The organism is Photorhabdus sp. HUG-39 (assembly GCF_963878365.1).
Lineage (GTDB): Bacteria > Pseudomonadota > Gammaproteobacteria > Enterobacterales > Enterobacteriaceae > Photorhabdus > Photorhabdus kayaii.
Genome location: NZ_CAWNWY010000014.1, coordinates 1 through 57,671 on the forward strand (window position 1 = coordinate 1; position 57,671 = coordinate 57,671).

Genomic DNA, 57,671 nt, shown 5'->3' on the forward strand with positions numbered 1-57,671 from the left:
TACCCAACGACTTCTATGACTACTTTCCTTTAGAGTATCAACTGGCGCAACGTTACCCTTCCCTGCAAGTGAACTCCGCAGTGCACACAGCTAAATTACAGTATGAACATTCCATCCGTGGCATTAACTGGATCACCCTGCTGTCCAAACGATTTGTAAACCGATTGGGTGGGGAATTCTGGATACGTCCTGTGCTGCGTCCCTACCGGGATGTGGAGATTACCCCTTATTCCAATGGCCTGATGATCCGGGCCGGTCAATACCCGGACTTAACACCACTGCCGGGCAGTGTCCCGGAGAGTTATTTTGCCATTAACCAACTGATACGTCCGATACGAGTCATTCCCCGTGAAGGCCATTCATTGCATTTCTATGGTGCCGGTCATTTTGATGATATTTCCACACTGGCCTGGTATGCCCGTTATGATCGTGGACCGCTGCAAGTGACCCCTTTGAGAGGCAACCACCCTGCACTGGTCAGCGGGATCTGGCGAACCGATAGCCTGCCTGACAAACAGTACTTCTTTGCTCAGGGGGCGATGTCTTTTGATGTTCCAGGTACAAAACCGGGCACAACCCTCTGGCATCTGGTACGGGAAGCGGCAAGTATGTGGGAATAACAGATTATCCACCGACTCATAACTTACGGAGAAAATGATGGAAACTGTAGATTACTTTGCCCAACTGAGATCGCAACTGACCTCTTTTCTTTTTCTCAATGGCGATGGGCTGACCGTTTCTCGTCTTGGGATTTCTATCACCTTGTTTTTTAAACAAGGCTATACCCCGGAGAAAAAACAGCGCATTCTGGCCTGCTACCGGCGCTTTCGCGAAGAGTTTAATACGAGAAACGGAAAATATAGCGGAGTAAATAATGCGCAGTGTAGTGGAAAGTAAAAAAATTATCCTTAAAGGTGATACCACAACAACCGGAGGCGAGGTTTTAAAGGGTTCCGATTTGGTAAACCAACAACTATCGGTTGCCTGTCAAGGTGATCCGGTGTTTTGTCCCGCCTGTAAACAAACCGGCGCGATTGCGGAAGGTTCTAACTTGTTTAATATACAAGGAATACCTGTCGCGCTGGAGGGACACCTTGTTAATTGTGGTTGCCCGCCCGGCGCTTGTCGATTAAAGGTACGGTCATAAATATCAAATTCTAAAACTCTTAATTAAAATATCTATAAAACCAGAGCAGGTTTTAAACCGGGATTAAAAGTTATTTTTTTAACGTATGATTTTAATCGGTATCTGGTTTTAACCGTTTTTTATCTTTTGGCTATATGCTTTTTGCGAAATTTAAACATTATAATATATCGTGGTTTTACGTTTAAACGAACGTTAATCATATCCGATTTATTTTGACTGACATTGTTTTATAGATATTGTTTTGTCAATACTGTTTTACCAACATTGCTTTACTGGAAATTCTGCGAGTTTTTATAAATCAATCACCTTTTATCTTTCCTTTATAAATCACTAATCAATAGCTTGATAGTATAAAAACACCGTTAATGTTTTTTAGGATAACGCCTTTTTTAGCATTTAAATCCTGCTAAATTAATCGTTTTATCTCTTCTTTATCGCATTTTTTATTGATTTTTTCGTAAAACGATGGTGAAAAAATACTTTAATGTCAATCTATTCTATCAATGTTATTTTACGTGATTATGTCTTTTCAACTCTCGGTTGATGGTTAGTGAATTTCGACTAAATGTCATTAATCATGCTCCTGAAAACTTTAATTTTCTTGATGAAATCAGTCTGTTGAATGAAGTATTTAACCTCTCCCTGTTTGTCTTTTTAAATAGTCATAGCTGGTTAGGCAAATGTAAAATAAGTGGAGTGTAGTATTACCGATTTACCGATAAGTGGATTAAACATAGCAGGGAATAGGTTGTTTTTAGTCACTCTATACCTTTTAAAAAGCTGACATTAATAGGCTACCTATTTTTTAATCCTTAGTTGATTAATAACCGGTAAAATGGAAATATACCCGTCATCTTTCAAGCTGCCTCTTTGTTGGCTGCACTCACTCACCCCGGTCACATAGTTATCTATGCTCCCGGGGATTCGTTCCCTTGCCGTCGCGATGCAACTTGAAATCCATAGGGTATATAAGTAAAAAATAATATTAAAAATATGATAAACTTGAGCTGTGGTTTTCACTCTTAGAGGCTGTTTTTTAATTGGAAATCTGCTTGATAAGTGATTTTTATTGATTAATTTTAGTAGGTTTAATGGTTTAATGGTTTAATGGTTTAATGGTTTAATGGTTTAATGGTTTAATGGTTTAATGGTTTAATGGTTTAATGGTTTAATGGTTTAATGGTTTAATGGTTTAATGGTTTAATGGTTTAATGGTTTTTACATTTACTGAACCGTATTTAACGTTCTTATTTTCATTAAACTGATATTTAGGCTTTCTGTTTTCTGTTTTCTGTTTTCTGTTTTCTGTTTTCTGTTTTCTCCTTTTTCTGTATTTTATCTTTTAGGTTTAAAACCAATGAGGGTGGCAGAACTGCTAACGGTATTAAGATTAACGCCCATCTCTTTAATCATTTTTAATGTTGCTAAACATTCTTGCTTTTCTGGGGTTAATCTAAAAGCCGCTCGGTTTTCTACAATTATAGTCTCTGATTTTTCGTAAACTTGTTGCAGTCAGGCAAAATCTTTTATTTAAGAAGATTGGTTTAATGCGGTTAATACTGTTAAATGTTTTGATAAGATATATTCTTGTTATTGGGTTAACACTATCATTTTTTCCACCTTGTTTAATCAATTTAAAACCTGTTTTTTCTGATGTTTTCTCTTCCAATGTCAGCATGACATCGGACTTTTTACCCGCTTTTAAAAATCCTTAATCAATTCTTTTTACTTTTGATGATTAAAGTTTTTACCTGTTTTTTCGTGGTTAGCTTGGTCTCTTTTCCCACTTTTAAAACCACTACATTCTCCGCATGATAAATAAACCGCAATTTTGGGTAGATTTTTCTGACACCCGGTGTGAATGGAAGGCATCAGTTGTCGTAGAAATGTCGTCATGAAGGAACCGCGTTTGGAATGGGAACCTCAATCTTAGCTGATAAAGGAGAGCTTTTGCGGTACCTTCTTTACGGAGGGAACGTCACCCAAGGTTTTGCAGGGTATTCTCTAACGCCTGATGCAGTAATTCACGGTCGTGGCGATAGGGAACATCCTGTGCTTCGAGTATGTGCTGAGTAATAATCCGGTCGTTAAGCTCGCTGATATTTGTGCACGGGCCAACGATTACCGCATCAATTATCCGGCTGCCAATTTTGTTTTCCATTATTTCCAGCTTATCTTTCAGTGTCAGTTCGGCGGCCGCGGCACTGAGTTCTTTGCCAAGGTTACCGATATAAATCATATTGGCGTTGCTACGACGCAGGGCTTGGGTTAAATCTTCAAGCAGAAGCAATGGCATCAGACTGGTGAAGAAGCTGCCAGGGCCGATAATAATCAGATCTGCTTGAGTGATAGCATCCAATGCCTCTTTTGTTGCGGTCGCAGGCGGATAAAGCATCAACTCCTGAGGAATACAATTCAATTGATCAACATTAACTTCGCCATAAATGGTGTTGCCTTGATCATCTATCGCCATCAGGTCAACGGGCTGCTCAGACATTGGAATAAGATGAGCATTAACTTTCAACAAACTGCGGATTAAATTAATTGCCTCAAGGGGTCTGACACTTAAATGATCTAACGCCTTAAGCATCAGATTCCCCAAGTTATGCCCCGCCAGTTCGCCATTGCCACTGAAACGGTATTCGAACATTGCTGACGCGACGCTGGGTTCGGTAATAAGCTGATTTAAACAATTGCGGGTATCACCCCAGGCAATACCGCCTTCTGAACGCCGGATCCTGCCGGTTGAGCCGCCATTATCTGTCGTGGTGACAATGCCTGTTAGGCGAGAGCCTAGTGATGAAAGAGAGGACATAACGCGGCCAAGGCCATGACCTCCGCCTAAGGCAACTACCCGATCTAAATCGGCTAATGTGCGGTTTCGCATAGAATTCCTATTACTGACTGAGCATATATTCGCTGAATAATTTTAGCGTAATTTATTATAAAACACGATTAACTGAACAAACGTTATGATTGGGTGCAATGTCTTAACTGATCACAAATAGAAATTGTCTGTTATTTATTCTGAACAATGTGGTAATTCATTGTATATTCAATTATATAACGAAAGTGGGGATTCGCATTTTTCTTTGTTAAGCGCTAAAATCTATATCAATCAGAGAAGGTCGTTTTACATTAAATCATATACCCTATGGAATTAACCCCTAGCCTCTGTATCTAAGTCCCTTTTTACACAGCGATATGATGCTTTGGCCGTGACCACTGAGTCACCAGGATGTGAGGCAGAAATGCCCGCATCTCCCATGTTTGGAAAGGTGTTATAGTGGAACAACTCATAGATGCTTTTGCCCGCAAATTTTACTATTTGCGGCTATCAATCACCGATGTATGTAATTTTCGGTGCACTTATTGTTTGCCGGATGGTTATAAACCCCGTGGACATCACTCCTTTTTGACATTATCCGAAATTCGTCTTGTTGGCCGGGCGTTTGCCGATCTGGGTACAGAGAAAATCCGTTTGACGGGGGGCGAACCGACCATGCGCCGCGATTTCACCGATATTATTTCCGTCATACGTGAAAATAAGTTGATTAAAACCCTCGCAGTAACCACTAACGGTTATCGAATGGAACGAGATATTGCTAAGTGGAAAGAGGCGGGTTTAACCGCAGTGAATGTCAGTATGGATTCGCTTGATCCCCGCCAATTTCATGCGATTACCGGGCAGGACAAATTTTTTCAGGTGATGCGTGGTATTGATGCAGCATTCGCGGCGGGTTTTAGTAAAGTGAAAGTCAACGTGGTGCTGATGAAAAATGTTAACGATATCAGCCTGTCTGCTTTCCTGTACTGGATAAAAGATCGTCCGATTCAATTAAGATTCATCGAGTTGATGGAAACCGGTGACGGTGGTGACATGTTTCGTCAATACCATATTTCGGGGGAAATTATCCGGGAACGCCTGTTGCTCGATGGCTGGCATTTGCTTCAACGTTCACGCAGTGATGGCCCTGCACAGGTTTTTAACCATCCTGATTATCAGGGAGAAATTGGCCTAATTATGCCTTATGAGAAAGATTTTTGTCGGAGTTGTAATCGGTTACGTGTTTCTTCAATCGGTCATCTTCATTTATGCCTGTTTGGTGAACAAGGGATACCTTTGCGTGACTTATTGGCGAGTGAAAAACAACTCGATGATCTGAAATTGCGTATTCAGGATGGATTGCGGCATAAACGGGAAACCCATTTTCTTCATCAAGGTGACAGTGGTATCACCCCAAATCTTTCCGTTATCGGCGGTTAATTTACCGTCTGGATCTTGTTGTTTTTTCAGGAGCTGAGAATGTCTCAATTAACTCACATCAATTCTATCGGTGAAGCGCATATGGTTGATGTTTCTGCTAAAGCTGACACATCACGCGAGGCAAGGGCAGAAGCGTTTGTTGGAATGAGGCCGGAAACACTGGCAATGATTATTGAAGGTCGCCATCACAAAGGTGATGTATTTGCCACCGCGAGGATTGCGGGTATCCAAGCAGCCAAGCGCACATGGGAATTAATTCCGCTGTGTCATCCATTACTGCTAACTAAAGTAGAAGTCCAGTTGGAAGCTCAGACAAAATATAACCGGGTCAGAATTGAATCCTGTTGTCGTCTGACTGGGAAAACCGGTGTTGAAATGGAGGCCCTGACAGCGGCATCAGTTGCGGCTTTGACAATTTACGATATGTGTAAAGCGGTACAGAAAGATATGGTCATTGGGCCAGTTCGTTTACTGGAGAAGATAGGTGGTAAATTAGGTCATTTTAAGGTGGAGCAATGATTAAAGTACTGTTTTTTGCTCAGGTACGTGAGCTGGTAGGTACTGATTCACTGGATCTCGATAATCGTTACACAACCGTTGACGGTTTGAGGACGGCGCTAATATCAAAGGGAGAACGTTGGGCCTTGGCGTTGGAAGATGGAAAATTGTTGTCAGCGGTAAACCAATCTCTTGTTCATGGCGGGCACCGATTACAGGATGGCGATGAAGTGGCCTTTTTCCCGCCGGTGACTGGGGGATAATAAATGGAAAACACCCGCATTTTCGTTGGGCCGGAGAATTTCAAGGTAGGAGATGAATATCAATGGCTTGCTCAATGTGAGGAAGATGGTGCTATCGTCACTTTCACTGGCAAAGTCCGCAATCATAATTTGGGAGATAATGTTGGCGCGCTGAGATTGGAACATTATCCGGGAATGACGGAAAAAACGTTACAGCGTATTGTCACTGAAGCACGCAGTCGCTGGCCGTTGCAGCGAATCAGTGTTGTCCATCGGGTTGGTACACTGTATCCGGGTGATGAGATTGTGTTTGTGGGTGTGACCGGTGCTCATCGTCATATGGTTTTTGAAGCGGCTGAATTTATTATGGATTATTTGAAAACTCAAGCGCCTTTCTGGAAAAAAGAGTTTTTGCCTGATGGTGAACGTTGGGTTGAATCCCGTGAGAGCGATCAGGAAGCCGCGAAACGTTGGTGATGAAAATATTGGCTAAATTCTGTGAAACGCTTCGAAAAAGGATTGAATAAAAAGATTGCTATATGAGTAATTATTGAATAGTTAATTGTTTTGTTTATATTCTATGATAATGTATAAAACTTGAGTGGGTTGTTGGTACTGAACAACCTAGGTCTTTAATATCGTTATAAAAGGTAAGCTTCATGGATCGATATCCTCGCTCTAATGGCTCGATAATCCAGCAAGCTGGAACCGGCCTACAAACTTATATGGCCCAGGTTTATGGTTGGATGACTTGTGGTCTGTTATTAACTGCATTTGTGGCTTGGTATGTGTCACAAAATCAGGATCTTGTTGTATATATTTTCTCAAATTCAATACTATTCTATGGGTTGATTATTGCTCAGTTTGGGTTGGTTTTCGTCCTCTCTGGCATGATTAACCGCATAGGAGCTTCGTTAGCCACAGGGTTGTTTATGCTCTATTCAGCGCTGACTGGCTTAACGCTTTCCAGTATTTTTGTTGTATATACTACCGGCTCCATTGCTAGCACTTTTGTCGTGACGGCGGGGATGTTTGGTGCGTTGAGTTTTTACGGCTATACCACCAAACGTAGCCTGAGTGGCCTTGGTAGCTTCTTGTTTATGGGGTTGATCGGCATCATTTTGGCTTCTCTGATTAACCTCTGGTTAAAGAGTGAAGCGTTGATGTGGGCGGTAACCTACATTGGTGTCGTTATCTTTGCGGGCTTAACCGCTTACGACACTCAGAAGCTGAAAGAGATGGGTGCAGATCTGGATGTGAATGACAAAGAGAATTTGCGTAAATTCTCGATTGTCGGCGCACTGACGCTGTATCTAGACTTTATCAACATGTTCTTGATGTTATTGCGTATTTTTGGCGATCGTCGCTAAATTTACTGATTGGCTTCTGAGAAAAGCCCTGCATCGTTAAGCATAGCTAAAATGCAGGGTCATTCTTGTTAAGCAATTTTCCGTCGAAATAACCAATAGGCAAGATTACCGGTTGTGGCAGTAATGACCAAAAGAGGCCACAAACTTCTCCAGATAACCGTGAAATCGGCATCTTTGAGATAAATTTGCTTAGTGATGTCGTTAAAGTGCCAGATAGGATTAATCCAGGTGATGTCTTGTAACCATCCGAACATATTTTCAACCGGAGAAATATAACCGGAGATTAAGATAGCGGGCATGATAAAGACAAATACGCCAATAAACGCCTGTTGCTGAGTGTAGCAAAGGGCAGAGATTAACAGGCCAAATCCCACCAGCGATAAACTGTAGATCAGCATAGCGCAGTAAAACAGCGCTAGTGAACCAGAAAAGGGAATTTGATAGCAGAATATGCCAATGGCAAGCACTAAAGTGGCCTGAAAGGTAGCGACAATCACCGCCGGAACGGCTTTGCCAATGAAAATCTGCCAGGTGGTCATGGGTGAAACGAGTAATTGATCCAGTGTTCCTTGTTCCCTTTCGCGCGCAATTGACAGTGCCGTGACCGTCAATATTCCAACCGTAGTAATCAGTGCCACTAAAGAGGGCACGACAAACCATTTATAATCCAAGTTAGGGTTATACCAGTTGCGGATCACCAACTCGCTATTATTGGCTTTCGGCAGATTACCCATCAGTTCCTGTTGATAGTTAAGGACAATTTCTTGGATATAGCCCGCTGCAATTTGAGCGCTGTTAGAATTGCGTCCATCCAGTAATACTTGGAGGGAAACCGGTTCATGACTGGCAATTTTAGCACTGAAATCTTGTGGGAAACGTACCAGTAATAGGGCCTTTTGGTGATCGATTACCGGTTGTATTTCTTGTGAATGATTCAGCAATAGCACATCAGGAAATGCTTTTGATTTTGCCAGCCGTTGGGTGAGCTCAATAGAGGCTTTGCCTTTGTCTTCATCAAAAATAGCAATAGTTGCATTAGTCACATCAAGGGTTGCTGATAAAGGAAATAAGATCATCTGGAAGATAACCGGCATAACTAAGATAGCCCGTGTTTGCGGATCTCTGAGTAGAGATTGCAATTCTTTAATAATCAGGGTGTAAAGACGATAAAACATGCTAATTCCTTCTTAATCCAGACGCCGCTGGGTTTTCCATGCTGTCAGGCCAATAAACACAATAGCGGAGGCGATCAGTAATAATAGATTTATCACCAGTACCGTACTGATATTTCCAGCCAGAAAGAGAGTATGCAAACTACTGACAAAATAACGAGCCGGGATGAAATAGGTCACTACCTGAATAAAGGCAGGCATGCTATTTATTTCAAAGATGAAGCCGGAAAGCATAATCGCAGGCAGAAAAGCGACATTCAGCGCTATCATTGCGGCATTAAATTGGTTGCGTGTCACCGTAGAGATCAAAAGCCCGATACCAAGGGTCGTAGCCAGGTAGAGGCTAGTGATTACAGACAATATCCATAACGAGCCTCTGTAGGGGACATCCAGCACAAATACTGCCACCAGCATACAGAGCATCATAGAGAATGATCCAAGCACTTGATAAGGCAAGAGTTTAGAAAGCAGTAATTCGGTGCGGGTAATTTGAGTAGAAAGCAGAGCTTCCATCGTACCGCGTTCCCATTCACGGGCAACCACCAATGATGTCAGAATGGCGCCAACCACGGTGATGATAATGGTTATTGCGCCGGGAATGATGAAATGCTGGCTAATTGTTGCCGGATTGAACCAATAACGAACCTGAATATCAATTAACGGATTGACAGCGTTCCCCTGATCTTGTCCTCTTTGTTGTAGCCAAATCTGCCACACTCCTTTAGCATAACTTTGTACAAAACTTGCTGTATTGGGTTCACTGCCGTCAGTAATGACTTGAATTTGTGCTTTACCATCAGGACGGGCAAGTTGCGCATCGAAATTAACAGGAATGACAATCAGTCCACGTATTTCTCCTGATTGCATCATATTAATTAATTGCTGACGATTATCGCTGATTTTGGGTTCAATATAGGGAGAACCGGCAAAAGCCTGTATTAATTCACGAGCATCTTCACTTTGTTGTTCTACCAGAATACCAACACGGACTGTACTGGCGTCGAGATTAATACCGTAACCAAAGATAAACAGCAGAATCAATGGAATGGCAATAGAAATTAATCCGCTGGTGGGATCACGTAAGATCTGTTTTGTCTCTTTTACACAAAGTGCTTTCAATCGCCACCAAGAGAAGCGGACAGCTTGCTGTGGAGCATGTTGCTTTGGGCTACTCATTATTGTAGCTCCTCATCATAATTAACGACCAGATCAATAAATGCCTGTTCCATTGATGGGTCAGGGTTTTCATCAGTAGCAACCCATTGTTTCAAGTCATCAGGCGTTCCGGCGGCAATCAATTTACCTCGGAATACCAACCCTATTCGGTCACAATATTCTGCTTCATCCATAAAGTGGGTGGTCACCATAACGGTAACGCCTTTATCTACCATGCCGTTGATATGTAGCCAGAATTCCCGTCGTATCTGTGGATCAACCCCCGAAGTTGGCTCGTCCAGGAACAAAATATCTGGCTCATGCATCAGTGCGCAGGAAAGGGCAAGACGCTGCTTATATCCCAGAGGCAATTGGTCGGTGGTTTGATGTAAAACAGATTTGAGATTGAAAGCGTCGATCATGCCATCAATTTTTTCTTTTTGCTTGCGCCCTTGCAGGCCGTAAATGCCGGAAAAGAATTTCAGGTTCTGTTCAACTGTCAGGTTGCCATACAGAGAAAATTTCTGCGCCATATAACCTAAATGTTGGCGGGCTTTCCCGGAGCTGGTTTTCAGATCCATTCCCAATACCAGCGCCTTACCGCCAGTCGGCACCGTGAGCCCGCACATCATTTTAAACGTGGTGGATTTACCGGCACCGTTCGGGCCAAGCAGACCAAAGATTTCTCCACGTTTCACCTGAAAATCAACATGGTCAGTGGCAGCAAAATCGCCAAATTTTTTGGTTAAATCCTGCGCTTCAATGACTGTTTCTGTCGGGTTAGCAGCAATCCGTGGCATGATCTTTGCTAGTTCAGAATGGCGGGTGGAACCGCCACCGAGTAAATCGATAAAAGCATCTTCAAAGCGGGGAGCGGCTTTAACGATTTCAGCATCAGGTTGTTTAAGCTGGCTAAGTAATTCTTGCGGTGAGGCATCAGGTTTGAGAATAAGACGAACAGATTTCCCCTGAATCACACCATCTGTGACTTGTGGCAAGGTAAGAGCATGTTGCAACATTTTTCTACGGGAATCTTGTTTGGCACCAAGCAGAAAAGAACGCCCGGACATCTTTTGGGTCAGTTTTTGTGGTTGTCCACTGTAGAGCAGTTTTCCTTGATTAAGTAGCAGGACATCACGACACCGCTCAGCTTCATCCAGATAAGAAGTACTCCAGAGGATTAACATCCCATCATCTGCCAGTTCGTGAACCATCCGCCAGAGTTCGCGGCGGGCTATCGGGTCAACTCCAACGCCGGGTTCGTCCAGCAGCAGAACTTTGGGTTTGCCAAGCAGAGTACAGGCAAGCCCCAGCTTTTGCTTCATGCCGCCTGAAAGTTTGCCCGCCAGTCGCCCGGTAAAACGGGTCAGATCAGTAAACGTAAGTAGTTGTTCATAGATTTTTTTACGCTCGTCACCCAGCAAGCCACGCAGATCTGCATACAGATTCAGGTTTTCTAATACGGTTAAATCTTCATACAGGCCAAATTTCTGTGGCATATAGCCCAGTTCAAAGCGCACTTGTACGCCATCTTTTATCGGATCAAGCCCCATTATTTCAATAGAACCGCTATCGGGTTTCAGTAAACCCGCTAGCATGCGTATCAGTGTCGTTTTTCCTGCTCCATCCGGGCCTACAAGCCCAGTAATGGAGCCACCGTAGATCTCTGCGGTCAGGCTGGATACCGCAGGATTATTCAGGCCGGGAAAAGTTTTTTCGACTTTTTCTAACCTTATCGTATATGCGGAGTTGCTCATGACAGCCCCTTATTTATCTGAATCGGAAAAATGCAGAGTAACTGGCATACCTTGGCGCAGGGCATCATCCGGGTCGGTGACAATAATGCGCAATCGATAGACTAGAGTAGTACGTAGATCGGGGGTCTCTACATTCTTTGGTGTAAATTCGGCGGTGGGTGAAACAAAGCCAATTTTGCCGTGATAAGGTTTATCTTTACGGCTGTCGGTATAGAGTAAAATTTCACGTCCGGGCGTTGCCTGTCCGAGATGGCTTTCACCGATATAGGCTCTTACCCAAACCGGGTCAGTCAGAGAAAGTGTAAACACCGTATTGCCGGCTGACAACATAGTGCCTGGTTCAATGGCGCGGGTCAGAATAGTACCGGATGAGGGGGAAGTCAGTTGAGTATCTTGTAAGTCCAATTCAGCCTGAGCAACAGCTGCTTCGGCTTGAGCAAGCTGGCCTTTAGCTTCTGCAATTTCTTCTTTACGATAACCGGTTTCGAACTGGTTCAGCTTATCTTTAGCTGCTTGTAAAGCTGCTAATGCTTGATTGTGATTCGTTTTAGCATCATCTAATTCGTTGGCCGAAATAACTTTACTTTGCCACAAACCTTGTTGGCGTTTGAAGAAACTATTAGCGAAGTGCCAGGCAGCCTCGCGTTGTGCAACTTCCGAACGGACTTGGGCAATTTCTTCTGTGCGATAACCCTCTTCCATCATGGCTAAACGTGCTTTAGTGCTATCACGAGTGGCTTTCGCTTTATTAAGGGCGTTAATAAATGGCCCATTATCCAGTTGGCCGATGACTTGATTGGCTGCAATGGTATCGCCTTCATCAACTTGTAGACTAGCGAGTTTACCACCAACCCGGAAACTAAGATTAACAGTACGTATATCTACATTGCCATAGAGGGTCAGAGTTTTATCACTTTTACCTTGATAATAGTAACTTCCTAAAATAGCACTAAGAATAATCGCGGTCACTAATATTGCCAGAGTGAGTTTTTTGTTGTACATGATATTCCCTGTTATTTTATTTATTCGGATTATGTTTTTTCAGTCCATTCAGTAATAAATCGATATGCTGGATAAGGATCTGATCAATCAATTTATATTCTTCTGGCCCGATATTATTCCAGCCTGTCTGACGTAATAAAGTTTCCCTCGCCATGCGGAAAGTGAGAACTTCTCCCATTAAAGCATGAGTGTGTAGCATGGTAGAGAGCTGATGTTCATCGGCGCCGATATAGCAGGCAATCAGTTTATTTAATCTGTTGTGAAGGGGGACGAGTGCTTGCTCATGGATTAGGGTATAAGCATCTGTTGGTGCAAGTTGTTCTCTGGCCATTATCCGGCTGATATTAATACTCTCTTTTTCAATCATCAGGCGGTTAATTCCAAGGAATCCTTCATGAATCATCCTCAATATATTTTCTGGTGAGTACGGCGCTGATGATGAAAAAAAATCATCAATTTTTTTAAAAAGATGAGTGAACTCAGTCTTAATTGTGTCAGTAATATGCAGGGCAACTGCCTGATAAAGCCCCTCTTTAGAGCCAAAATAATAAGCTATGGCGGCAATGTTTTGTTGAGCATGTAATGCAATTTCCCTCGTCGTTGCACCGGTCAGTCCTGATTTACCGAAAATTTCAAGGGCTGCTTCGAGTAGCTGTTGTTTGGCTTGTTCGCCTCTGGTGGTTTGGCTGTTGTTGACTGACATGGACATGAATCCTGTTGCAAATAATCAAAAGACTTAAACAAAATATCAATCACTAGTTAACTCTATACTTATAGTAAATCAATGTAAATTGCATAAAAATGTTATGGATCATGAAAATTACCGGGTAAATAGCTGTCGTTTTAGTTGCATCATCAGAAAGTATATCTGGTATAATAGTTAAAACATGGAGCATTGCAGTTTGTGTTTTTTTCTTTGTGGTATTTACCACGTCTGATTTTCTTCCCATAAAACTGCCCCTGAATAGCGTTCAGGAATGGTGAAGTTTGGAGCATTTCTTATTTATGAATTTTAAATCACTTGGCTTAAGTGCTGATATTTTGCGTGCCGTTGAAGAACAAGGTTATTCAGCGCCGACGCCAATCCAACAACAGGCAATTCCTGTTGTATTAGCAGGTAAAGATTTATTAGCGAGTGCTCAAACAGGCACGGGTAAAACTGCCGGTTTTACCTTACCCATGCTGCAACGGTTAAATGATTCCCCTATTCAGATGAAAGGGCGCCGGCCAATCAGAGCATTAATCCTGACTCCAACTCGTGAATTGGCTGCTCAAGTGGGTGAAAATGTACGCGACTACAGCAAATACCTCAGACTGCGCTCTCTGGTTGTTTTTGGCGGTGTCAGTATTAACCCTCAGATGATGAAATTGCGGGGTGGTGTGGATATTTTAGTCGCAACGCCAGGGCGGTTACTGGATCTTGAACATCAAAATGCGGTTGATTTATCACGGGTAGAAATTCTGGTATTGGATGAAGCTGACCGCATGCTGGATATGGGGTTTATTCATGATATTCGCCGGGTGCTGAATAAATTACCACCGAAACGGCAAAATTTACTGTTTTCTGCGACTTTCTCTGACGATATCAAAAACTTAGCCAATAAGTTATTGCGTGATCCTGTTAGTGTTGAAGTTGCACGTCGTAACTCTGCTTCTGAACAGATTGAACAGTTTGTTCACTTTGTCGATAAAAAGCGTAAAGGTGAGCTGCTCTCTTTCTTGATCGGTAGCCGTAACTGGCAGCAAGTGCTGGTATTTACCCGAACCAAACATGGTGCAAACCGTTTGGCGGAACAGTTAAATAAAGATGGTGTAACGGCTTCCGCTATTCATGGTAACAAAAGTCAGGGGGCGAGAACCCGTGCATTGGCTGATTTTAAAGATGGCCGTATCAGAGTGCTGGTAGCGACAGATATTGCTGCCCGTGGTTTGGACATTGATCAACTGCCTTATGTGGTGAATTTTGAATTGCCTAATGTCGCTGAAGATTATGTTCACCGTATTGGTCGTACTGGTCGAGCAGATGCAACAGGGCAGGCACTTTCTTTGGTCTGTGTTGATGAGCACAAGCTGTTGAAAGATATTGAACGTTTGTTAAAACGGGAGATTCCCCGTATGGCCGTTCCCGGCTATGAGCCAGATCCAACCATCAAGGCTGAACCTATTCAGAATGGCCGTCAGGCACGTGGCGATAACGGGCAGAAAAATAGCCATCGTCGTTCTGGGGTGCCTTCGCGTCAGCGTAGCCGCAGTCATGATGTATCCCATAAATCGCCTTACGCTAGAGGTTAATTAATGCGGGTTTTACTGGCTCCGATGGAGGGGGTGCTGGACTCTTTGGTCAGGGAACTTCTGAGTGAAATCAATGAATATGATCTGTGCATTACGGAGTTCTTACGGGTTGTTGATAGCCTATTGCCGGTAAAATCTTTTTATAGGCTTTGTCCTGAATTACATAACCAAAGCCGGACACCATCCGGCACGTTGGTAAGGGTTCAGCTCTTGGGTCAATATCCACAGTGGCTGGCAGAGAATGCGGCACGAGCGATTGAATTAGGATCTTACGGTGTTGATTTGAATTGCGGTTGCCCGTCAAAAACGGTCAATGGTAGCGGTGGCGGAGCAACGCTGCTGAAAGATCCTGAACTGATTTATCAAGGGGCAAAAGCGATACGTGAAGCGGTACCTGCTCATTTGCCTGTGACGGTTAAGGTTCGCTTGGGTTGGGATAGCGGTGATCGGCAATTCGAAATTGCTGATGCGGTACAACAGGCGGGCGCGACGGAAATTACGGTTCATGGGCGAACCAAAGAGGATGGTTACCAAGCGGAGCGTATTAACTGGCAAGCAATTGGTGAAATTCGTCAACGTCTTTCTATTCCGGTTATCGCCAATGGTGAGATTTGGGATTGGCAAAGTGCGCAGGATTGTCTGAATGTGACAGGCTGCGATGCGGTCATGATTGGACGGGGTGCACTTCACGTTCCTAATTTGAGCCGAGTGGTGAAATATAACGAACCAAAAATGTGCTGGCAGGACGTTGTTCAACTATTGCAAAAATATATCCGGTTGGAAAAGCAGGGTGATACCGGGCAATATCATGTTGCTCGGATTAAACAGTGGCTTGGTTATTTGCGTAAAGAATATGAAGAAGCGACAATGCTGTTTGAGGCGATAAGAAAGTTAAAGACATCTGCTGATATAGCGCATGTAATTTCTTTGGTGTGACAGATGATTAAGAGCAACTTAAAACCTATTTCCATTAGGGCTATTATTTTATTTTGCTCTTCTTTGTTATGAAGAATGAACTTGGGAAGTGCTTAGACAAAAGCATGCCCATGAACATGTAAGACCGTTACTCTTTTTGAGAATTATTTTTATTCCACTCGTCGCGAGTTATTTCCCATGTTTCCGAGGGCATTTTTCCGCTAACAAAGTCTCTATTTTCTAATCTTATTAATCGCATACCACTTTTAATTGATATTTTCTTTGAGGCAATATTGTCGCTGGATTTAGGTGCTCTGAGTACGTTTCGATTTAGGGTATTAAACCAAAAATCGGTAACTACTTGGACCGCTTCGGTCATAAATCCGTTTCCATGCCATTGTGGATCTAGCCAGAAACCTCTATTATTATTTTCTTGATCATATAGTGATATCATTCCTATTATTATTGATGGCTCATCCTTCTTTCTTATAGTCCAAAACCATGCATTTCCTTTTGCCATTGATGGTAGGGCGATATTATTTATATATTTCATAGCACCATCATCTGGGTAGGGCCACGGGGTATTTTCTGTCAGATAGCGAACAATTTCCCACTGAGGAAAGATATTTTGAATTTGTATATAATCCTTACTTTCTAAAGGATGTAATATTAATCTTCTGGTTTCTAGCTTCTTGGGTTCCATTTTGGTTTCCTTTTGTGATGCTTTATTTTACAAAAAATCAGATGATAATGAATTTTACTACCACGACGTGATATCTTTGTCAAAAGAATTTTAATTGATGTGATAATGGTTATTATGAATGATTTTGGCAGAGGGATGATTCATTAGTAATGTTGAAGATTATGAAGTTATAAAATGGAACCTTTAATCAAGGCTCCATTTGGTTTAAATTAAAGCAAGAGGTAATACGATAAAACTATCGGATATTATCTTCATCTTGAATAATAGATGAGAAAAGTTCTCTAATATTGCGAGATTGACCATCGTTAATGACAACAATATCATAACCAGTTGGTGGATTAGCACGATCATTAACTACAATAAAACTCATGCCGTACTCTTTTGGATAAGCATCAATATGCTGAAGTACGATTTTTTCAATTAAACCTGTAGAAGGTTTTAAATCAGGTGCGGTAAAAGGTAAATCTGGCGTAATTTGAGTGTAATTTTTATCCTTCACGACTGAAATAAAACCGTTAACGATTAAAGTTGATATTGGATAAAGAGCTTTAATCTCTTCTAATCCTTTTACACTCCAGGCTAGGGTAACGATATCTTTACGATTATGGACCCGGAGAAAATGACTTTCATAGCTAGATAGTAATGTTCCATTAAAAACAGATTCACTATAGGATACAAAAACGTCGTTACCGGCAGTTGGGGCAGCAAAGGAGGAAACATGAATACGAATATTATTATTTCCTTTATCAATATAACGTCTCTTTAAATACAGGCCAAGCGTCGAGGCCATCACACCGCCTAAACTGTGCCCTGTAAGAGTAATATTATGTACGCCTTCTTCCAGAGCAATTTTATCAATTACCTCAATCAATGATTTTCCATAACCAGCAGGGTTATTGCTTTTGATTTGATTGATAATATAGTTTAAAGTTATATGAGTTCCCTTTGAAATTTTAGCATCTTTGGGGGCTTTTGGATCCCAAATTGACCAGTTTTCAGTTGTGCCTACATTGAAATTCTCATCAAACCAGTTAACAGCGGACCATGAACCACGAATAACGATTCGATAATCATTTGGATTGTTGAGATCTTTGACAATGAATAAAACGTGATCATCTTTTTTATCGGTAACGCTTGTTTTATTATTAACACTCCCGACACGAAAAACAGCAGGTCCCCAAATGATAGAGAATCTATTTGCTGTCGCTTTACTACTTGCTAATGATTTTTGAATATTTTCTGAAACGATAGCCGGTTCTGGTTGATAGGTTATTATACTCCCTGAGTTAATAATAAAGCCTAACGCGAGATTTATTTTTTGATCTTCAAGAGAAATTGTCATTTTTGTTTCCAATTTTTAATATAATGAATGCTGATCTGATGTGTTAGCGTAAACATCAATACTTTGGGTTTTTATTTAAACAACAGAATCAAAGTTAATAATAATCTTTAAATCTGTTAAATGAGAGTATATAATTTTTTGAAGTTATTTTATTTAACAAAATAAATTATCTATTATGAACTTTAAAATAAGCGATAAAAATTACACCATGCTTTTATAAGGTTAGATTAGCTATTTAGAGTGATAATTGTGATATCTATTATCTATGGAAAATAATTTATACCCTATGGATTTCAAGATGCATCGCGACGGCAAGGGAGTGAATCCCCGGGAGCATAGCAAACTATGCGACCGGGGTGAGCGAGTGCAGCCAACAAAGAGGCGACTTGAAAGATGACGGGTATATATTGGTATCTACAAAAATGAGTGATAGTAAATGGCTGTAATTAGTGATAGATAAGAAAAATAATTTATTTGCGCTATTTAATTATCATTTGTTGAAATGAATGGAACCTTTAATAAAGGCTCCACTTATATTATACATAATAAGATTATGTAATATTGATTTTATCTTTGGTTAGAAATTTGAAGAGATCGACAATACTTTCGGATAGGCTATCATTAACTACAACAATATCGTAATCAGTCGGTATATTTGAATTATCATCAATGGTGATAAAACTCATATCATACTCTTTGGCATAGGCATGAATATGTTGATTGCCAATATTAACCAGTAAATCATCAAACAACACTATTGGTGATATTGGAATCTGTGAATGAATAGGGAAATCTGGGAAAATTTGAGTATAATTCTTATTAAAGACAGAGAGGATAAGAGCATTAATTGTTACAGTTAACACTGGATAGATAGCTTTAACTTCCTCCAAACCTTTTATATGCCAGGCTAGGGGAACCACATCCATGCTATTATGAATTCTGAGAAAATTACTTTTATAACCGGCTACTGATATGTCATTGAAAATAGATTCAGAGTAGGATGCGAAAACATCGTTACCAGCAGTTGGTCCTGCAAAAGCACAAACATTAATCCGAATATTATTATTTCCTTTATCAAGATATCGTCTCTTTATATATAAGCCAATGGTAGAAGATAGTACACCTCCCAAACTGTGTCCTGTAATAGTAATGTTTTGTATTCCTTCTTTTAAGGCGATTTTATCAATCGCATCAGTGAGAGATTCTCCATAACCCGGAGAATTATTGCTTTTCATTTGATTAATAATATAGCCTAATGCCATGTCGGTTCCATAGGCTATCTTAGCATTTTCAGGTGATCTTGAATCCCATCGTGCCCAATCTTGAGTTTCACAGACAATAATATCTTCATTAAGCCAGTTAATATCGGACCATGATCCCCGAATAACAACGCGATAGTCATTTGGATCATGGCGATTTTGCACAATGAATAAAACATGATCGTCTTTTTTATCTATAACGCTTTTTTTCCTACCAACGTCACCAACACGAAACACCGCGGGTCCCCAAATGATAGTGAATTTATTTGCTGTTGCTTTACTGCTTTCCAATGATTTTTGGATATTTTCCGAAACAATGCCCGGTTCTGGTTTGCTAGTTTTTATACCTCCAGAGTTAATAATGAAGCTTAGAGCAAGATTTGTTTTTTGAACTTCACGAGAAATAGTCATTTTTACTCCCTATTTGTTCATGTAGTAAGTATTAATGCGAGCTATCTGTTTATACCCGTCATCTTTCAAGTTGCCTCTTTGTTGGCTGCACTCGCTCACCCCGGTCGCATAGTTTGCTATGCTCCCGGGGATTCACTCCCTTGCCGTCGCGATGCATCTTGAAATCAATAGGGTATAAATATCAAGATTTAATTCTTTTACTCTTCCTATATTGGATAAAACATAATTTAACTTAAAGTTAATAATAACTTTTAAATCTGTCAAATATATATGTGGATTTTTTATTTTATGCTAGAATATAAATTATTTATTTTTAAATTAAAAGTAAATGTTTTAAATTATATATTGAATAATTGCGGTTAAATATTATTGCTATCCTTTAGGATTATCTCCATTATTCAATGTTGGTAATAGGTAAATAACTTTTTAATTATCTCTGTGAATAGTATTATTTGGAATGATTGTAAATCATTGATATTTTAATCATATATGGCGGTTATTTTATTATTATATTTAAGTCAATTTTGTTTAATGGAGCTTTTATAATAAAAGCTCCATTGATTTTAGATAAAATAGAGAAAAAGTGTAATCGATTTATGCAATGTCAATGTTATCCTCAGGCAGAGGTATCGATAAGAAATAAGCGACAATATCTTGAGATAGATTACTATTAATAACCACAATATCATCAATAGGTGGTTGAGTGCCGTCATTAACTTCCACTAAATTCATGCCATATTGATTGGCATAGGATTTAATATGTTGGAAAACAACTTGTTTATTGAGGTCCAGTTCTGCAATAGGTGCTGTAAAAGGTAAATCTGGCGTGAGTTTAGTGTAACCCTTATCTTGTACGAGAAGAACAATCTTTTTAAATCTGTTAATTAATTTCTCATCTAATTTAATTAATGGTTCATAGATAGTTGGAATTTTTTCTAATCCATCCAGGTTCCAGATGAGGGAAATAACATCTTTACGATTATATATCCTTAAAAAGTGGCTTTTATAGTGGGTTGTTGAGGTGCCATTAAAAACAGATTTAATATAAGATGAAAAAATATCATTACCGGTATTTGGGTTGGCAAAAGAGCAAACATGAATACGAATATTATTATTCCCTTTATTAAGGTATAAGCGTTTTAAATACAATCCAAGGGTAGAGGCGAGAATACCACCCAAACTGTGCCCGGTGATGGTAATATTATGTATACCTTTTTCCGAAGCAATTTTATTAATTGCCTCAATGAGTGATTCTCCATAACCAGGAATATTGTTGCTTTTTACTTGATTAACAATATAGTTTAATGCTACATGGGTTCCATAAGAGATCTTAGCATCTTTAAATTCTTCAGGGATATTTTGATCCCAAAGTGACCAGTTTACTGTTTCATGTACAGCAAAATTTTCAACTTGCCAGTTAACATCAGACCATGATCCTCGGATAACGATGCGATAATCATGGGGAATCTTGCGATTTTTTACAATGAATAAAACGTGGTCGTCCTTATTATCCTTGGTGTTTTTTCCGTTATCAACGCGAAAAATGGCAGGCCCCCAAATAATAGAAAATCTGTTGGCTGTCACTCTGCTCTTTTCCAATGATGTTTGAATATCTTCTGCAACCTTAGTCGGCTCTGGTTTTTCAGTTATTATACTTCCTGCACCACTGATAAAGCTGAGTGCGAGATTTATTCTTTGATCTTTAAGCGAAATAGTCATTTTTACTCTCCATTTTTATAATATAAATTTTGATATTATGCTCTGGTAAAAGTATCAATATTCAACTTTTTATAACCCATTGCATAGGGGTATTTTATTTTTATTTCTTTGTGGTAAAACGTGGAATAGGGTAATATTCCAGATAAAAATCAATGGGTTTTATACCCTATGGATTTCAAGATGCATCGCGACGGCAAGGGAGTGAATCCCCGGGAGCATAGCAAACTATGTGACCGGGGTGAGCGAGTGCAGCCAACAAAGAGGCAACTTGAAAGATGACGGGTATAAACCCATCTTAGTGCTGGTCTCCTTATGTATTTCCTCTAAAGATAATCCCTATTGGAATAATATCTTAATCTTATTTCTAAATAAAAAACAGAGTTGAATTTTAAGTTGATAATAATAATATTTAAATTTGAAAATATGTTGGTTTGATTATTTCATATAACTATGATTGATAAATAATAATCTTTATTGAGAAATGAATAGATAGGGTTATGAAATATAACGATATGGAACTTATTTGATTGGATGCTATTTGATTACTGAAAAATATATCTATACCCTATGGATTTCAAGATGGATCGCGACGGCAAGGGAGCGAATCCCTGGGAGCATAGATAACTATGTGACCGGGGTGAGTGAGTGCAGCCAACAAAGAGGCAATTTGAAAGATGACGGGTATATTTGTTTATATTAAATAATTAAAGGGCATAAAGTGAATATGCCCTATGGTATTTAATTATTTCTCAAGTGGCAGGGTATTGTCTGCTCCCCATTCAGCCCATGATCCATCATATAAATAAACATCTTTCTTGCCGATGATATCTAAACCCAATACTAAAACGGCAGCAGTCATACCCGATCCACAACTGGTGATAACCGGTTTGTTTAAATCGATGCCTTGCTGATGGAAAATATCGGTAATTTCAGTTCCTGATTTAAAGTGACCATTCTCTATCAACATCGTCCACGGAACGTTTTTACTGCCAGGAATATGGCCCATTCTTAATCCGGGGCGCGGTTCTGGCGCTTTAGCTTGGAAGCGGTCTGTTGCTCTGGCATCGACAATTTGGATTTGTTGATCATTTAGCGCATCCAGAATTTGTTCCAGTGATTTCACTTTGTCGGCATCAAAATCGGCACTAAAGATTTGAGGATTGCGTTTCACTTCACCTGATTCTGTTGGCAATCCTGCCTGTTGCCAGCCTTGTAAACCGCCATCAAGAATACGGACGTTGTGGCTACCGAATATTTTAAATGTCCACCATGCACGAGGGGCAGAGAACATATTGCCTTGGTCATAAATCACGACTAAATGATTTTTACTGATCCCCATTGCGCCAACAGCCTGACTAAAAGTTTGCGGATCGGGCAGCATGTGAGGTAATCCACTTTGATGATTGGCAATTTTGTCTAAATCAAAAAATTGGGCGCCGGGAATATGGGTATCCAGCCAAAGTTGATGGCAATCAATTTGTTGAGGTGGTGGTGGGGCGGTTGCATCAAGGATGACGAGATTCTTATCATCAAGATGATCTTTTAGCCATTGTGGAGTGACAAAGTATGCGTTATTCATGGGGTCCCTCACTTGATACGAAGATAAAATAGTCCTATTGGGATAGGCACTACGTGTTACAGCCCGTTATTGTTGTTGTACCGGCGCTGTGGTGGTTTCTGGTTGTTGACTGGTTAGTGATTCTACCGGTGTGGTTGAGCGGGTGTACATATTAAGGCCCGCCAAGAATACGCCGCCAATTGAACCAAATGCAAAGATAGCGATGAAAATGATAAGGAGCTTTTTCATTATTGTTCTCAGGTGTTGTAGAAAATAGGCAGTATATAGCGTTCTGAATAGCTGGCAAGGTGCTCACCAATTTAACAAACGAGTTGATTGTCGCCTCGACATAAAGCTGATTTCATTTTTGCTCTGTGGGACAATAGCGCTCCGGTTGTATGGCAGAGAATCCAATGGCACTTTCCAATTCAATAAAAAATCAGATAAGTCAGTGGTATAAGATATTACCTCAACATATTAATGGTTTTATTTCTCGTGTTCCTCAGCGGCAGATGATTGCCGAAGTTGCAAAAACGCTTGCGGATCAGGAAGGTCGTCATTTGGTTATTGAGGCGCCAACGGGAATCGGCAAAACCCTTTCTTATCTGCTACCTGGGATTGCTATCAGCAGAGCGGAAAGTAAGCCATTGGTCGTGAGTACGGCGAATGTCGCTTTGCAAGATCAGATTTACAGTAAAGACCTTCCTCTGTTGCGTAAAATTATTCCCGATCTGAAATTTACCGGGGCTTTTGGTCGTGGTCGTTATGTTTGCCCACGCAATCTTGACGCTATCTGTGCAACCGAGAGTGAGCAGATCGATCTTATGTTTTTGGTTGAGGACAAAACAGAGCTTGCCAGTAGTGAAGAGAGGGAATTGTGTGGTCGGTTGCGTAGTGATTACACAACTTTTGCCTGGGATGGGTTGCGTGATCACCATAAATTGGCTTTGTCCGATGCTTTGTGGGGGAAAGTGAGTACGGATAAAGTAAATTGTTTGGGACGTAACTGTCAGTATTATCATCGTTGCCCATTTTTTATTGCTCGCCGTGAGATAGAAAATGTCGATGTGGTGGTTGCTAACCATGCGTTAGTGATGGCGGCATTGGAGAGTGAATCGGTACTCCCTGATGCTAAAAATTTGTTATTGGTACTCGACGAAGGCCACCATATACCGGATGTTGCCAGGGATTCTCTGGAAGTGGAGGGGGAAATCACTCTGTTTCAACTTAATGGTCAATTAGATACTTTTGTTCGTCATGTTGAGCAATATCTGGTGCAATTCCATCCGGCAAAGCCACCACGCTTAGCTAATGCCAGTCGCCTTAATGAACACAGTGAAAAACTACGGGAATGCTTTAGAGAGCTCGCAATTATCACTCAGGCGTTTTTATCTGAAAAGAATGAACTAGATGAGTATCTGTTTGAGATGGGTAAATTACCGGATAACTTGCTACTTTGCTGCCAACAGCTATTTAAATTGACCGACGGTTTACGGGGTTTGGCAGAAGCGATACTGAATGATTTGACTGAGCGGACGGCTAAACAGGATATTGTCAGATTGCATCGGTCTATTTTGCATACTAGCCGTACGCTTGGATATTTTGAAAATATGACTAAGCTGTGGCGTTTAGCGGCGTTGGAAGAGTCATCCAGTGCGCCGGTATCAAAATGGCTTAGACGCCGTGATGAGAAAAATCAGTCACACCTCTATTTCCATTGTGCCGGTATCAGAGTCAGCGAACAGCTTAATCAACTGCTTTGGCGTAGCATTCCTCATGTGGTTGTGACATCGGCAACGCTTCGTTCTCTGAATAGTTTTTCCCGTATTCAGGAGTTGACTGGGTTGACTGAAAAAGCAGGCGACCGTTTTGTCGCATTGTCATCACCTTTTGATCATGTACGGCAGGGTAAACTGGTTATTCCCAAAATGTCATGGGAGCCGACACTGCACAATGAAACCGCTCATTTGCAAGAGATGGCGTGTTATTTCAGAGCTCAATTGCTGAGGCAGCAACATAAAGGCATGTTGGTTTTGTTCAGCAGTCAGAGGGCGATGGATATCTTTCTCTCTTATGTAACGGATTTACGTCTGATGTTACTTGTGCAAGGGGATCAGCCACGTTATCGGTTAGTGGAAACACATTGTCAGCGTATCAATGAAGGGCAGTGTAGTGTTTTGATTGGATTGCAATCTTTTGCGGAAGGGCTGGATTTAAAGGGGGATTATCTGTCCCAAGTTCACATTCAAAAAATCTCATTTCCGCCAGTGAATAATCCAGTCATTATTACTGAAGGCGAATGGTTGAAATCACTTAAACGTTATCCTTTTGAAGTGCAGAGTTTACCAAGTGCTTCTTTTAGCCTGATTCAGCAAGTAGGAAGACTTATTCGTAGCCATGAATGTTATGGTGATGTGGTGATTTATGACAGGCGCTTACTGAGCAAAAGGTATGGCCCAAGATTATTGCAAGCGCTGCCCATTTTCCCTATTGAGCAGCCGGAAGTTCTTTCAGAGACAGAAATTGGGGACATGAATACTCTTTTGCAAGGAAGGCAATAATGAAGGCAAATTCAGAAGAGTTAACAATTTTCGTGTCAGTAGTGGAAAGCGGGAGTTTCAGTCGTGCGGCGGAACATCTGCAATTAGCAAATTCCGCTGTGAGCCGTTCTATAAAAAAACTTGAAAAGAAACTGGGTGTGAGTCTGCTCAATCGCACAACACGTCAGCTTAGCTTAACCGAAGAAGGTAAGCGTTATTTCCGCCGAGTTTAGCATGTACTACAAGAAATAGCAGCCGCTGAAACTGAACTTATGGAATCTAAACATACGCCAAGTCTCTCTTTAAGACTTGGTATCAGTTTTTCTTTACTTAAATTTTCTGTCCAGATTTTTGTCGTGATATAGATATCTTCACGGGCTACACCGCTTTCTTCTATGGCTTGCCCTACCGCGGTTTCATTCTCATAAATCTGTGCTGTATCAAGCGCACGATATCTCAATTCAAGAGCATTTTTTACTGATGTAATAACAACATCATCTTTCAGACGAAAAGTACCTAATCCAAATGCAGGAACAGACATAATAAACCTCATGTAATATTTGATTGAGAAAGGTTTTATTATCATGAGATAAATTGCAATAAAAAAGAGCAATAAATGCAGAAGTCTTTTGCTGATATGGCAAAGATATAATATACCCGTCATCTTTCAAGTTGCCTCTTTGTTGGCTGCACTCGCTCACCCCGGTCACATAGTTATCTATGCTCCCGGGGATTCGCTCCCTTGCCGCCGCGATCCATCTTGAAATCCATAGGGTATATAAGTTAATTTAAATAAATTATTTAAGGGAATACGAACATGTTTACTTCCAGATTAACGATGTTGCACTTATTTATGTGAATCTACCACAGGCAATATCTCTGTGGGCTTATTTTCACTTAGCAAAAAATGCCGGCCTTTTGCGATACCCTCTTCATGGAGAGGGTTTTCGGCTAATTTAGTAAATAAAATCGATAGAAAAGGCGATTTATCCTACTTTTTTCAGAAAACAGGTTTTTAATACTAACCCTCTGATTTTATCTGCGTTACATTCGATTTCATCGTCACGATGGGTAAGACGGATATTTTTAATCAAAGTGCCGCGTTTTAACGTTGCTGATGTGCCTTTTACTTTTAGATCTTTGATGACCTGTACAGAATCGCCATCATTAAGTAAGGTGCCATTGCTGTCTTTTACTTCGGTGTCCATTTTGTTATTTCCTCAAGTTATTTCTGAAAATAAGTGTGGATTATAGACAATTTGTACTGATTTTTAAAGGATATGGCGAAATTTGTCTGTGTGGAGGACATCTTATGATGTATTTTACTGCTCAACGCTTGCTTCAATGTGCTTGTTTGGTAAGCAGCGAAAGATCAATAAATTGGATCACCATGTGGTTTAGAATTTCAATTGTTTCCTGCTTAATGTCATCATCGACATCATTACGAGTATACCCGTCATCTTTCAAGTTGCCTCTTTGTTGGCTGCACTCGCTCACCCCGGTCACATAGTTATCTATGCTCCCGAGGATTCTCTCCCTTGCCGTCGCGATGCATCTTGAAATCCATAGGGTATATAAAGTAGTGTGGATGTCTTTGTTTTGACTAATTTGGCAGTCTCCATAATAATTTTACCTTGATGTTAATAATGAGTTTTTCATTGATGAGATGAATGTAACTCGATATTAGTCTTAAATCATATAGTTTATTCCTATTAAATCAATAGTTAATTTTTATAGGAAAATATTGACCATAAAATTTTTAGATTAATATTAAAAAATATAATAATTTATCAGGTAAATCTGTTGAGTAATTTTGACGTGAATGAGTTTTTTATTCATGAAAAAACCGGAGAATGACTTTATTCCTCCGGCTTCTATTTTATTTCGATTAAATAAAATGATTAATCGATTTCGGTGATTTTAGGCTTTCTTTTTATTGTTGATGTAGATCCGATGGAGGCAAAAATAATACAGAACAGCGCCAGCCATTGCGTTATAGTTAAATGTTCATTCAGAAACGCAATACCAGATAGCGCACCCAGCGCGGGTTCAAGGCTCATTAGAGTACCAAATGTTTGTGCAGGTAAACGGGTTAGAGCAATCATTTCCAGTGTATATGGGAATGCAGTAGACAGAATTGCAATTGCCAGTGCCAGAGGGAGAATTGACATATCAAATAATAATTCTGGCCCCGTTTGTATCAAACCGACAGGGAAAAATATCATAGCAGCGATAAATGAACCAATAGACACCGTTGCGGCTCCATGGCCTGCACCGGCGCGTTGGCCGAAAATAATATACAGTGCCCAGCAAACACCTGCGCTGAGCGCATAAATAATCCCTATAGGATCTAAACTATTAATATTATTATTGCCAATGGGTAGTAGGAAAGCTAAGCCGGCGATAACCAATGCCACCCAAAGAAAATCTATTGGTCGGCGTGATGAGAACATAGCTACAGCCAATGGGCCGGTGAATTCAAGAGCCACGGCAATACCTAAAGGAATAGTTGTCAGTGCCATATAGAATGTATAATTCATCGCGCCAAGAGCAATACCATAGGTAAGCAGTGGCATGATGGATTTTCGGCTAAAACGCAAGCGCCAGGGTTTAAAAATAATAAACAGAATGATAGTTCCAAGACCTAGGCGCAGTGCGGTAACACCCGGTGCACCGATGACCGGAAACAGCGTTTTGGCAAGAGAAGCACCACCCTGAATTGATGTCATGGCAAGCAGTAACAGTATTACAGGTATTAATGGAAAGGTACTCTTTTGGAGCTTGGAAGGAGACATCCGGGCAAAACCTCAAATTAAAATCAAGTGATTTGGCCGACAATCTTCGCAGTGAAATGCAGATAACTCAATAGGTTTAGAGAATATAATTTTAGCGAAATATTTTTCATTTATTAGACCATATTATATGGTTATAGTGAAATTAAATTTCATTATTGGTATATAATTCTGTATAAATTTACATTGTATTTTAATATGTTGATAATTTAGGGATTACAAGTGATGAAGGTATTTACTACAATCTGGTTAATTCTTGATTTCATATACCCTATGGATTTTAAGATGCATCGCGACGGCAAGGGAGTGAATCCCCGGGAGCATAGGTAACTATGTGACCGGGGTGAGCGAGTGCAGCCAACAAAGAGGCCACTTGAAATCCATAGGGTATAACTATATTAGTTATCAAAATAAATAAACCATTCCTGTTGTATAGATATTAATTAAAATATCTTCTCACAGGAATGGTTGTTAATACTAATGATTAAATATTAGCTTACAATCATATATTCTACTATTGGATTATTACCGCCATCTGCTGTATAGGATAAATGTAAATCATCACCTAAATAATCGGTTGAGATTGAGTAGCTGCTGCTGCCAATCAAAGGGTTACTCCATGTAACATAGATACTATAGATTTCGCCTTTACTATCTACAAATACATAGGTACAGCGCCCTGCAACACCACCTAACAGGCTGTTTGAATCACTTCTCCAAATCGCTTTTCCAGGCGTGTTATCATTGCTTCTATTAATGACTTGAGGAGGAAGAGTGGTCCACTCACCTTGATCCAGACGAATAGAATCCTGAATAAGTTTAAGTTTATATATTGATTTGTTAGTTACTTTTGCAATAACGCTGATTGGTGCTTTTAAGGAGATTGCTTCGATCTCTGACATAGTATTACCTCTTGTGATTGATGTTAAAAATATGATTAATAAATTCCAAGATTTTAATTTAGCCTATTATGGTTATATAAAATAACTTGGGGTGGAACCAACCTTCTTCGCTATATTTGATAGCTTATTTTACTTCCTATTAGAATTCCTTTTCTTTATGTTTCCTAAAAATCAATTTTTATATCTGAGTCTTTTTATTTATCGTTATCACCATTTTATTACTATTTTTGATAATTTTAATATTTTAAAAGATTAAAATTAAAAGCAAACTATCTATTCATTGGTGTAGATAAAAAGATTTATTTTGTCTCGATGTTTTTTAAGATACCTTTTCTCTCAGATAAAAGTCAATTTTTTTGCTCTTTGTGTTTTATTATAAAATAACAACCGGTTAATTATATTTTCGTACTTAAAAACGTAGATATAGATGATAAAATATGTCTATGTTTTTTAATAACTAATATATAAAACGGCTATAATGGCAAATAAAAATAGAACGCCAATTTTATGACGGGAGAATAATAATTTATTATTTTTTGAACATTAATTCATCATTATATTGATGAGATGTTAATGCGTTGTAATATTGAATGAGTATAACTTAGCAATATACCCAATGGATTTCAAGATGGATCGCGACGGCAAGGGAGCGAATCCCCGGGAGCATAGATAACTATGTGACCGGGGTGAGTGAGTGCAGCCAACAAAGAGGCAACTTGAAAGATGACGGGTATAGATTGTATTTATTTTGAATAGCGATAAACGTATTAATTTGATAAGCCTTTATTTTTGCTAGGAAGTTTATTGATTTATTGATTAACAAATATTTGGATAATGAGATGAAATTATATTCACTATAGGGACTATTACATCCTTGATGAAAAAATTGTAAAAAAGGAAATTATTGTGAACGTAATGTCATTAATCCCTAATATGTTTATTTGCAATGTGCCAATATTGATTTCTCTTATTTTCTTCTTTGTGCCTGATTTGAAAGCACATTCCGCATCAAATTAAATCACAGTATCGTTTTGTCATTTAGAGTACCAATAGAAAGCTTGTTACTATTTTATTAAAAGTAAAAAATCAAAGCAGTCTATTTTTAGATATTAGCCGTCAGATCTTGCAAGCAAGCCTTTGAGTTGGAGGAGCGCCTTGGGATGCCGGGGCTGCTCCTAAAATTTTAACACTGTTTTAGTGAATGAATTTGCAGTACGATATAAGTTAATTAGCTCGAATAACGCTCAAAACTCTCCGCGATCTCTTAACACTATTGTGGCATAATGCGCCGCTATCGATTTTTCCGATTTTCCTTTTGTTTCTAAATGTAAGAGCGAATGCAGTGTTAAGTACAAACAACATCACCATGCAATTTGGCAGTAAGCCCCTGTTTGAAAACATTTCTGTCAAGTTTGGCAACGGTAACCGTTATGGTCTGATTGGCGCTAATGGTTCCGGTAAATCCACTTTTATGAAAATTCTGGGAGGTGATCTGACACCCTCTGTCGGCAATGTCAGCACCGATCCCAATGAGCGTATTGGTAAACTGCGTCAGGATCAGTTTGCTTTTGAAGAGTTCACGGTGTTGGATACCGTGATTATGGGGCACACGGAACTGTGGCAGGTAAAGCAGGAGCGTGACCGCATCTATGCAATGGCAGAAATGAGTGAAGAGGATGGCTATCGCGTTGCGGATCTGGAAGTCGCTTATGGCGAGATGGATGGTTATAGTGCCGAAGCGCGAGCCGGAGAGTTGTTGCTAGGCGTGGGTATTCCAGTAGAACAGCATTACGGTTTGATGAGCGAAGTGGCACCAGGCTGGAAATTGCGGGTATTGCTGGCTCAAGCGCTGTTTTCTAATCCTGATGTTCTGTTATTGGATGAACCGACGAATAACTTGGATATTGATACGATTCGTTGGTTAGAGCAGATACTGAATGAACGAAATAGCACTATGATCATTATTTCCCATGATCGCCACTTCCTGAATACGGTTTGTACTCATATGGCCGATCTCGATTACGGTGAATTACGTCTGTTCCCCGGTAATTATGATGAATATATGGTTGCCGCCACTCAGGCCCGTGAACGTCTGCTCGCGGATAATGCGAAGAAGAAAGCACAGATTGCGGAGTTACAGTCTTTTGTCAGCCGTTTCAGCGCTAATGCCTCCAAATCAAAACAGGCGACTTCCCGTGCTCGTCAGATTGATAAAATCCAGTTGGGAGAAGTTAAGGCATCCAGCCGTCAGAATCCTTATATCCGTTTTGAGCAGGATAAGAAATTATTCCGTAATGCTCTGGAAATAGAAGGTTTAACTAAAGGTTATGACAATGATCCTCTGTTTAAAAATCTTAATCTCTTGCTGGAAGTTGGTGAGAAACTCGCTGTTATTGGTGCTAACGGTATTGGTAAAACAACTTTCTTGAAAACGCTCGTTGGTGAAACAGAGCCAACCAGTGGCACAGTTAAATGGTCTGAAAATAGTAGCATTGGTTACTATGCTCAGGATCATGCCAGTGATTTTGACTGTGATCTGACGGTTTTTGACTGGATGAGTCAATGGAAGAGAGAAGGGGATGATGAACAAGCTGTTCGTAGCGTATTAGGCCGTTTGTTGTTCAGCCAAGATGACATTAAGAAAAAAGTCAAAGTATTATCGGGTGGCGAAAAAGGGCGGATGCTATTTGGTAAGTTGATGATGCAACAGCCAAATATTCTGATAATGGATGAACCAACAAACCACTTGGATATGGAATCCATTGAATCCCTGAACCTCGCGCTTGAATTGTATAAAGGTACTTTGATATTTGTTTCTCATGATCGGGAGTTTGTTAGCTCATTGGCAAGCCGAGTTATGGAAATTAAATCTGATAAAGTCATTGATTTCAAAGGTACTTATGATGAGTATTTGAGAAGCCAAGGAATTGTTGAGTAATAATCTTGTGGCATAAATCGCCCTAGTTGAGATAACCGGGGCGTGTTCTTTCTATTGCTTGTTATTTCTATTGCGTGTTATTTCTATCGGTAAATAGATTAACTGTTGCACACCTCGCAATTGGGATCTTTAAGTAATTTAATATCACGAAATTGCATCGTCATTGCATCAAACAGTAAAACCTTTCCGCTGCTGACTTTGCCGTATCCAGTAAGGAGTTTGATGGTTTCCATTGCTTGTAATGTACCGATGGTGCCGACCAATGGCGCCATAACTCCCGCTTCTACGCACGTCAAATTGTTTTCGCCAAACAGTCTGCTCAGGCAACGGTAGCAGGGGGCATTTGGCTGATAAGTAAATGTAGTGAGTTGTCCTTCCATGCGAATAGCGGCACCAGAAACCAGAGGCGTTTTCCTTGTCAGACACAAGCGGTTCAGTTGTTCGCGGATTGCCACATTATCAGTACAATCTAAGACAACATCATTCTGGCTGATAAGTTCATCTAGCGCCTGATCTTCCAGTAATCCATTAACGGTTTTAATCGTGACATGTGGGTTTATTGCCCGGAGCGTCAATTGGGCTGAATGCACCTTAGCCATGCCGATACGTTCATCTCGATGCAGGATCTGCCGTTGCAGGTTCGAGAGAGAAACAGTATCAAAATCCAGTAGTGTTATTGTTCCCACACCTGCCGCGGTCAAATATTGGGATGCTGCGCAACCTAAACCACCGGCACCGACTATCAGGATCGCCGAAGATTTCAATTTTTCCTGACCGTCAAAATCAAACCCGCGTAGAACAATCTGACGGTTATAGCGTAGGGTTTCTGTGTCTGTTAGTTCAATGGTCATTATTCATTTTTCAGTAAGTGATTGAACAATTCGATTTCAACATTTTCACCAATTTCTACCCGCCCACGTTCACGTTCCAGAACAATGAAGCAGTTCCCCTGACTGAATGAACTAAATATATGAGAGCCTTGATGCCCTGTCGTACAGACTTCTAATTGACCTTGTTCATTCACCGAAGCAATACCTCGTTGGAAATCCATTCTCCCCGGCGTCTTTTTCAATGGCGTGGTGACCTTGGCGCGCATACGCATAGGGGGTTGCCATGCTGTAAAACCGGATAGACGAGCGATTAAAGGTTGAACTAATTGATAGAAAGTGAGAACGGCTGAAACTGGATTACCGGGCAAACCACAGAACCAGGCGTTTTTTAGTTTGCCAAAAGCGAAGGGTTTACCCGGTTTAATTGCCAGTTTCCAGAAACAGATTTCGCCTAATTCATCCAGTATCTGCTTGGTGTAGTCTGCTTCACCCACAGAAACACCACCACTGCTGATAACTAAATCAGCTTGTTGATCTGCTTCACCAAAAACATGGCGTAAAGCTTGGGGATTGTCTGCAATAACCCCTAAATCAATAACATCGCAATCCAGTTTTTCCAGCATGAGTCGAACGGCAAGACGGTTGGTATCATAAATTTGGCCTTCCTTCAGTGGGTGACCGATAGCTTGTAGCTCATCACCGGTCGAGAAAATGGCGACTTTTAATTTGCGAACGACTTCAACGTCGGTGATGCCTAAAGATGCAATTAGCGGTAACTGAGCGGTGGATAATTTGCTGCCTGCCGGTAGTACCACCGCACCTTCAGTAATATCTTCGCCGGCCAGACGGATATTCTGGCCTTGCTTGGCTGGCTGAGTGAAGACAATGCCATCATCAGTAATCTCTGCGTGTTCTTGCATAATGACCGTATCAGCGCCTGTGGGAATAGGTGCGCCAGTCATAATGCGGATACAAGTTGCAACCGGCCATTCTCCTTGAAAAGGTGCGCCTGCTAGTGCTTTTCCTGCCAGAGGTAGTGGTTTACAGCTATTTAAATCCGTATAGCGTACGGCATAACCATCCATTGCTGAGTTAGCAAAAGGCGGCACATTGATAGGAGAAATAATATTTGTTGCAGTAATGCGTCCTGATGTTTGCGGGAGGTTGACGGTTTCTGTGTCAGTCAGTGGTGTAACTTGCGTCACAAGTTTTTCCAACGCCTGCTGCAAAGAGATCAATCCAGAGGTGTGACAGTGATCCATAATGATGCTCCCAGATAAGGTTTTTCATTAGGCATTATGGCAGAGATCATCCTATGTGTGAGTGATATTTGGCTTTGATGAGTATCCTATGTTTCATAAATGCGGCGATATTGGTCTCGGTGGTCCAAAGCGCCGCAACATGTGATAAATATGCAGAACATCACGATTAACCTGGCGTCAGGGAATCTGCTGTTGTCATAGCCAGGTCACAAAGCGGACAAGAGATTATAAGGTTTGACCACTGTCAACGGTTATGACTTGTCCTGTCATCGATTCTGCTTTTAACAACATTAAGGTTATTTCTGCAACATCTTCTGGCGTTGAAATTCTTTCTAAGGGCAAATAAGTGCAAAGCGTATGCATTTTCTCTTCTTTCCCTTTCCACCATCTGGTTTCAACGGCGCCTGGCGCTACGCAGTTAACCCTGACCGATGGAGCCAGTGCCCGAGCTAAGGATCTTGTTAGTCCGTGAACCGCTGATTTGGAAGTGGCATAGGGGATACAAGAACCTAGGCCTGTTTCGCCGGCGATACTACCGACATTCACGATAGCACTCCCTGTTCTTGCTTTAAGATAAGGCGCGGCATACCGGCAACAATGAAATGTGCCTTTCACATTAACATCAATAATGGTATCCCAAATATCGCTAGATATGGCATCAAGATCTTCAAATTGAAGTTGTCTGGTTGTCGCCGCGTTATTTACCAGATAGTCGATCCCGCTAAACTTTTCCACGACAGTGTTTATCATCGCCTGCACAGCCGATTCGTCGGCAACATCCGCTTTTATCGCGATAGCTTGCCCCCCATCCTTGATAATGGCTTCTGTTGTTTCCCGCGCTTCAAGTTCACTTTGTGAATAGATCACTGCGACCGCAGCACCTTGTTTCGCCAGCATAATACTGATAGCCCGTCCTATACCGGTTCCACCACCGGTTACAATGGCTGTCTTACCTTGAAATACTTTATACATAACAATGCTCCTTATTAATATTTGTACATAACATGATGAATCATATCTCTTATAGACAGGTTTGTTAGTACCGTTTTGGCATTATTGTGTGGAAGCCTGACTAATTAAGCTAATGTTGTGTTGTAAAACTCGATTTAGCCTTAGTGGAGGTAACTTATTAGAGGTAAAAATAAATAAGCGGCGCAGAGTAAGAAAATTCATATATGCTGACATTCCAGATACTGTAATTAATTGCTTACTGATTTTTTATTTATGGGTAGAAATAATTTACGTTTTTCTGGGAATTTTGTTAATTAAAAGTGTGTATTGTATTTGATTTCTGTTTTGGATTGTGAGAAATAAATTAAAAAATAATATCTTATGGCTATGAACAATTCAATGTCTCCTCAACAAAGTCACCGCTACCTAGCTTTTCATATCGCAATGAGTGGATTTTTGGCGCTAGTCGTCGCTATGGGAATTGGGCGTACTGCTTTCACTCCTCAAGTACCTTTAATGATCGCAGAATTCCAGTTTAGTCTGACTGGGGCCGGTATTGTTGCGGCTTTTAACTATTTGGGATATCTGGCCGGCTCCTATGATGCAATGCGGGCGCGCCGTTTGATTGAATATCGGCTTTGGGCCGGATTATGGGGAGCAGTGATTATCACATTGCTCTCTGCACTATTGTATGGGGCGATATTGCACAGTATCGCCCGTTTTTTTATTGGTTGGGCAAGTGGTTGGACATTGGTGCTAGTAACATCATGGGCCAATGAACAGTTGGCTAAATTGAATCGTCCTGCGTTGAGTGCTGCCATATTTGCGGGGCCGGGAGTCGGGATATTCGTTACTGGTATCCTTGCTATCGGTATTCAAGCATGGCAAGTGAGTGCTTCCGAAGCATGGATGTTGTATGGCATTTTGGCGCTGATTTGCAGTATCTATATTAGTCGGCATTTGCCCCGTAGTGGTGAGTTACACCGTTCACAGGCTGAGGTGAAGAAACTGACTTTGACACCTGCAATTAAGCGGCTGGTATGGGGCTACAGCTTAGCCGGCTTTGGTTATATTTTACCTGCGACTTTTCTTTCACAAATGGCAAGTGATCGTTTCCCTGGCAGCTTGTTTGCACAGTTTGTCTGGCCAATATTTGGTGGTGCCGCAGTCATCGGCATCGGTTTTGCTATTCTGACCCGCCATATGCTGACAACGCAAATCCGACTTGCGATCACTTTATGGATTCAGGCTGTGGGCATTCTTATCGCTGAGATCATTCCGGGAATAGGTAGTCTGGCATTAAGCTCTTTGTTGGTTGGTGGTGGTTTTATGTGTGTGGTGCAAATGGGGTTTCAGTATGGGCGTGAATTAGCGCCAGAACATAGCCGTTATATGGCTGGGTTATTAACCACCGGATATGCTGTCGGGCAGCTTATTGGGCCGATGTTGTCAGCGGTTTCTACCGCAATAACCGGGAGATTGGAGCCAGCATTATATGTTGCATTGATTACCTTGGTCATTGCCGGGTTGTTGGTTTGTAACAGGAATAAACCGACCAGAGAAGTGCGTGTGTAAAAAATTCATATATACCTTATGGATTTCAAGATGCATCGCGACGGCAAGGGAGCGAATCCCCGGGAGCATAGATAAACTATGTGACCGGGGTGAGTGAGTGCAGCCAACAAAGAGGCAACTTGAAAGATGACGGGTATAATTATGAAAAGCAATCACTGGATAATCACCACGTGCTCATTTACAGTGTGTGCAATAGTTACCTGTTAGTCGTGATTGTTTCAGTGATGGTACTTATGACTCGAACATCAATTGACTACCCGCCAGATGATGGAAAGTAATGTCTTTGGAGAAAATAATGTCATCCTTAAGTAAAGAAGCTGAGCTTGTGCATTCGGCGCTGGAAGCTCGTGGTCTTGAAACGCCTTTGCGTGGTCAGGCATTGGTGCCGGAAGTGCGCAAAGCGCGGATTGAGGAGCATATGACGGAAGTTATGAAACTGTTGAATCTTGATTTGCGTGATGACAGTTTGGCAGAAACCCCAGGTCGTATTGCGAAAATGTATGTCGATGAGGTTTTTTCAGGATTGGACTATCGCAATTTCCCGAAAATCACATTGATAGAAAATAAAATGAAAGTGGACGAAATGGTGACCGTTCGTGATATCACACTCACCAGCACCTGCGAACACCATTTCGTGACCATTGATGGCAAGGCGACGGTTGCCTATATTCCAAAAGATAAAGTGATTGGGTTGTCTAAAATTAACCGTATTGTGCAATTTTTTTCTCAACGTCCACAGGTTCAGGAGCGTCTGACCCAGCAGATCTTGATTGCATTACAGACACTCCTTGGTACCAATAGTGTTGCCGTATCGATTGATGCGGTTCATTACTGTGTGAAAGCACGGGGCATCCGTGATGCAACCAGTACCACGACAACAACCTCCTTGGGGGGATTGTTTAAATCTAGCCAAAATACTCGTCAAGAGTTTTTACGCACAATTCGCCATGTGTAATTTTTACACTGGGATATAAGAATGGCTTGCCAGAGAATTAATTCACTGGATAGCATTCGTGGCTTGGCAATACTGGGGATATTGCTACTCAATATCTCCGGTTTTGCTTTGCCATCCGCTGCTTATTTGAATCCGACATATAATGGTTCAGCTTCTTTAACTGATTTGATTGTCTGGTCTGTACTTAGCGTCTTTGTTCAGGGAAAGTTCCTGTGTATTTTGGCCTTCTTATTTGGTGCGGCATTGGAGCTACTATTACCAAGGGGCAAAATCTGGAATTATCCACGATTAACCATACTTGCTCTAATTGGAATGGGACATGGCATCCTACTCTGGGATGGCGATATTTTGCTCTCTTATAGTTTGGCAGGTTTTTTCAGCTTTCAATTGATTAGCCAAAATAGCGCCAGTAACCGGTTATTTATGAAAGGCGCTATTTTTTATCTGATCGGATTAGTGCTATTGTTTATTCTCGGCTTTTTTTCCAGCGGCGAATCTAATAATGTTTCTTGGCAATCGACGGAATTCCAAATGTTATACGAAACATATTGGAAAACGTCTGGTGGATGGCTGGCAGCAAAAGAGCGTTTCAATCAGATCATGTTGATGATGGTCATGCTGTTTGTTCAGTATGGCTGGCAGCTTATCGGTATTATGTCATGTGGTGCTGGATTAATGCGTAATGGTTGGCTAAAAGGGGAATTTTCAGTAAGCCATTATCGAAATGTGGCTCTGGTGCTGATACCGCTCAGTATTGCTGTTCAGATATTCTCTGTGGTGTTCCAATATACCCATAATTGGGATTACTTTTGGTCTGGTATTGTCGGTTATATCCTTGCTGAGTTGGTAACGCCATTTCAGGCACTGGGGTATATGGCTTTAATATATGGTTTCTGGCCGGTCATTTCATGCTGGCGAATTAATTACTGGCTCAATCAGGTTGGGCGAATGGCGATGAGTAATTACTTGCTACAAACCTTAATCTGCACCCTGCTGTTTTATAACCTTGGGTTTTTTGGTCAATTTAGCCGTTTGGAATTGCTTGCATTTATTCTTCCCATTTGGGCAGTGAATATTCTTTTTTCATGCTGGTGGTTACGTTGTCACCCGCAAGGTCCAGTAGAACAGCGGTGGCGTGATATCACGGCGGTGTTGGCCCGGTCGGCTTAAACTGGGTTTTATCCATTGACCGTAATTCTTCAGGGGTTACGGCGGGGTAATCAGTCATACCTTTTGGTACCTTATACGGAGCAGGAATAGGGATCAACGGGCCCAAGAAACGAGGTTCACGTTTCAGAATATAAAGATCAGTCAGGGCACCAAGGCGGGCAATGATTTCGCGTAATCGAACGGTAATCATATTTTTGGGTGTGGAAACCGCATAACACTGAGCATCAATTCCCATATGCATAGCGATAAACAGGGCTCGTTCGCAATGAAATCGTTGGGTGATAATTGTGAAATCATTAGTGTTAAAAACTTTCCGGGTTCTGACTATTGAGTCAAGGGTTCTGAAACCAGCAAAATCCAGTACGATATTTGCAGTAGGAATACCCGCTTTTAGCAAATCTCTGCGCATAGTGACGGGTTCGTTATAACTTTGCTGAGCATTGTCACCACTCAGTAACAAATATTTGATTTTGTCGCTGTTATAAGCATTAATGGCTCCCTGAATACGGTACATATAGTACTGATTTGGCGCACCAGAGAGGTAATATTTAGCAGTACCAAGTACTATACCCACTTCACGTTCAGGAAGTTGTTTGAGATCATCAAAGACATAGGGGGCTGTTTTCCAACTAATCCAGCGGTCAAGTGCAATAGCTGTCAGTATCAGCATCCCTATGACGAATAACAGACTAGTTATCAGGCGCTTCCACATGCTTTTGCCTTATACACATTAATGACTGAATTTGTTAAAGGCTACTTTACCTGAAATTTCGAAGCAAGTTTTCTCTGTAAGAAAAAAGCTTGATAGTAAAAGAGAACTAACAAGCTTTTTACGTATTTTTAATGATAAAAATCAGAATGAAGTACGTTTGTACACGCGGTATTCAGGTTTCCAGAAGTTGCGTTCAATCGCTTCATCCAGTGCTCCATCTGAGGTCACAGTGGCAACGCCCTGTATTTGTGCTTCTTTGGCGACTTGTTTAGCAATTTTGCGTGACACTTCCTGAATATCATTGATAAGTGGCAGTAACGGACCTTGACCCTCTTGGGCTAAGGGTGAGCAATCCGCCAATGTTCGGCTTGCTGCCATCAACATACCGTCAGTAACCAGTTTGGCCCCCGATGCAATGACACCCAAGCCAATGCCGGGGAAGATATAGGCATTGTTACATTGCGCTATTGGATACTCCTGATCTTTATATTTTACCGGATTAAATGGACTACCTGTTGCAACCAGGGCGGCACCATCCGTCCAGTTGATGATATCTTCGGGACGGGCTTCAACACGGGAAGTTGGATTCGATAATGGCATGACGATTGGACGTTCACAATGTTTATGCATCTCACGGATGATCTCTTCTGTAAACAAACCTGCCTGACCTGAAACACCAATCAATACTGTCGGTTTAGCATTACGGACAACATCGAGCAGCGAGATTGAATCGCTGTTTACATCCCATTTAGCTAATGAGTCGCTTTTCTGCACCAGCTTGTTCTGGAAATCCAATAGATTTGGCAGTTTGTCTGTTAATAAACCGAAACGGTCAACCATGAAAATACGGGCACGAGCCTGTTCTTCACTTAAACCTTCTGATTTCATCTGGGCGACGATCTGTTCTGCAATGCCGCAACCAGCGGAACCTGCGCCGAGGAAGGTGACCGTTTGATCTTTCAATTGACGGCCCGCCGCGCGACTGGCGGCAATTAAGCTACCTAACGTAACGGCGGCAGTTCCCTGAATATCATCATTAAAGCAACAAATCTCGTGGCGATAGCGATTAAGAAGAGGCATAGCATTTTTTTGTGCGAAATCTTCAAATTGCAGCAGCACATTTGGCCAGCGTCGTTTAACAGCCTGAATAAATTTGTCTACGAATTCATCATATTCTTCACCGGTGATACGCGGGTGACGCCAGCCCATATATAACGGGTCATTTAGGCGTTGTGGGTTGTTGGTGCCTACATCCAGGACGACTGGCAGTGTATAAGCCGGGCTGATGCCACCGCAGGAGGTATACAAGGAGAGCTTACCGATAGGAATACCCATTCCGCCAATGCCTTGGTCACCCAAACCGAGGATACGTTCACCATCGGTAACAACGATGACTTTTACATTTTGTTTGGTCGCATTTTGCAGCATGTCATCAATATGTGCTTTGTTTGGATATGAGATGAACAGGCCACGGGCACGGCGGTAAATATCGGAAAAGTGCTCACAAGCTTCACCGACGGTTGGGGTATAGATGATCGGCATCATTTCGTTCAAATGCGCATCCAGCAGGCGGTAGAACAGGGTTTCGTTAGTGTCCTGAATATTTCGCAGGTAAATGTGCTTATCTGCATCATTTTTGAAATCAAGATACTGCCGATAGGCACGTTCAGCTTGTTCTTCGATGGTTTCGACCGCTTCCGGTAATAAACCGTAAAGATTAAAGTTGCTGCGTTCTTCCTTAGTAAAAGCGCTGCCTTTATTCAGCAGGGGGAATTCCAACAGAATTGGGCCAGCATAGGGAATGTATAGTGGACGTTTACTTTCGTGTTCCAGTTCCATGAATCTTACTCTTTGAACTAAATGGATAAAAGGTCGCTACAGATCCTAAGAGATAGGAAAAATATGTACAGTAAATGTTACTTAATTAGAGGTATTATGAGTAAAAATGAGAGATAACATCCAGAGTTAGATAATAAAATGTTACGGTAATTATTTTTTACAGCGGAAAACCCTCTATCTGCATAGAGGGAAAAATGAATTTTCCACTGAACTTAGAAAGTGTAGTAATCAAATTTGCTGCAACCGAGCGCAGCAAGTATAGATTGAGTCGCACTCCGTTGGGATAAATCACTGTGTTTTCCCTCAACTAACACCGCTCTTTCGATAGCCAGGCAATCACCACCAGAAATGTTCATCAGAATCAGCGCTGCTTGTAATGGGGGCAAGCTTGGGTTAAATGCGGCATTTTCTGCATAACGCCCAGGATAAATTCTTCCATCTTTTCCCAGAAGTGCGGTACCGCTGTAGGAATTACTGTATGGGGCATAGCTCTGGTTTGCTGCATCTAATGCCGTTAGTACTAATTTATCCGTCGTTTCTAGTTTATAGCCATGATTGACCGGGTCCATCAACAAAGTTGTGATGCCCAGATCATTTGGACCAAAAGAATCTGGCAGATAGTGATCTAATGTTGAAGGTGCCTGTTTTGGCAGATGAATCTCTAATTGGGTGCCACTATTAAGTTCATTCATAAATTGGCGGCAATGGCCGCACGGAGAGTAATTCACAGTAACAGATGCCAGTCTTTTCTCGCCTAATAACCAAGCGTGGGTAATCGCACATTGTTCAGCATGAATCGTTTGCTGTAGTGGTACGCCCGCAAATTCCATATTAGCGCCAAAATAGAGGTTTCCGCTTTCACCGCGGGCAATCGCACCAACATTAAAATGTGATATTGGTGTCAGGGAACATGCCGTTGCGAGGGGCAACAGGGCGACAGCCAAGGTGTTATCGTCAAAACCGCAGGCTTTCTTAATAGATTTAGCCTGTTCAGCAGTGAGCATGGCAGGAAAGTCATCGTTTCCTGCGTAAGGTAAAAGTGCATCCTGTAGTTTAGATGGCAGCTGTACCCATATAGGGTGAAAACGAGCTTGCATAGCGTGATCTCCGAATTAACTTGAGATCATTCTAAGTTGTCTGATGAGATTTGTAATGTGATAAATATCATATAGATGATGAGAATTATGTAATTGAAGTTGATAATCGAGCGATTATTATCAAATTTCCTAACAGATATACTAGCTAAATAGGTATAGCAGCACCGGGAATACAAAAGGGGCTGTTAGTGAAGTAATGATACCGCAGGTCATCAATGCCAATGAGCTGTATGCGCCTTCAACGAAATTGACCTCTGCACAGCGGGCGGTACCCAAAGCATGTGATGCCGTTCCCATTGCTAAGCCGCGGGATGCTTTGGTTTTTACCTGTAAAAGATCAAACAGGTTATGACCAAATATTGCGCCGAGAATGCCGACAAAAATGACACAAGCAGCACTGATTGCAGGAATACCGCCAATGGCGTCTGCTACTGCCATTGCTATTGGTGTTGTGACAGATTTAGGCAATATCGAAGCGGCCATTTCAGGCGTGGCGCCCATCCACAAGGCAATAGCAGTGCCTGTCACCATAGCGACAATACTACCGATAAAACAGATGCTAATAATGGACTTCCATTGGGCTCGGATCTGGTGTATCTGCTCATATAGAGGAAATGCCAACGCAACTACGGCGGGCTGGAGTAGATCATTTAGAATTTGGCTGCCGGCAAAATAGTGTTCATAAGGCGTGTGGGTTATTAATAATATTGGAATAAGGACGGCGATAGAAACCAATAAGGGGTTCAGAATGGGAATTTTGCATCGTAGTGAAAGTTTTCTTGCGGTGTAAAATACAATCAATGTTAATGGTAGTGACCACCAAATATGACTTAACATTTTTATTTCTCTTGTTTCTCTTGTTTCTCTTGTTTCTGTTGTTTACTCTTAATTTCTGATGTGGAGCCTATAATTGGACGTTCATGATGAACATAGTGGGAACTGTAAGCAACGATAATCATAACAATTGCAGTACTGATCAGGCATGAAAAAACAATCGGAATTATCTGTTGGCTGAGTTGATCGTAATAATTCATTACGCCTACGCCAATAGGCAGAAACAGCAAGGTCATATTTTTTAGTAACAGGCTACAGCCTGGTTTTGCCCAATGAGCAGGAATTAGCTGGAAAGCTAATAAAACGAACAAGATCAACATACCGATAATACTGCCGGGAATAATGATGGGTAGTAGGGAAGAAATGGCATTACCTGTCAGCAAACATAAATAAATCAGAACAAATGCTCTCAGGTACTGCCAACCAACAATCAGTACTTCACGAAACGACATAACAAAATTCCTAATTCTGGTGAGGTACTTATCATACAAGTGACCTTGGGAATGTGCCATCTTTTCCTTCGAAAGGATGACGGAAATTTCGGCGGTTCTGGATTACAGCCCCGATAAAATGATTAGCAAGATTGGTAATGTGTGGTTTGATTTAATATGAGGTTTTCTAGAAAAAAGTGAACTTTATGATAGCGTTGAAGTCCAACCATACGAAAACATACGCTATGGAAAAAATAGTAATTTAATCAATTGCGGGTTGGAATACAACTCGCAGATATATTATATGGGAATAACCATGCAAATTTGTAGGATGAATTATAACGACCTGTCCGATAATGGACGAAAGGCTAAATTTCATTGTTATGGCGTTGGTATATTTGACGTTTTCTCTGGTCAAGATCCATACGTCAACAAGTCTGAATGTTCTTACATTGAGAAATCAGCAATTCCTCCAGGTCAGTATTGGATTGTTGATCGTCCGGTTGGTAGCATAGCGAACCAAGTCAGAGGCACAGCTCTTGATATGATTCATGGTACTAATCATTCTCAATGGTTTGGGTTATATAGTTTTCAGACAATGAATGATTATATATTCGTGAACGGTGTTCGACGCGGAGCATTTCGTCTTCATCCATTGCGTCCGAATGGTAGCGGCGAGTCTTGGGGATGTATCACCTTTTATCGTGTTTCTGACTTTAATATCGTACGAAACGCTCTGCTCCGTACCCATAAGTTTAAAGTACCGGGCAGCTCATTGATGGCATACGATAGAGTTGATGTTACGGGGAATACAAATTTTGGTGCGTGTAAAGTTTCTTAGCTTTTTTGGTTATTTACTATGCCTGTTGATCGCACTGCTAGCGTTCCGGCTCATTACTCCGTTAAACTTGGCTGTTTATCAGGTGTATCGTGTGGTAGAACGTTTCCTGAATAGGATAAATTTGGGTTGGTTAGGAGGAAATTACGAGGATAGCTGGATTGAATTGTTTATAGACATCTTTGCACTCTTAATGATAGCTCTAATTATACACAAAATCGCCAGTCGGATCTTTAATAGACTTCGGTAAAATGCCGGATATTCCGGCGTTATTTCTTAGCGCTCTTTCCACGAATCAGAGTAAATGATGTTACCGTCAAGGTATTTCCACGTAATTTTCTCGTATCTGATTTCAACGGATTCTAGATGATTAAGATGTTGATAAGATGGATCTTTTATATTATGCATTACTGGAGAAATTGAAACAATTTTCACTCCGCTCATAAGGATATGGAAATACTCCTCTTCCTGACCTGCATTGTCTATTCTGTACCATTTGATATTGGCAGATTGTAACGTCTGTCCAGTGGCAACAGCTTTATAAAGGTATGGAGATGCCCGATCAAATTCTTTTTCGAAACTCATTGAACCATGTACTCTGGTACCCGTTAGTTTTCCTGTACTACTATCAGTGGGAATATATAGACTATGGTTAAAACTCAGGATTTCAATGCTACCCTCGCGATTTTGTACATCGACAGATCCCTTAATGTCTGCACCACCATCATCTTGCAACCATATATATGCCGGTATGGCCATACTAACCTCCTAATAATTTTCCTACACATTGATTTACTTCAATTCTATTCTAAATTCGATGATAATTTAACTGAATTATCTCACTATAACTAGTGATAATTTTATTAACTACTTTGAACTTACTTTTTATTGAAGAAAATCTAAAGTGGATACTGGAGATGGAAATTTTCCATGTCACATATACATATAATTAACCAATAAAAGAGGATCAAAACCAAGGTACGGTAGTTGATTTGTTCAACACAAAACAGCTAAAAAATCCAGGTGCAGATCTATCTTCTATCGGCCCTTGTTCGACAATTAACGAAAAAGTTTGCCCAGAAAACCGATTCTTAAGACACAAGCTGGATACCAGTCGCCCCAGTAATAGTCCCTACTGATAAGCAGCAAGTATTTTGAAATGAAGACTCTAATTTACTGGCAACTTTCACGCCTTGCTCGCTGGCATGTTGAAAGTGATGCTCTGGATAAATCCAAGATACAAGGATGTCAAAGCTCACATTAAAATAAAGCGGGGACCATTACTGATCCCCGTGGGTAAAAATATTAATGAAATAAATTAACTATTATTTCACTTGCATACCGGGTTGGGCGCCGCTGTCAGGGCTGAGTAAAAAGATATCTTTTCCGCCAGGTCCGGCGGCCATAACCATCCCTTCCGAAATACCAAAGCGCATTTTGCGTGGTGCCAGATTAGCAACCATAATGGTTAAACGGCCTTCCAGTGCTTTTGGATCAGGATAACTGGAGCGAATACCCGAAAATACCTGGCGAGTTTCGCCACCAAGATCCAGCATCAGTTTCAGCAACTTATCTGAGCCTTCGACAAAATCAGCCTGTTTAATAAGGGCGACGCGCATATCAACTTTGGTAAAATCATCAAAGGTAATGGTGTCCTGAATTGGATCTTCTACCAGTGGACCGCTGACTTTTTGTGGTGTGTTGATGCTCTCTTTAGATGCCACAACCATAGCGTCCACTTTATCCATATCAATGCGATTGAATAGGGCCTTAAAGGTAGAAACTTGATGATCCAGCAGCGGCTGTTCAATACCACGCCAGGTGAGTTCTGTATTTAAGAAAGCTTCTGCTCGTTCTGCCAGACTTGGTAAAACGGGTTTCAGGAAAGTCATCAAAACGCGGAACAGGTTGATGCCCATTGAACAGATAGCTTGAAGATCGGCATCACGGCCTGCTTCTTTTGCCACCACCCACGGCGCTTGCTCATCCACATAACGGTTTGCCAAATCAGCCAGTGCCATGATTTCACGGATTGCTTTGCTGAATTCGCGGTTATTAAACTCTTCTGCAATCACCTTTGCTCCATCAATAAACTGTTGGTAAAGCGCCGGATCAGCCAGTTTATCCGCCAGCTTGCCGTTAAAGCGTTTATTAATGAAGCCTGCATTACGGGAGGCCAGGTTAACAACTTTATTAACGATATCGCTGTTAACACGCTGAACAAAATCTTCCAGATTTAGATCGATATCATCAATGCGAGCAGAGAGTTTGGCTGCATAGTAATAACGCAAACAGTCTGCATCTAGATGATCCAAATACGTGCTGGCTTTAATAAAAGTACCACGGGATTTGGACATCTTCGCACCGTTGACGGTGACATAGCCGTGAACAAACACGTTGGTTGGCTTACGGTAACCGCTGCCTTCCAGCATGGCAGGCCAGAACAGGCTGTGGAAATAAACAATGTCTTTACCGATAAAATGATACAGATCGGCGGTGGAATCTTTTGCCCAGAACTCATCAAAACTCAGATTTCCGCGTTTATCACACAGGTTTTGGAAAGAACCCATATAGCCGATAGGTGCATCCAGCCAGACATAGAAATATTTTCCCGGTGCATCAGGAATTTCAAAACCGAAATAGGGGGCGTCACGGGTGATATCCCACTGTTGTAAACCGGATTCAAACCATTCCTGCATTTTGTTAGCAACTTGTTCCTGTAATGCGCCGGAGCGGGTCCAGGCTTGTAACATGTTACTGAATGCGGGCAGATCGAAGAAGAAGTGTTCTGTTTCACGCATTTCTGGCGTCGCGCCGGAGACAGCAGAGCGAGGGTTGAGTAGCTCAGTTGGGCTGTAGGTTGATCCGCAAACTTCACAGTTATCGCCATACTGATCTTCTGCCTTACATTTCGGGCAGCTACCTTTCACAAAGCGATCCGGCAGAAACATATTTTTCTCAGGATCATATAACTGAGAAATAGTACGATTTTTAATATGACCGTTTTTTTTCAGTTCGAGATAGATTTTGGTTGATAACGTTTGGTTCTCTTCGCTATGCGTAGAGTGATAGTTATCATAGCTCACTGAAAAGCCAGTAAAATCCTGATGATGCTCTTGGTTCACCGTTGTGATCATCTCTTCAGGAGCAATACCCATTTGCTGAGCTTTCAGCATGATTGGTGTTCCATGAGCGTCATCGGCACAGATAAAGTGAACCTCTTTGCCGCGCATTCGCTGAAAACGGACCCAAATATCTGCTTGGATATGTTCCAGCATGTGACCGAGATGGATTGGACCGTTAGCATATGGCAACGCGCACGTTACCAATAATTTTTTTGCGACTTGAGACATAGTAAGGATCTGACTTCCAATAAGTGAAAAAGGAAGTTTGATGTTAACCGATCAAAAAAATTGTCGCTAGGGTAAGGTTTAATATTAGTGAGTTTTATCCAATACGTTTTAGAACCTGAATATTTTAGAGGCTGTCAATGGATAAAAATTGAATCAGTGAGCGGGCAGCGGGTTTTTGTCGCTAATTTTATCCGAACGCATTGGGTTCTGTTATGATGGAGAGATGGTTTTTAGCTAATGATAATCATTAAAGGAGCCGGGATGAACTCACAATCCCCCGAGCAGACCAATCCTGACCTGCTGAAATCTCAGGTAACAAAAATACTTGCTACTTTTACACACCTGACACTGGAACGTGATTTGACAACATTGAAGGCCCTACATCATTGCACGATGCTTGATGGTGTCTTGCACATTGAATTACTGATGCCGTTTGTCTGGCAAAGCGGTTTTAAGGCGTTAAAAGCGGCGACAACGGAAAAATTACAGGCGGTAACGGGTGCAAAATCAGTGGCGTGGAAATTGATCCATGATATCAGCACATTACGTCGCGCTAATGATTTGCCGGGAATTAATGGTGTCCGCAATATTTTGGCTGTCAGCTCGGGTAAAGGTGGGGTGGGTAAATCCAGCACTGCCGTAAACCTGGCGCTGGCATTGGCTCAGGAGGGGGCAAAAGTCGGTATTCTGGATGCAGATATCTACGGTCCTTCTGTTCCGAGTATGTTGGGAACCACCAAAGAGCGCCCAACTTCCCCGGACGGGCAGCATATGGCGCCGATTATGACTCATGGCCTTGCCACTAACTCGATTGGTTATTTAGTAACAGATGACAATGCAATGGTATGGCGCGGCCCAATGGCTAGTAAAGCATTGATGCAGATGTTACAGGATACATTATGGCCGGATCTTGATTATCTGGTTATCGATATGCCACCAGGAACCGGTGATATTCAGCTCACTTTGTCACAAAACATCCCAGTAACGGGGGCGCTAGTGGTAACAACGCCTCAGGATATTGCCTTAATTGACGCAATGAAAGGTATCGTCATGTTCCAGAAAGTGAAGGTGCCTGTATTGGGTATTATTGAAAATATGAGTACGCATATTTGTGGTAACTGTGGTCATCTGGAACCTATTTTTGGTACGGGTGGGGCAGAAAAATTGGTGGCTAAATATCACTGTAAATTATTGGGACAAATCCCGCTGCATATTTCACTGCGTGAAGATCTTGATCGTGGTCAGCCAACCGTTATCAGTAATCCTGATAGTGAATTTACCGATATTTATCGCGAAATTGCCGCGAATATTTCAGCACAGATGTATTGGCAAGGTGAGAAGATACCAACAGAAATTTCGTTCCGTGCTGTTTAATGCAAGTATTTGATTGATGATAACGGGTGGTGGATGTTTTCATTGCCCGCTTTTTGTATGGGGAGATTTTGTGTGGGGAGAAATATGCTTGTTCGATTTCCTTCGTTACATGATTTTTATGCGAAACGCTTCGAAAAAAGTGAGACTTCTCTTGTTTACACTGGAACAGATACCATTAACTCCCTATAATCTCGCCAAACAAAGCCCTCATAAGTGCTTTGTTCCCATTTTTTTCTAGAATCAGGTTATCTCTATTATGGCTGACGAAGCATATCAGTGCACAATTGTAGGAATTTCTGGTGCATCTGCCTCAGGTAAAAGTCTCATTGCTAATACACTTTATCGTGAATTACGCGCTCAAGTTGGTGATCACAATATCGGTATTATACCAGAGGATTGCTATTATAAAGATCAGAGCGATCTATCAATGGAAGAGCGTTATAAGACTAATTATGACCATCCAAGCTCAATGGATCACAATCTGCTCTTTTCTCACCTACAAGCGCTGAAAATGGGTGAATCAATTGAATTACCACAATACGATTATGTTGTTCATACTCGTAAACCAGAAGCGATTCATTTTGCACCGAAAAGGGTTATTATTCTGGAAGGTATTCTATTATTGACCGATAAGCGCTTGCGCCAGGAGATGGACTTCTCTATTTTTGTTGATACGCCACTGGATATTTGCCTTATGCGTCGTATTAAGCGGGATGTGCATGAACGGGGGCGTTCTCTGGATTCGGTTATTGAGCAATATCATAAAACTGTGCGTCCAATGTTCCTGCAATTTATTGAACCATCAAAGCAATATGCAGATATTATTGTGCCGCGCGGGGGTAAAAACCGAGTAGCAATTGATATATTGAAAGCCAAAATTGGTCAGTTCTGCGAATAATGTACCCTATGGATTTCAAGATACATCGCGACGGCAAGGGAGCGAATCCCCGGGAGCATAGGTAACGATGTGACTGGGGCGAGTGAGTGCAGCCAACAAAGAGGCAACTTGAAAGATAACGGGTATAAAACTTTGCTTGTCAGTCATTGAATTGATAAGCAGCATCGTATTGGAGAGGAAATAATGCGACTCTGTGACCGCGACATTATTAAATGGCTTGATGAAGGTAAATTGGTCATTACTCCACGTCCGCCGATTGAACGCATTAACGGGGCAACTGCGGATGTGCGCCTTGGGAATCAGTTTCGTGTTTTCTGTGGTCATACTGCGGCATATATTGATTTGAGTGGTCCGAAAGATGAGGTCAGTGCTGCGCTTGATCGTGTGATGAGTGATGAAATAATTCTGTCTGACGATGAGGTTTTTTTCCTCCATCCTGGCGAGTTGGCATTGGCCGTTACGCTGGAATCTGTCACATTGCCGGATGATTTGGTGGGCTGGCTTGATGGCCGTTCTTCTCTTGCTCGTCTTGGGTTGATGGTACACGTGACAGCACACCGGATTGATCCGGGCTGGCATGGTCAAATTGTTCTTGAATTCTATAACTCTGGTAAATTGCCTCTGGCGTTACGTCCGGGTATGGTCATCGGTGCTTTGAGTTTTGAGCCATTGTCTGGTTCCGCTGACCGTCCATATAACCGTCGTCAAGATGCGAAATATAAAAACCAACAGGGTGCGGTGGGTAGCCGTATTGATGAAGATTAACATTTTTATCGGCTATTGAATTGCATTGACTGTTTTGACAAAAAAAGCTGAGGAAGTCATGAAGAGATTGCTGACGACACTGATTATTTTGCTGGTTGTGATTATTACCGGTCTGGCAGCATTAGTCATGTTAGTAAACCCAAATGACTTTCGGGCTTATATGGTCAAGCAGGTGCAAAAGAAGAGTGGCTACCAACTCGTCCTGCAAGATGGTATGCGCTGGCATGTCTGGCCGAAATTGAGCATCATTACCGGGAGTATGTCATTAACGGCCCCAGGAGCGGTTCAACCAATAGTGACGGCAGAAAATATGCGTCTTGATGTGGAGTTGTGGCCGCTTCTTTCTCATCAGCTTGCAGTTAAAGAGGTGATGTTGAAAGGGGCGATATTGAGAGTAACCCCGGAGAGCCAGTCGCAGAAAAAAGAGAATAGCCCTATTGCACCAACAGGGAGTACAGCCAACTCTGTTGCGAAGGGTGAGGGTTGGAAGCTTGATATCGCCAGAATTAAGATCGCGGATAGTTTGCTTATTTGGCAGCGAGATGATCATGAGCAGTTAAATGTCCGCGATATTAATCTGCTAATGGAGCGAGATAACCAAAACCATATCAACGTAGAGTTAAGTAGCAAAGTCAGTAAGAATCAGCAAGACTTGGCTTTTAATCTTAATGCAGATGTCGATATTACTGATTATCCATATCGTGTTGCGGGTAATATTGACTCCTTTGATTACCAACTCCAGGGCGCAGGTATACCTACGGGAGGAATTAGTGGTTCAGGAAAAGTACATGCTGTTTATCAAAAAGAGACGACAGATGGACCGCAAACAATTTCTTTACAGACGCTAAGTTTCACCGCTAATGAGAGTGAACTGCATGGCAGTATAAAAGCAATATTGGGGGCTCATGCGGATTATCGGATCGATTTATCTTCCCAAAAACTGAATTTAGATAATCTGATAGGATGGGACTTGCTTCCTAAAGAGGGTTCAGAAGTTAAACGTTATTATCGGATAGAGAATAGTTCAGCTAAACCGGTAATCGCCGTTTCAAGCTCTGCCCCGCCTGATTATAGCGCTGCATTTCTAAATGACTTTAACGCCAATCTGACTATTAATGCGGACAAATTTGTTTATCGAGGAATGGAGATCGATAATCTGATATTGAAAGCGACAAATAATAGTGGTACTGCTGAAATTTCTACTCTGAATGGCAAATTATTTGGTGGTGATTTCTCTATTCCGGTTATTTTAGATGCAACGGGTAATCAACTTAAGTTACACGCAAAACCTTTACTGCGGAATATAGAACTGGAACCCGTACTCAAAGCCTTTTCCTTACCACCGGCATTTAGTGGTAAATTCGATCTGAATGGGGATCTTTCTGGTAAAGGATATGATGGTTATGCGATTTCGCATATTTGGCAGGGTGATCTTAATTTCAGTTTAGTTAATGCCAAAATGTATGGATTAAATATCCCCCAATTAATCCAGCAATCCGTTGCTCGTGCAACGGATAAAGTGAATATCCCTGATAATATGGATAATTTCACCCGCGCTAAAAAGCTTGATGTTAAAGCGGTACTGAATCGAGGTGATATAAAAATCAGTCGACTGCATGCGGTATCCGATTTGCTGAATATTGATGGGCAGGGTAAGACTAATCTGCTTAAACAACATGTTGATGTCGCTTTAAAAGTACAGATAACACAAGGATGGGGCAAGGATAATGAATTGGTTAGTCGTCTGCGAAAAATGAAAGTACCACTTCGGGTTTACGGTAATTGGAGTAATCTGCAATACAATTTGGATATTGAGCAATTGCTGCATAATGAGTTGGAGAACAAGGTAAAACAGGCTATTAACGATTGGGTTGAACGTAGCAGTAATTAAGCGAGGGTTATATACCCGTCATCTTTCAAGTTGCCTCTTTGTTGGCCGCACTCACTCACCCCGGTCACAGAGTTATCTATGCTCCCGGGGATTCGCTCCCTTGCCGTCGCGATCCATCTTGAAATCCATTGGGTATATATGAATATAATCCTGTTGAATTAATGAATAATATTATTGATAGCAAAGGCCCAAAAAATCCCGGTGCAGTTTAAACTGACCGGGTTTTATTTTGTTTCAGAGGGAAAACTCAGTGATGGCAGATACGATGAATGATCAATAACACTGGGTTATTCTCTATTTTCTTTACTCTGACACCAGAGGGGTAATTTTTACCTTATTAATTCGATGACTGGTCACTTCCAACGGTTCAAACAGGTAATTATCAATCTGTAATTGCTCACCTTGTCGTGGAATATGTTGTGAATGTTCCATTAACAAACCTGCTAAGGTTTGATATTCACGTTTTTCATCCAGTTGCAAAGGGACATAAAGGATCAAATCATCCAGCGGCATATAACCATTGGCGATCCAACCACCCTGTTCAGTCGCTTGAATATCATGGCGGGCATCAGTTTCTTCGCCATCTACCGGTAAATTACCCGCGATAGTTTCCATTACGTCGGTCAAAGTCACCACACCTTCCACAGAACCAAATTCATCGACAACAAACGCGAAGTGAGTTTGTGCCTGGCGGAACTGCTCCAATGCCTGGAGTAGTGAAAGCTGTTCAGGGAAAATCAGAGGCTGTTTTATCAGCGAATGTAAATCAAAAGGCTGTTGGTTGAGTTGTTGATTCAGTAAATCAATAACATGGACAACACCTAATGGTTCGTCACTGATATCTTCATCTGTTACCACAATGCGTGTGTGAGGATTTTTACTCAGTATTTGCGTCAAATTTTCGGTTGGTGCATGAATATCAAGGTACTCCACGTCGTGACGGGAAGTCATGATACTGTTAACGTTACGCTGTGCCATGCCCAGAACCCTGGCAATCATTTGACGTTCTTGTGGATCAAACACTTCCTGATTATCAGAAATCAGATTGGATGTATGATTATCCAATTCTGCATTTTCATGCTTACCACTCAGGATACGTAAAACGGCTTCCGCTGTTCTTTCACGTAGTGAACGGGAAGCAGTAAGAAATCTGCGGCGGTTAAATTGAGCAAATTGGTTTAAGGCTTCAATCATAATAGAGAAGCCGATAGCGGCGTACAAGTAACCTTTGGGGATGCGATAACCAAAACCTTCGGCTATCAGACTGAAACCGATCATCAACAAGAAGCTCAGACAGAGAATAACGATAGTCGGGTGAGCATTGACGAAAGTGGTCAACGGTTTACTTGCCAGTATCATCAGGAACATCGCAATGGTGACTGCCACGATCATGATACCGATGTTGTCTACCATACCAACAGCAGTCACCACTGAATCCAATGAAAATACAGCATCAAGGACAATGATTTGAACGACAACCGTCCAAAATTTAGATGTTTTGCGTTGTTGTCCTGAGTGGGCATCTTTACCTTCCAGCCGTTCATTGAGCTCCATTGTCGCTTTGAACAGTAAGAAAAGGCCACCTATCAGCATAATTAGGTCACGAGCACTAAATGGATGTTCCCAAAGCGTAATTAATGGATGAGTTAGCGTTATCAACCAAGAAAGACTAAAAAGCAGTACGATACGCATCAGTAACGCACAACTTAGACCTGTAATTCTTGCTTTGTCTCTTTGTTTTTCAGGAAGTTTATCTGCCAGAATGGCAATAAAGACCAAGTTGTCAATTCCAAGGACAATTTCTAGAACGATAAGAGTAACCAGTCCAGCCCATATCGTCGGATCAGCGATCCATTCCATACAGTTTGTTTTACCTTTTAATATGACGGCTCATGCCGAATAATGAATAATGGGCATTGACTCATCAAATTTCAATAGTTGATTTTTCATCTGAGGAAGTTTTTTCCAAAAAATGGGGTGTAGCGGTATCGATGGCACCAATAACTATCCATTAGGACTCGTCCTGAGTTAACATGTGATCACATTAACAAATTGCACACTAATTATTATTGTTATTGGTGAGCAGAATTATCATCAGACAGGAGTTATTCATGTCCAAGCAGCAGATTGGTGTTGTCGGTATGGCGGTGATGGGGCGTAACTTGGCACTAAATATTGAGAGCCGTGGTTATTCCGTATCTATATTTAACCGTTCAAGTGATAAGACTGACGAAGTGATCGCCGAAAATCCGGGGAAGAAATTAGTTCCAAGTTACACGGTCGAAGAATTTGTCGATTCACTGGAAAAACCGCGCCGTATTCTGCTCATGGTTAAGGCTGGCGAAGCAACCGATAAAACTATTGCTTCACTGACCCCACATCTGGATAAAGGTGATATTTTGATTGATGGGGGTAATACCTATTTTCAGGATACTATCCGTCGTAATCGCGAGCTTTCTGCGCAGGGTTTTAATTTTATCGGTACCGGGGTTTCCGGTGGAGAAGAGGGGGCATTGAAAGGTCCATCTATTATGCCTGGCGGCCAGAAAGAGGCGTATAAATTGGTGGCACCAATTCTGCAAGAGATTGCGGCTAAAGCTGAAGGTAAACCTTGTGTGGCCTATATTGGCCCGGATGGTGCCGGCCATTATGTGAAAATGGTTCACAATGGCATTGAATACGGTGATATGCAGCTCATTGCTGAAGCCTATTCTTTACTGAAAAATGCCCTAAATCTGAGCAATGAAGAACTATCTGAGATTTTCACTGACTGGAATAATGGCGAATTAAGCAGTTATTTGATTGAAATCACGGCTGATATTTTCCATAAGAAAGATGAAGCAGGCCAATATTTGGTTGATGTGATTTTGGATGAAGCAGCAAATAAAGGTACGGGTAAGTGGACCAGCCAGAGCTCTCTGGATTTAGGGATTCCAGTGACGTTGATCACCGAATCGGTATTTGCACGTTATATTTCTTCTCTAAAAGATCAGAGAGTGGCCGCGGCTCAAGTTTTGAGCGGGCCGGATGTACAACCATTTAAAGGTGATAAGGCCGAATTTATTGAGAAAGTCCGCCGTGCGCTTTATTTGGGTAAAATCGTCTCTTATGCTCAGGGTTTTCAGCAATTGAAAGCGGCATCTGATGAGTACCAGTGGGATCTTAATTACGGTGAGATTGCCGGGATTTTCCGGGCGGGTTGTATTATTCGTGCTCAATTCCTGCAAAAAATTACTGACGCGTATAACGAAAATGCGGATATTGCTAATCTGTTGTTGGCGCCTTACTTTAAGAAAATTGCTGATGAATATCAGCAGGCACTGCGTGATGTTGTCTCGTATGGGGTGCAGAATGGTATCCCAACGCCTACTTTCTCGGCTGCTATTTCTTACTACGATAGTTATCGTTCAGCTGTATTGCCTGCTAATTTAATTCAGGCTCAGCGTGATTATTTTGGTGCTCATACTTATAAACGTACTGATAAAGAAGGTGTTTTCCATACTGAATGGATGGAGTAAGCTCGGTTATCACCGATTGACCAGGGAAGTGGATAAATTTACATCAGATATGATGTGGTTTTAATTTCCGCGATCGTCTGGAACACGTCGTTGCGGTTTTTTAACAAATATACCGCAACGGCGTAGTTTAAATTTCAGAATATAATTTGTCTGAGAGTGATGATTGTCACATTAATCCCGAATTAAGCAATAGGATCAGTGCTAATAATGTGACAATCAAAACGATTATTTCCTACATGAACCAGTTTCAAGTTTTTAGGGAAATTGAGACCTTCATAAATAGTTGCGATACCGATAGCATCATAAGAAAAATAAAATGATCCGTTACCAATATATTCTCCGGTGTTGACATCTCTGACATAAATTGAAGTGACTATCTCTTTCTGTACCTGTAGTTCGTTAACGACTGTATAATTATCATCTGTTGTTGCGTTAACGTCGATTGTTTCCTCTTCTTCTCCATTAAATATCTTAATGGTCATAGAGAATTTTGTATCTGAATGAGTATCATCAATGATTTTTAGTGCAACCAGTTTTGTATCTTTCTGTATAATTCTGAATTTCGATAACCCTCTAATTTCTTTATCGATATCTGGATTGTCGACTACCCATTCATAATATTTACTCTCTGGATCGTTATAGTGACGCCACGCATGGACTTTTGATAACTTTCCAATTTTTACTGAACGAAATTTATCGTTAAGATTGGAAGGGAGCGATATAATTTTATCGAGCTCTGGGTAATCATGTGACTTACCCTGATAGTTTTTCTCTTCGAAAAACGTGACGCCTGTAATTAATTCTTTTGTCATTTATTCTATTCCTCAAAGTTAATGTAAGTAATATACCTGATTGTATTAATGTGAAATATATAGTATTGACTCGTTTATACTATTTGTGAAAATTGGATTTTTTCTATGTAATATTTCCCACTGATAATTCATTTATTCCTCATCTTTAGATGCAATATATCCAGTCAATAGAAGAATAATATTCTATGGGTTAATGTTAAAATTAGCATAAAAATACATAAAGTAAAGTTGTTTAAAAAATACCGAATAATATTTTTATAATTATACTAATATAGTCAAATTGACTGATTGAAATGTGAAAATTTGATATTTTTAGTGAATTTTTTATCTTAAATTTAGTATTCAATTTGGTTGTGAATATTTTTCATGCTTGGTGTTTTGAATAGATACTATAAGATTGTTTTTTATTAATAATATTATGAAAATACCTAAAATAAGATATGTAATAATGGAATGGTTGGGTTTTTCTATAATTTTTAAAATTAATCATTATGGAAGTATTTATCTCAAAAGAAATAGCTTGTGAAAATTATTTCTTGTGGATCTTAATTTAATGTTTTTTTAAAGATTAAGTGACTATTTGAC

General features: G+C 41.1%; 53 protein-coding genes, 4 pseudogenes and 1 riboswitch. Of the genes and pseudogenes, 25 read left to right on the plus strand and 32 right to left on the minus strand.

Going from position 1 to position 57,671, the window contains the following annotated elements:
* The 3 genes and pseudogenes from AAC155_RS10855 to AAC155_RS10865 all read left to right on the plus strand — a co-directional run.
* A partial coding sequence (locus tag AAC155_RS10855; RefSeq protein ID WP_146748086.1) for a type VI immunity family protein occupies window positions 1–620 on the plus strand: 620 nt, incomplete at its 5' end.
* A gap of 37 nt (window positions 621–657) precedes the next feature.
* Window positions 658–846, plus strand: a pseudogene (locus tag AAC155_RS10860) (hypothetical protein); the annotation flags it as partial.
* A gap of 28 nt (window positions 847–874) precedes the next feature.
* On the plus strand, window positions 875–1,147 hold the full coding sequence (locus tag AAC155_RS10865; RefSeq protein WP_113042152.1) for a PAAR domain-containing protein: 273 nt from the start codon (window positions 875–877) through the stop codon (window positions 1,145–1,147).
* A gap of 798 nt (window positions 1,148–1,945) precedes the next feature.
* Here AAC155_RS10865 and AAC155_RS10870 read toward each other — a convergent pair.
* Together AAC155_RS10870 and yvcK are read right to left on the minus strand one after the other, a co-directional pair.
* On the minus strand, window positions 1,946–2,167 hold the full coding sequence (locus AAC155_RS10870; protein WP_146748087.1) for a hypothetical protein: 222 nt from the start codon (window positions 2,165–2,167) through the stop codon (window positions 1,946–1,948).
* Between the two features lie 958 nt (window positions 2,168–3,125).
* The gene (gene yvcK, locus AAC155_RS10875) at window positions 3,126–4,034 is read right to left on the minus strand and encodes a uridine diphosphate-N-acetylglucosamine-binding protein YvcK (protein ID WP_113042154.1); all 909 of its coding nucleotides are present in this window, start codon (window positions 4,032–4,034) and stop codon (window positions 3,126–3,128) included.
* Window positions 4,035–4,299: 265 nt separating this feature from the next.
* A riboswitch (molybdenum cofactor riboswitch) is annotated at window positions 4,300–4,444 on the plus strand.
* Here yvcK and moaA point away from each other — a divergent pair.
* From moaA to AAC155_RS10900, 5 genes are all read left to right on the plus strand, one after another.
* Window positions 4,434–5,414 carry a GTP 3',8-cyclase MoaA gene (gene moaA / locus AAC155_RS10880; RefSeq protein WP_113042155.1) on the plus strand — a complete coding sequence of 327 codons (981 nt, stop codon included), beginning with the start codon at window positions 4,434–4,436 and terminating at the stop codon, window positions 5,412–5,414. (Overlaps the previous riboswitch by 11 nt.)
* 39 nt (window positions 5,415–5,453) lie before the next feature.
* Complete coding sequence (gene moaC, locus AAC155_RS10885) at window positions 5,454–5,933, plus strand: cyclic pyranopterin monophosphate synthase MoaC (protein WP_113042156.1); 480 nt, start codon at window positions 5,454–5,456, stop codon at window positions 5,931–5,933.
* The gene (moaD, locus tag AAC155_RS10890) at window positions 5,930–6,175 is read left to right on the plus strand and encodes a molybdopterin synthase sulfur carrier subunit (protein WP_112894872.1); all 246 of its coding nucleotides are present in this window, start codon (window positions 5,930–5,932) and stop codon (window positions 6,173–6,175) included. The genes moaC and moaD overlap by 4 nt, the downstream gene beginning before the upstream one ends.
* A gap of 3 nt (window positions 6,176–6,178) precedes the next feature.
* Complete coding sequence (moaE, locus tag AAC155_RS10895) at window positions 6,179–6,631, plus strand: molybdopterin synthase catalytic subunit MoaE (RefSeq protein ID WP_113042157.1); 453 nt, start codon at window positions 6,179–6,181, stop codon at window positions 6,629–6,631.
* Window positions 6,632–6,813: 182 nt separating this feature from the next.
* A complete protein-coding gene (locus AAC155_RS10900) occupies window positions 6,814–7,524 on the plus strand; it encodes a Bax inhibitor-1/YccA family protein (RefSeq protein ID WP_113042158.1) in 711 nt (236 codons plus the stop codon).
* A 68-nt stretch (window positions 7,525–7,592) separates the two neighbouring features.
* Here AAC155_RS10900 and AAC155_RS10905 read toward each other — a convergent pair whose 3' ends face one another.
* Genes AAC155_RS10905 through cecR form a run of 5 tightly spaced genes read right to left on the minus strand, consistent with a single transcriptional unit; the run spans window position 7,593 to window position 13,313 of the window.
* Window positions 7,593–8,699 carry an ABC transporter permease gene (locus tag AAC155_RS10905; RefSeq protein WP_113042159.1) on the minus strand — a complete coding sequence of 369 codons (1,107 nt, stop codon included), beginning with the start codon at window positions 8,697–8,699 and terminating at the stop codon, window positions 7,593–7,595.
* Window positions 8,700–8,711: 12 nt separating this feature from the next.
* On the minus strand, window positions 8,712–9,872 hold the full coding sequence (locus AAC155_RS10910) for an ABC transporter permease (protein WP_113042160.1): 1,161 nt from the start codon (window positions 9,870–9,872) through the stop codon (window positions 8,712–8,714).
* On the minus strand, window positions 9,872–11,608 hold the full coding sequence (locus AAC155_RS10915; RefSeq protein WP_113042161.1) for an ATP-binding cassette domain-containing protein: 1,737 nt from the start codon (window positions 11,606–11,608) through the stop codon (window positions 9,872–9,874). The genes AAC155_RS10910 and AAC155_RS10915 overlap by 1 nt, the downstream gene beginning before the upstream one ends.
* A 9-nt stretch (window positions 11,609–11,617) precedes the next feature.
* Window positions 11,618–12,610 (minus strand): secretion protein HlyD, encoded by a 993-nt coding sequence (gene hlyD / locus AAC155_RS10920; RefSeq protein ID WP_112876146.1) that lies wholly within the window; start codon window positions 12,608–12,610, stop codon window positions 11,618–11,620.
* A 16-nt stretch (window positions 12,611–12,626) separates the two neighbouring features.
* Window positions 12,627–13,313 carry a transcriptional regulator CecR gene (gene cecR / locus AAC155_RS10925; RefSeq protein WP_113042162.1) on the minus strand — a complete coding sequence of 229 codons (687 nt, stop codon included), beginning with the start codon at window positions 13,311–13,313 and terminating at the stop codon, window positions 12,627–12,629.
* Window positions 13,314–13,615: 302 nt separating this feature from the next.
* Between cecR and rhlE the strand changes: the two genes are divergently transcribed.
* Window positions 13,616–14,902 (plus strand): ATP-dependent RNA helicase RhlE, encoded by a 1,287-nt coding sequence (gene rhlE, locus AAC155_RS10930; RefSeq protein WP_113042164.1) that lies wholly within the window; start codon window positions 13,616–13,618, stop codon window positions 14,900–14,902.
* 3 nt (window positions 14,903–14,905) lie between these two features.
* Window positions 14,906–15,838, plus strand: coding sequence for a tRNA dihydrouridine(16) synthase DusC (gene dusC / locus AAC155_RS10935; RefSeq protein WP_113042165.1), 933 nt, complete (start codon window positions 14,906–14,908; stop codon window positions 15,836–15,838).
* 127 nt (window positions 15,839–15,965) lie between these two features.
* On the opposite strand, the gene AAC155_RS10940 is transcribed toward dusC, so the two are convergent.
* The 4 genes from AAC155_RS10940 to AAC155_RS10955 all read right to left on the minus strand — a co-directional run bounded on the left by AAC155_RS10940 (window position 15,966) and on the right by AAC155_RS10955 (window position 21,251).
* Window positions 15,966–16,520, minus strand: a complete 555-nt coding sequence (locus AAC155_RS10940) for a GNAT family N-acetyltransferase (RefSeq protein WP_113042166.1) — start codon at window positions 16,518–16,520, stop codon at window positions 15,966–15,968.
* Window positions 16,521–16,755: 235 nt separating this feature from the next.
* Complete coding sequence (locus AAC155_RS10945) at window positions 16,756–17,862, minus strand: lipase family protein (RefSeq protein WP_113042167.1); 1,107 nt, start codon at window positions 17,860–17,862, stop codon at window positions 16,756–16,758.
* 551 nt (window positions 17,863–18,413) lie between these two features.
* Window positions 18,414–19,532 carry a lipase family protein gene (locus tag AAC155_RS10950; protein WP_113042168.1) on the minus strand — a complete coding sequence of 373 codons (1,119 nt, stop codon included), beginning with the start codon at window positions 19,530–19,532 and terminating at the stop codon, window positions 18,414–18,416.
* 594 nt (window positions 19,533–20,126) lie between these two features.
* Window positions 20,127–21,251: a lipase family protein gene (locus AAC155_RS10955; protein ID WP_113042170.1), complete on the minus strand. Its 1,125-nt coding sequence runs from the start codon at window positions 21,249–21,251 to the stop codon at window positions 20,127–20,129.
* A 229-nt stretch (window positions 21,252–21,480) separates the two neighbouring features.
* On the opposite strand from AAC155_RS10955, the gene AAC155_RS10960 reads away from it, so the two are divergent.
* Together AAC155_RS10960 and AAC155_RS10965 are read left to right on the plus strand one after the other, a co-directional pair.
* Window positions 21,481–21,636 (plus strand): hypothetical protein, encoded by a 156-nt coding sequence (locus AAC155_RS10960; RefSeq protein ID WP_158536549.1) that lies wholly within the window; start codon window positions 21,481–21,483, stop codon window positions 21,634–21,636.
* A 153-nt stretch (window positions 21,637–21,789) separates the two neighbouring features.
* Entirely contained in the window at window positions 21,790–21,951 is a 162-nt protein-coding gene (locus tag AAC155_RS10965) for a hypothetical protein (protein WP_158536550.1), read from the plus strand.
* A 42-nt stretch (window positions 21,952–21,993) separates the two neighbouring features.
* On the opposite strand, the gene sseA is transcribed toward AAC155_RS10965, so the two are convergent.
* Window positions 21,994–22,830, minus strand: coding sequence for a 3-mercaptopyruvate sulfurtransferase (gene sseA / locus AAC155_RS10970; RefSeq protein WP_113042171.1), 837 nt, complete (start codon window positions 22,828–22,830; stop codon window positions 21,994–21,996).
* Between the two features lie 66 nt (window positions 22,831–22,896).
* Window positions 22,897–23,058, minus strand: a complete 162-nt coding sequence (locus AAC155_RS10975; RefSeq protein WP_191214833.1) for a hypothetical protein — start codon at window positions 23,056–23,058, stop codon at window positions 22,897–22,899.
* 164 nt (window positions 23,059–23,222) lie between these two features.
* Between AAC155_RS10975 and dinG the strand changes: the two genes are divergently transcribed.
* Both dinG and AAC155_RS10985 read left to right on the plus strand, forming a co-directional pair.
* Window positions 23,223–25,370, plus strand: a complete 2,148-nt coding sequence (gene dinG, locus AAC155_RS10980; RefSeq protein WP_113042172.1) for an ATP-dependent DNA helicase DinG — start codon at window positions 23,223–23,225, stop codon at window positions 25,368–25,370.
* Window positions 25,370–25,660, plus strand: a pseudogene (locus tag AAC155_RS10985) (LysR family transcriptional regulator); the annotation flags it as partial. The gene dinG and the pseudogene AAC155_RS10985, both read left to right, overlap by 1 nt.
* Here the strand turns inward: AAC155_RS10985 and AAC155_RS10990 are convergent.
* The 6 genes and pseudogenes from AAC155_RS10990 to AAC155_RS11015 all read right to left on the minus strand — a co-directional run.
* Window positions 25,642–25,890, minus strand: a pseudogene (locus AAC155_RS10990) (aldo/keto reductase); the annotation flags it as partial. The pseudogenes AAC155_RS10985 and AAC155_RS10990 overlap by 19 nt on opposite strands.
* Entirely contained in the window at window positions 25,844–26,059 is a 216-nt protein-coding gene (locus AAC155_RS10995) for a hypothetical protein (protein ID WP_158536551.1), read from the minus strand. The gene AAC155_RS10995 and the pseudogene AAC155_RS10990, both read right to left, overlap by 47 nt.
* 276 nt (window positions 26,060–26,335) lie before the next feature.
* Window positions 26,336–26,557, minus strand: coding sequence for an alkylphosphonate utilization protein (locus AAC155_RS11000; protein WP_112876135.1), 222 nt, complete (start codon window positions 26,555–26,557; stop codon window positions 26,336–26,338).
* A 136-nt stretch (window positions 26,558–26,693) separates the two neighbouring features.
* A pseudogene (locus AAC155_RS11005) lies at window positions 26,694–26,846 on the minus strand (DNA starvation/stationary phase protection protein Dps); the annotation flags it as partial.
* A gap of 404 nt (window positions 26,847–27,250) precedes the next feature.
* Window positions 27,251–28,144 (minus strand): threonine/homoserine exporter RhtA, encoded by an 894-nt coding sequence (gene rhtA / locus AAC155_RS11010; protein WP_113042173.1) that lies wholly within the window; start codon window positions 28,142–28,144, stop codon window positions 27,251–27,253.
* Window positions 28,145–28,632: 488 nt separating this feature from the next.
* Window positions 28,633–29,043: a toxin gene (locus AAC155_RS11015; RefSeq protein WP_113042174.1), complete on the minus strand. Its 411-nt coding sequence runs from the start codon at window positions 29,041–29,043 to the stop codon at window positions 28,633–28,635.
* A gap of 1,342 nt (window positions 29,044–30,385) precedes the next feature.
* Between AAC155_RS11015 and AAC155_RS11020 the strand changes: the two genes are divergently transcribed.
* On the plus strand, window positions 30,386–31,981 hold the full coding sequence (locus AAC155_RS11020; protein WP_113042175.1) for an ABC-F family ATPase: 1,596 nt from the start codon (window positions 30,386–30,388) through the stop codon (window positions 31,979–31,981).
* A 98-nt stretch (window positions 31,982–32,079) separates the two neighbouring features.
* Here the strand turns inward: AAC155_RS11020 and moeB are convergent, their stop codons facing one another.
* From moeB to AAC155_RS11035, 3 genes are all read right to left on the minus strand, one after another.
* Window positions 32,080–32,832, minus strand: a complete 753-nt coding sequence (moeB, locus tag AAC155_RS11025; protein WP_113042176.1) for a molybdopterin-synthase adenylyltransferase MoeB — start codon at window positions 32,830–32,832, stop codon at window positions 32,080–32,082.
* Window positions 32,832–34,073, minus strand: a complete 1,242-nt coding sequence (gene moeA, locus AAC155_RS11030; RefSeq protein ID WP_113042177.1) for a molybdopterin molybdotransferase MoeA — start codon at window positions 34,071–34,073, stop codon at window positions 32,832–32,834. Before moeA ends, moeB begins: the two co-directional genes overlap by 1 nt.
* A 225-nt stretch (window positions 34,074–34,298) precedes the next feature.
* Window positions 34,299–35,045: an SDR family NAD(P)-dependent oxidoreductase gene (locus AAC155_RS11035; RefSeq protein WP_113042178.1), complete on the minus strand. Its 747-nt coding sequence runs from the start codon at window positions 35,043–35,045 to the stop codon at window positions 34,299–34,301.
* Window positions 35,046–35,411: 366 nt separating this feature from the next.
* On the opposite strand from AAC155_RS11035, the gene AAC155_RS11040 reads away from it, so the two are divergent.
* From AAC155_RS11040 to yeiB, 4 genes are all read left to right on the plus strand, one after another.
* A complete protein-coding gene (locus AAC155_RS11040; protein ID WP_390904676.1) occupies window positions 35,412–36,599 on the plus strand; it encodes a YbfB/YjiJ family MFS transporter in 1,188 nt (395 codons plus the stop codon).
* Between the two features lie 80 nt (window positions 36,600–36,679).
* The gene (locus tag AAC155_RS11045; protein WP_146748088.1) at window positions 36,680–36,877 is read left to right on the plus strand and encodes a hypothetical protein; all 198 of its coding nucleotides are present in this window, start codon (window positions 36,680–36,682) and stop codon (window positions 36,875–36,877) included.
* A gap of 17 nt (window positions 36,878–36,894) precedes the next feature.
* Window positions 36,895–37,554 carry a GTP cyclohydrolase I FolE gene (folE, locus tag AAC155_RS11050; protein ID WP_113042180.1) on the plus strand — a complete coding sequence of 220 codons (660 nt, stop codon included), beginning with the start codon at window positions 36,895–36,897 and terminating at the stop codon, window positions 37,552–37,554.
* A gap of 21 nt (window positions 37,555–37,575) precedes the next feature.
* Entirely contained in the window at window positions 37,576–38,724 is a 1,149-nt protein-coding gene (gene yeiB / locus AAC155_RS11055) for a DUF418 domain-containing protein YeiB (protein WP_113042181.1), read from the plus strand.
* On the opposite strand, the gene sanA is transcribed toward yeiB, so the two are convergent.
* From sanA to AAC155_RS11080, 5 genes are all read right to left on the minus strand, one after another.
* Window positions 38,696–39,436, minus strand: coding sequence for an outer membrane permeability protein SanA (gene sanA, locus AAC155_RS11060; RefSeq protein ID WP_113042182.1), 741 nt, complete (start codon window positions 39,434–39,436; stop codon window positions 38,696–38,698). The genes yeiB and sanA overlap by 29 nt on opposite strands.
* Window positions 39,437–39,577: 141 nt before the next feature.
* A complete protein-coding gene (locus AAC155_RS11065; protein WP_113042183.1) occupies window positions 39,578–41,275 on the minus strand; it encodes an NAD-dependent malic enzyme in 1,698 nt (565 codons plus the stop codon).
* 212 nt (window positions 41,276–41,487) lie between these two features.
* Window positions 41,488–42,372, minus strand: a complete 885-nt coding sequence (gene cdd, locus AAC155_RS11070) for a cytidine deaminase (protein WP_113042184.1) — start codon at window positions 42,370–42,372, stop codon at window positions 41,488–41,490.
* A gap of 141 nt (window positions 42,373–42,513) precedes the next feature.
* Window positions 42,514–43,209 carry a CidB/LrgB family autolysis modulator gene (locus AAC155_RS11075; RefSeq protein WP_112894842.1) on the minus strand — a complete coding sequence of 232 codons (696 nt, stop codon included), beginning with the start codon at window positions 43,207–43,209 and terminating at the stop codon, window positions 42,514–42,516.
* Between the two features lie 2 nt (window positions 43,210–43,211).
* Window positions 43,212–43,658 (minus strand): CidA/LrgA family protein, encoded by a 447-nt coding sequence (locus AAC155_RS11080; protein ID WP_113042185.1) that lies wholly within the window; start codon window positions 43,656–43,658, stop codon window positions 43,212–43,214.
* A 310-nt stretch (window positions 43,659–43,968) separates the two neighbouring features.
* On the opposite strand from AAC155_RS11080, the gene AAC155_RS11085 reads away from it, so the two are divergent.
* Window positions 43,969–44,478, plus strand: coding sequence for a DUF2778 domain-containing protein (locus AAC155_RS11085; protein WP_240002835.1), 510 nt, complete (start codon window positions 43,969–43,971; stop codon window positions 44,476–44,478).
* A 273-nt stretch (window positions 44,479–44,751) separates the two neighbouring features.
* Here the strand turns inward: AAC155_RS11085 and AAC155_RS11090 are convergent, their stop codons facing one another.
* From AAC155_RS11090 to metG, 3 genes are all read right to left on the minus strand, one after another.
* A complete protein-coding gene (locus AAC155_RS11090; protein WP_058589258.1) occupies window positions 44,752–45,234 on the minus strand; it encodes an Hcp family type VI secretion system effector in 483 nt (160 codons plus the stop codon).
* Between the two features lie 208 nt (window positions 45,235–45,442).
* Window positions 45,443–45,577, minus strand: coding sequence for a type I-F CRISPR-associated endoribonuclease Cas6/Csy4 (locus tag AAC155_RS24470; protein WP_157852127.1), 135 nt, complete (start codon window positions 45,575–45,577; stop codon window positions 45,443–45,445).
* A gap of 223 nt (window positions 45,578–45,800) precedes the next feature.
* Complete coding sequence (gene metG / locus AAC155_RS11095; RefSeq protein WP_113042187.1) at window positions 45,801–47,828, minus strand: methionine--tRNA ligase; 2,028 nt, start codon at window positions 47,826–47,828, stop codon at window positions 45,801–45,803.
* A 261-nt stretch (window positions 47,829–48,089) separates the two neighbouring features.
* Between metG and apbC the strand changes: the two genes are divergently transcribed.
* From apbC to asmA, 4 genes are all read left to right on the plus strand, one after another.
* Window positions 48,090–49,202, plus strand: coding sequence for an iron-sulfur cluster carrier protein ApbC (apbC, locus tag AAC155_RS11100; protein WP_113042188.1), 1,113 nt, complete (start codon window positions 48,090–48,092; stop codon window positions 49,200–49,202).
* 256 nt (window positions 49,203–49,458) lie between these two features.
* Window positions 49,459–50,100 carry a uridine kinase gene (gene udk / locus AAC155_RS11105; protein WP_113042189.1) on the plus strand — a complete coding sequence of 214 codons (642 nt, stop codon included), beginning with the start codon at window positions 49,459–49,461 and terminating at the stop codon, window positions 50,098–50,100.
* Between the two features lie 183 nt (window positions 50,101–50,283).
* Window positions 50,284–50,865 (plus strand): dCTP deaminase, encoded by a 582-nt coding sequence (gene dcd, locus AAC155_RS11110; RefSeq protein WP_113042190.1) that lies wholly within the window; start codon window positions 50,284–50,286, stop codon window positions 50,863–50,865.
* 58 nt (window positions 50,866–50,923) lie between these two features.
* A complete protein-coding gene (gene asmA / locus AAC155_RS11115) occupies window positions 50,924–52,756 on the plus strand; it encodes an outer membrane assembly protein AsmA (protein WP_113042191.1) in 1,833 nt (610 codons plus the stop codon).
* 303 nt (window positions 52,757–53,059) lie between these two features.
* On the opposite strand, the gene AAC155_RS11120 is transcribed toward asmA, so the two are convergent.
* Window positions 53,060–54,616, minus strand: a complete 1,557-nt coding sequence (locus tag AAC155_RS11120) for a TerC family protein (protein ID WP_113042192.1) — start codon at window positions 54,614–54,616, stop codon at window positions 53,060–53,062.
* Window positions 54,617–54,867: 251 nt separating this feature from the next.
* Here AAC155_RS11120 and gndA point away from each other — a divergent pair, with 251 nt between their 5' ends.
* Window positions 54,868–56,274: an NADP-dependent phosphogluconate dehydrogenase gene (gndA, locus tag AAC155_RS11125; protein ID WP_113042193.1), complete on the plus strand. Its 1,407-nt coding sequence runs from the start codon at window positions 54,868–54,870 to the stop codon at window positions 56,272–56,274.
* A 182-nt stretch (window positions 56,275–56,456) separates the two neighbouring features.
* Here the strand turns inward: gndA and AAC155_RS11130 are convergent, their stop codons facing one another.
* Complete coding sequence (locus AAC155_RS11130; protein WP_113042194.1) at window positions 56,457–57,086, minus strand: beta/gamma crystallin domain-containing protein; 630 nt, start codon at window positions 57,084–57,086, stop codon at window positions 56,457–56,459.
* Between the last annotated feature and the right edge of the window lie 585 nt (window positions 57,087–57,671).

What these genes read in the sequence shown, in the direction of transcription:
- AAC155_RS10975 (WP_191214833.1), bottom strand. Translation starts at nt 23,058, where the DNA reads ATGAAAAAGCTCCTTATCATTTTCATCGCTATCTTTGCATTTGGTTCA.
- metG (WP_113042187.1), bottom strand. Translation starts at nt 47,828, where the DNA reads ATGTCTCAAGTCGCAAAAAAATTATTGGTAACGTGCGCGTTGCCATAT.
- gndA (WP_113042193.1), top strand. Translation starts at nt 54,868, where the DNA reads ATGTCCAAGCAGCAGATTGGTGTTGTCGGTATGGCGGTGATGGGGCGT.
- cdd (WP_113042184.1), bottom strand. Translation starts at nt 42,372, where the DNA reads ATGCAAGCTCGTTTTCACCCTATATGGGTACAGCTGCCATCTAAACTA.
- dusC (WP_113042165.1), top strand. Translation starts at nt 14,906, where the DNA reads ATGCGGGTTTTACTGGCTCCGATGGAGGGGGTGCTGGACTCTTTGGTC.
- AAC155_RS11085 (WP_240002835.1), top strand. Translation starts at nt 43,969, where the DNA reads ATGAATTATAACGACCTGTCCGATAATGGACGAAAGGCTAAATTTCAT.
- yeiB (WP_113042181.1), top strand. Translation starts at nt 37,576, where the DNA reads ATGGCTTGCCAGAGAATTAATTCACTGGATAGCATTCGTGGCTTGGCA.
- AAC155_RS11130 (WP_113042194.1), bottom strand. Translation starts at nt 57,086, where the DNA reads ATGACAAAAGAATTAATTACAGGCGTCACGTTTTTCGAAGAGAAAAAC.
- AAC155_RS10915 (WP_113042161.1), bottom strand. Translation starts at nt 11,608, where the DNA reads ATGAGCAACTCCGCATATACGATAAGGTTAGAAAAAGTCGAAAAAACT.
- AAC155_RS11035 (WP_113042178.1), bottom strand. Translation starts at nt 35,045, where the DNA reads ATGTATAAAGTATTTCAAGGTAAGACAGCCATTGTAACCGGTGGTGGA.
- AAC155_RS11090 (WP_058589258.1), bottom strand. Translation starts at nt 45,234, where the DNA reads ATGGCCATACCGGCATATATATGGTTGCAAGATGATGGTGGTGCAGAC.
- rhlE (WP_113042164.1), top strand. Translation starts at nt 13,616, where the DNA reads ATGAATTTTAAATCACTTGGCTTAAGTGCTGATATTTTGCGTGCCGTT.
- AAC155_RS11040 (WP_390904676.1), top strand. Translation starts at nt 35,412, where the DNA reads ATGAACAATTCAATGTCTCCTCAACAAAGTCACCGCTACCTAGCTTTT.
- AAC155_RS11075 (WP_112894842.1), bottom strand. Translation starts at nt 43,209, where the DNA reads ATGTTAAGTCATATTTGGTGGTCACTACCATTAACATTGATTGTATTT.
- udk (WP_113042189.1), top strand. Translation starts at nt 49,459, where the DNA reads ATGGCTGACGAAGCATATCAGTGCACAATTGTAGGAATTTCTGGTGCA.
- AAC155_RS10950 (WP_113042168.1), bottom strand. Translation starts at nt 19,532, where the DNA reads ATGACTATTTCTCGTGAAGTTCAAAAAACAAATCTTGCTCTAAGCTTC.
- dcd (WP_113042190.1), top strand. Translation starts at nt 50,284, where the DNA reads ATGCGACTCTGTGACCGCGACATTATTAAATGGCTTGATGAAGGTAAA.
- sseA (WP_113042171.1), bottom strand. Translation starts at nt 22,830, where the DNA reads ATGAATAACGCATACTTTGTCACTCCACAATGGCTAAAAGATCATCTT.
- cecR (WP_113042162.1), bottom strand. Translation starts at nt 13,313, where the DNA reads ATGTCAGTCAACAACAGCCAAACCACCAGAGGCGAACAAGCCAAACAA.
- sanA (WP_113042182.1), bottom strand. Translation starts at nt 39,436, where the DNA reads ATGTGGAAGCGCCTGATAACTAGTCTGTTATTCGTCATAGGGATGCTG.
- moaC (WP_113042156.1), top strand. Translation starts at nt 5,454, where the DNA reads ATGTCTCAATTAACTCACATCAATTCTATCGGTGAAGCGCATATGGTT.
- AAC155_RS10945 (WP_113042167.1), bottom strand. Translation starts at nt 17,862, where the DNA reads ATGACAATTTCTCTTGAAGATCAAAAAATAAATCTCGCGTTAGGCTTT.
- moeA (WP_113042177.1), bottom strand. Translation starts at nt 34,073, where the DNA reads ATGGATCACTGTCACACCTCTGGATTGATCTCTTTGCAGCAGGCGTTG.
- AAC155_RS10940 (WP_113042166.1), bottom strand. Translation starts at nt 16,520, where the DNA reads ATGGAACCCAAGAAGCTAGAAACCAGAAGATTAATATTACATCCTTTA.
- moeB (WP_113042176.1), bottom strand. Translation starts at nt 32,832, where the DNA reads ATGACCATTGAACTAACAGACACAGAAACCCTACGCTATAACCGTCAG.
- moaD (WP_112894872.1), top strand. Translation starts at nt 5,930, where the DNA reads ATGATTAAAGTACTGTTTTTTGCTCAGGTACGTGAGCTGGTAGGTACT.
- AAC155_RS11120 (WP_113042192.1), bottom strand. Translation starts at nt 54,616, where the DNA reads ATGGAATGGATCGCTGATCCGACGATATGGGCTGGACTGGTTACTCTT.
- AAC155_RS10865 (WP_113042152.1), top strand. Translation starts at nt 875, where the DNA reads ATGCGCAGTGTAGTGGAAAGTAAAAAAATTATCCTTAAAGGTGATACC.
- AAC155_RS11015 (WP_113042174.1), bottom strand. Translation starts at nt 29,043, where the DNA reads ATGTCAGAGATCGAAGCAATCTCCTTAAAAGCACCAATCAGCGTTATT.
- asmA (WP_113042191.1), top strand. Translation starts at nt 50,924, where the DNA reads ATGAAGAGATTGCTGACGACACTGATTATTTTGCTGGTTGTGATTATT.
- moaE (WP_113042157.1), top strand. Translation starts at nt 6,179, where the DNA reads ATGGAAAACACCCGCATTTTCGTTGGGCCGGAGAATTTCAAGGTAGGA.
- AAC155_RS11065 (WP_113042183.1), bottom strand. Translation starts at nt 41,275, where the DNA reads ATGGAACTGGAACACGAAAGTAAACGTCCACTATACATTCCCTATGCT.
- AAC155_RS10955 (WP_113042170.1), bottom strand. Translation starts at nt 21,251, where the DNA reads ATGACTATTTCGCTTAAAGATCAAAGAATAAATCTCGCACTCAGCTTT.
- rhtA (WP_113042173.1), bottom strand. Translation starts at nt 28,144, where the DNA reads ATGTCTCCTTCCAAGCTCCAAAAGAGTACCTTTCCATTAATACCTGTA.
- hlyD (WP_112876146.1), bottom strand. Translation starts at nt 12,610, where the DNA reads ATGTACAACAAAAAACTCACTCTGGCAATATTAGTGACCGCGATTATT.
- AAC155_RS10900 (WP_113042158.1), top strand. Translation starts at nt 6,814, where the DNA reads ATGGATCGATATCCTCGCTCTAATGGCTCGATAATCCAGCAAGCTGGA.
- apbC (WP_113042188.1), top strand. Translation starts at nt 48,090, where the DNA reads ATGAACTCACAATCCCCCGAGCAGACCAATCCTGACCTGCTGAAATCT.
- folE (WP_113042180.1), top strand. Translation starts at nt 36,895, where the DNA reads ATGTCATCCTTAAGTAAAGAAGCTGAGCTTGTGCATTCGGCGCTGGAA.
- AAC155_RS11000 (WP_112876135.1), bottom strand. Translation starts at nt 26,557, where the DNA reads ATGGACACCGAAGTAAAAGACAGCAATGGCACCTTACTTAATGATGGC.
- AAC155_RS10905 (WP_113042159.1), bottom strand. Translation starts at nt 8,699, where the DNA reads ATGTTTTATCGTCTTTACACCCTGATTATTAAAGAATTGCAATCTCTA.
- dinG (WP_113042172.1), top strand. Translation starts at nt 23,223, where the DNA reads ATGGCACTTTCCAATTCAATAAAAAATCAGATAAGTCAGTGGTATAAG.
- yvcK (WP_113042154.1), bottom strand. Translation starts at nt 4,034, where the DNA reads ATGCGAAACCGCACATTAGCCGATTTAGATCGGGTAGTTGCCTTAGGC.
- AAC155_RS10910 (WP_113042160.1), bottom strand. Translation starts at nt 9,872, where the DNA reads ATGAGTAGCCCAAAGCAACATGCTCCACAGCAAGCTGTCCGCTTCTCT.
- AAC155_RS11080 (WP_113042185.1), bottom strand. Translation starts at nt 43,658, where the DNA reads ATGTCGTTTCGTGAAGTACTGATTGTTGGTTGGCAGTACCTGAGAGCA.